The sequence below is a fragment of the Rhodococcus rhodnii NBRC 100604 genome, from assembly GCF_001894925.1.
Lineage (GTDB): Bacteria > Actinomycetota > Actinomycetes > Mycobacteriales > Mycobacteriaceae > Rhodococcus_F > Rhodococcus_F rhodnii.
This window is the reverse complement of record NZ_BCXD01000019.1, coordinates 56,881-98,256: the sequence shown is the minus strand read 5'-3', so window position 1 is coordinate 98,256 and position 41,376 is coordinate 56,881. Positions and strand designations below refer to the sequence as shown.

Annotated in this window: 49 protein-coding genes, 1 tRNA gene and 1 pseudogene (1 of these 51 only partly in view); 31 read left to right on the top strand and 20 right to left on the bottom strand. The window is 69.8% G+C overall.

All coding sequences use genetic code 11. The features are described 5' to 3' along the window. Positions 1-836 (top strand): alpha/beta fold hydrolase (locus RR1_RS15120; RefSeq protein WP_040772355.1); only part of this gene is annotated, 836 nt, incomplete at its 5' end. A gap of 26 nt (positions 837-862) precedes the next feature. Here the strand turns inward: RR1_RS15120 and RR1_RS15115 are convergent. The 7 genes from RR1_RS15115 to rpmB form a co-directional block, all read right to left on the bottom strand. Then, entirely contained in the window at positions 863-2,032 is a 1,170-nt protein-coding gene (locus RR1_RS15115; protein ID WP_010837125.1) for a hypothetical protein, read from the bottom strand. 54 nt (positions 2,033-2,086) lie between these two features. Continuing rightward, positions 2,087-2,572 (bottom strand): hypothetical protein, encoded by a 486-nt coding sequence (locus tag RR1_RS15110; RefSeq protein WP_010837124.1) that lies wholly within the window; start codon positions 2,570-2,572, stop codon positions 2,087-2,089. 20 nt (positions 2,573-2,592) lie between these two features. Continuing rightward, entirely contained in the window at positions 2,593-3,519 is a 927-nt protein-coding gene (locus tag RR1_RS15105; RefSeq protein ID WP_010837123.1) for an AEC family transporter, read from the bottom strand. Positions 3,520-3,750: 231 nt separating this feature from the next. Next, positions 3,751-4,002, bottom strand: coding sequence for a 30S ribosomal protein S18 (rpsR, locus tag RR1_RS15100; protein ID WP_010837122.1), 252 nt, complete (start codon positions 4,000-4,002; stop codon positions 3,751-3,753). An 11-nt stretch (positions 4,003-4,013) separates the two neighbouring features. After that, complete coding sequence (rpsN, locus tag RR1_RS15095; protein WP_010837121.1) at positions 4,014-4,319, bottom strand: 30S ribosomal protein S14; 306 nt, start codon at positions 4,317-4,319, stop codon at positions 4,014-4,016. A 10-nt stretch (positions 4,320-4,329) separates the two neighbouring features. Continuing rightward, on the bottom strand, positions 4,330-4,494 hold the full coding sequence (gene rpmG / locus RR1_RS15090; RefSeq protein ID WP_010837120.1) for a 50S ribosomal protein L33: 165 nt from the start codon (positions 4,492-4,494) through the stop codon (positions 4,330-4,332). A 1-nt stretch (position 4,495) separates the two neighbouring features. Beyond that, the gene (gene rpmB, locus RR1_RS15085; RefSeq protein WP_010837119.1) at positions 4,496-4,732 is read right to left on the bottom strand and encodes a 50S ribosomal protein L28; all 237 of its coding nucleotides are present in this window, start codon (positions 4,730-4,732) and stop codon (positions 4,496-4,498) included. 125 nt (positions 4,733-4,857) lie between these two features. Here rpmB and mrf point away from each other — a divergent pair, with 125 nt between their 5' ends. The 12 genes from mrf (at position 4,858) to RR1_RS15025 (ending at position 14,351) form a co-directional block, all read left to right on the top strand. Then, positions 4,858-6,111 carry a ribosome hibernation factor-recruiting GTPase MRF gene (gene mrf, locus RR1_RS15080; protein WP_010837118.1) on the top strand — a complete coding sequence of 418 codons (1,254 nt, stop codon included), beginning with the start codon at positions 4,858-4,860 and terminating at the stop codon, positions 6,109-6,111. Continuing rightward, positions 6,108-6,359 (top strand): type B 50S ribosomal protein L31, encoded by a 252-nt coding sequence (locus RR1_RS15075; RefSeq protein WP_010837117.1) that lies wholly within the window; start codon positions 6,108-6,110, stop codon positions 6,357-6,359. Before mrf ends, RR1_RS15075 begins: the two co-directional genes overlap by 4 nt. A gap of 30 nt (positions 6,360-6,389) precedes the next feature. Next, positions 6,390-6,563, top strand: a complete 174-nt coding sequence (gene rpmF, locus RR1_RS15070; RefSeq protein ID WP_010837116.1) for a 50S ribosomal protein L32 — start codon at positions 6,390-6,392, stop codon at positions 6,561-6,563. 17 nt (positions 6,564-6,580) lie between these two features. Then, on the top strand, positions 6,581-7,423 hold the full coding sequence (locus RR1_RS15065; protein WP_040772372.1) for an alpha/beta fold hydrolase: 843 nt from the start codon (positions 6,581-6,583) through the stop codon (positions 7,421-7,423). Positions 7,424-7,450: 27 nt separating this feature from the next. Continuing rightward, positions 7,451-8,056 (top strand): trimeric intracellular cation channel family protein, encoded by a 606-nt coding sequence (locus tag RR1_RS15060; RefSeq protein ID WP_010837114.1) that lies wholly within the window; start codon positions 7,451-7,453, stop codon positions 8,054-8,056. Between the two features lie 70 nt (positions 8,057-8,126). Further along, positions 8,127-8,813 carry a response regulator transcription factor gene (locus RR1_RS15055; protein WP_040772354.1) on the top strand — a complete coding sequence of 229 codons (687 nt, stop codon included), beginning with the start codon at positions 8,127-8,129 and terminating at the stop codon, positions 8,811-8,813. 53 nt (positions 8,814-8,866) lie between these two features. Next, complete coding sequence (locus RR1_RS15050; protein WP_081634090.1) at positions 8,867-10,246, top strand: HAMP domain-containing sensor histidine kinase; 1,380 nt, start codon at positions 8,867-8,869, stop codon at positions 10,244-10,246. Positions 10,247-10,417: 171 nt separating this feature from the next. After that, positions 10,418-11,830 carry a S1C family serine protease gene (locus RR1_RS15045; RefSeq protein WP_072713648.1) on the top strand — a complete coding sequence of 471 codons (1,413 nt, stop codon included), beginning with the start codon at positions 10,418-10,420 and terminating at the stop codon, positions 11,828-11,830. Between the two features lie 62 nt (positions 11,831-11,892). Beyond that, positions 11,893-12,387 (top strand): MogA/MoaB family molybdenum cofactor biosynthesis protein, encoded by a 495-nt coding sequence (locus tag RR1_RS15040; protein ID WP_010837109.1) that lies wholly within the window; start codon positions 11,893-11,895, stop codon positions 12,385-12,387. Positions 12,388-12,418: 31 nt separating this feature from the next. After that, positions 12,419-12,646, top strand: coding sequence for a hypothetical protein (locus tag RR1_RS15035; RefSeq protein WP_010837108.1), 228 nt, complete (start codon positions 12,419-12,421; stop codon positions 12,644-12,646). 378 nt (positions 12,647-13,024) lie between these two features. Continuing rightward, entirely contained in the window at positions 13,025-13,633 is a 609-nt protein-coding gene (locus tag RR1_RS15030; protein ID WP_010837107.1) for an MspA family porin, read from the top strand. A 61-nt stretch (positions 13,634-13,694) separates the two neighbouring features. After that, positions 13,695-14,351: an MspA family porin gene (locus RR1_RS15025; protein WP_010837106.1), complete on the top strand. Its 657-nt coding sequence runs from the start codon at positions 13,695-13,697 to the stop codon at positions 14,349-14,351. A 71-nt stretch (positions 14,352-14,422) separates the two neighbouring features. On the opposite strand, the gene mscL is transcribed toward RR1_RS15025, so the two are convergent. From mscL to RR1_RS15005, 4 genes are all read right to left on the bottom strand, one after another. Beyond that, positions 14,423-14,884 carry a large conductance mechanosensitive channel protein MscL gene (gene mscL, locus RR1_RS15020; protein ID WP_010837105.1) on the bottom strand — a complete coding sequence of 154 codons (462 nt, stop codon included), beginning with the start codon at positions 14,882-14,884 and terminating at the stop codon, positions 14,423-14,425. Between the two features lie 109 nt (positions 14,885-14,993). Continuing rightward, on the bottom strand, positions 14,994-15,644 hold the full coding sequence (locus RR1_RS15015; RefSeq protein ID WP_010837104.1) for an SAF domain-containing protein: 651 nt from the start codon (positions 15,642-15,644) through the stop codon (positions 14,994-14,996). A 90-nt stretch (positions 15,645-15,734) separates the two neighbouring features. Further along, positions 15,735-16,073: an FmdB family zinc ribbon protein gene (locus RR1_RS15010; protein ID WP_071990702.1), complete on the bottom strand. Its 339-nt coding sequence runs from the start codon at positions 16,071-16,073 to the stop codon at positions 15,735-15,737. Positions 16,074-16,173: 100 nt separating this feature from the next. Further along, entirely contained in the window at positions 16,174-16,809 is a 636-nt protein-coding gene (locus RR1_RS15005) for a 5-formyltetrahydrofolate cyclo-ligase (RefSeq protein ID WP_010837102.1), read from the bottom strand. Positions 16,810-16,939: 130 nt separating this feature from the next. On the opposite strand from RR1_RS15005, the gene RR1_RS15000 reads away from it, so the two are divergent. The 6 genes from RR1_RS15000 to RR1_RS22345 all read left to right on the top strand — a co-directional run bounded on the left by RR1_RS15000 (position 16,940) and on the right by RR1_RS22345 (position 21,390). After that, positions 16,940-17,869, top strand: a complete 930-nt coding sequence (locus RR1_RS15000; RefSeq protein ID WP_040772370.1) for a UTP--glucose-1-phosphate uridylyltransferase — start codon at positions 16,940-16,942, stop codon at positions 17,867-17,869. Between the two features lie 51 nt (positions 17,870-17,920). Further along, positions 17,921-19,183: a molybdotransferase-like divisome protein Glp gene (gene glp, locus RR1_RS14995; protein ID WP_010837100.1), complete on the top strand. Its 1,263-nt coding sequence runs from the start codon at positions 17,921-17,923 to the stop codon at positions 19,181-19,183. Between the two features lie 4 nt (positions 19,184-19,187). Next, a complete protein-coding gene (locus RR1_RS14990) occupies positions 19,188-19,823 on the top strand; it encodes a GNAT family N-acetyltransferase (protein ID WP_040772352.1) in 636 nt (211 codons plus the stop codon). Between the two features lie 253 nt (positions 19,824-20,076). Further along, positions 20,077-20,931 (top strand): divisome protein SepX/GlpR, encoded by an 855-nt coding sequence (gene sepX, locus RR1_RS14985; protein ID WP_040772369.1) that lies wholly within the window; start codon positions 20,077-20,079, stop codon positions 20,929-20,931. Between the two features lie 79 nt (positions 20,932-21,010). Beyond that, a tRNA-Ala gene (locus tag RR1_RS14980) sits at positions 21,011-21,083 on the top strand. A 133-nt stretch (positions 21,084-21,216) separates the two neighbouring features. Continuing rightward, positions 21,217-21,390, top strand: a complete 174-nt coding sequence (locus RR1_RS22345) for a hypothetical protein (protein ID WP_169847049.1) — start codon at positions 21,217-21,219, stop codon at positions 21,388-21,390. Between the two features lie 27 nt (positions 21,391-21,417). On the opposite strand, the gene RR1_RS14970 is transcribed toward RR1_RS22345, so the two are convergent. Next, positions 21,418-22,284, bottom strand: coding sequence for a TetR/AcrR family transcriptional regulator (locus tag RR1_RS14970; RefSeq protein ID WP_051111063.1), 867 nt, complete (start codon positions 22,282-22,284; stop codon positions 21,418-21,420). Positions 22,285-22,407: 123 nt separating this feature from the next. Between RR1_RS14970 and RR1_RS14965 the strand changes: the two are divergent. Next, positions 22,408-23,300, top strand: a pseudogene (locus tag RR1_RS14965) (ATP-binding cassette domain-containing protein). Then, positions 23,297-24,067, top strand: coding sequence for an ABC transporter permease (locus tag RR1_RS14960; RefSeq protein ID WP_010837094.1), 771 nt, complete (start codon positions 23,297-23,299; stop codon positions 24,065-24,067). Before RR1_RS14965 ends, RR1_RS14960 begins: the two are co-directional and overlap by 4 nt. A gap of 18 nt (positions 24,068-24,085) precedes the next feature. On the opposite strand, the gene RR1_RS14955 is transcribed toward RR1_RS14960, so the two are convergent. Beyond that, entirely contained in the window at positions 24,086-25,234 is a 1,149-nt protein-coding gene (locus tag RR1_RS14955) for a serine hydrolase domain-containing protein (protein ID WP_010837093.1), read from the bottom strand. Positions 25,235-25,303: 69 nt separating this feature from the next. On the opposite strand from RR1_RS14955, the gene RR1_RS14950 reads away from it, so the two are divergent. Beyond that, positions 25,304-25,849: a PadR family transcriptional regulator gene (locus RR1_RS14950; RefSeq protein ID WP_010837092.1), complete on the top strand. Its 546-nt coding sequence runs from the start codon at positions 25,304-25,306 to the stop codon at positions 25,847-25,849. A 271-nt stretch (positions 25,850-26,120) separates the two neighbouring features. Here the strand turns inward: RR1_RS14950 and RR1_RS14945 are convergent, their stop codons facing one another. Beyond that, entirely contained in the window at positions 26,121-26,726 is a 606-nt protein-coding gene (locus tag RR1_RS14945) for a hypothetical protein (protein ID WP_010837091.1), read from the bottom strand. Here RR1_RS14945 and RR1_RS14940 point away from each other — a divergent pair. The 3 genes from RR1_RS14940 to RR1_RS14930 are packed head-to-tail and all read left to right on the top strand — an operon-like array spanning position 26,719 to position 28,498. Beyond that, a complete protein-coding gene (locus tag RR1_RS14940) occupies positions 26,719-27,009 on the top strand; it encodes a hypothetical protein (protein WP_010837090.1) in 291 nt (96 codons plus the stop codon). The two genes, RR1_RS14945 and RR1_RS14940, sit on opposite strands and share 8 nt — an antisense overlap. After that, the gene (locus tag RR1_RS14935) at positions 27,006-27,512 is read left to right on the top strand and encodes an ImmA/IrrE family metallo-endopeptidase (RefSeq protein ID WP_040772351.1); all 507 of its coding nucleotides are present in this window, start codon (positions 27,006-27,008) and stop codon (positions 27,510-27,512) included. Before RR1_RS14940 ends, RR1_RS14935 begins: the two co-directional genes overlap by 4 nt. Next, positions 27,509-28,498 carry a hypothetical protein gene (locus tag RR1_RS14930; RefSeq protein ID WP_010837088.1) on the top strand — a complete coding sequence of 330 codons (990 nt, stop codon included), beginning with the start codon at positions 27,509-27,511 and terminating at the stop codon, positions 28,496-28,498. Before RR1_RS14935 ends, RR1_RS14930 begins: the two co-directional genes overlap by 4 nt. A gap of 18 nt (positions 28,499-28,516) precedes the next feature. On the opposite strand, the gene RR1_RS14925 is transcribed toward RR1_RS14930, so the two are convergent. Then, complete coding sequence (locus tag RR1_RS14925; RefSeq protein WP_010837087.1) at positions 28,517-28,933, bottom strand: helix-turn-helix domain-containing protein; 417 nt, start codon at positions 28,931-28,933, stop codon at positions 28,517-28,519. A 473-nt stretch (positions 28,934-29,406) separates the two neighbouring features. On the opposite strand from RR1_RS14925, the gene RR1_RS22340 reads away from it, so the two are divergent. Both RR1_RS22340 and RR1_RS14920 read left to right on the top strand, forming a co-directional pair. Beyond that, complete coding sequence (locus tag RR1_RS22340; RefSeq protein WP_010837086.1) at positions 29,407-29,562, top strand: hypothetical protein; 156 nt, start codon at positions 29,407-29,409, stop codon at positions 29,560-29,562. A gap of 102 nt (positions 29,563-29,664) precedes the next feature. Next, positions 29,665-30,504, top strand: coding sequence for an SDR family oxidoreductase (locus RR1_RS14920; protein WP_010837085.1), 840 nt, complete (start codon positions 29,665-29,667; stop codon positions 30,502-30,504). Here RR1_RS14920 and RR1_RS14915 read toward each other — a convergent pair. Genes RR1_RS14915 through RR1_RS14905 form a run of 3 tightly spaced genes read right to left on the bottom strand, consistent with a single transcriptional unit; the run spans position 30,488 to position 35,096 of the window. After that, positions 30,488-31,291: a formate/nitrite transporter family protein gene (locus RR1_RS14915; RefSeq protein WP_010837084.1), complete on the bottom strand. Its 804-nt coding sequence runs from the start codon at positions 31,289-31,291 to the stop codon at positions 30,488-30,490. The genes RR1_RS14920 and RR1_RS14915 overlap by 17 nt on opposite strands. Before the next feature lie 59 nt (positions 31,292-31,350). Then, positions 31,351-32,817 carry an HAD-IB family hydrolase gene (locus RR1_RS14910; protein ID WP_010837083.1) on the bottom strand — a complete coding sequence of 489 codons (1,467 nt, stop codon included), beginning with the start codon at positions 32,815-32,817 and terminating at the stop codon, positions 31,351-31,353. Further along, a complete protein-coding gene (locus tag RR1_RS14905) occupies positions 32,814-35,096 on the bottom strand; it encodes a glycerol-3-phosphate 1-O-acyltransferase (RefSeq protein ID WP_371836789.1) in 2,283 nt (760 codons plus the stop codon). The genes RR1_RS14910 and RR1_RS14905 overlap by 4 nt, the downstream gene beginning before the upstream one ends. A 264-nt stretch (positions 35,097-35,360) precedes the next feature. Here RR1_RS14905 and RR1_RS14900 point away from each other — a divergent pair, with 264 nt between their 5' ends. After that, positions 35,361-35,759, top strand: a complete 399-nt coding sequence (locus RR1_RS14900; protein ID WP_051111065.1) for a GNAT family N-acetyltransferase — start codon at positions 35,361-35,363, stop codon at positions 35,757-35,759. Between the two features lie 15 nt (positions 35,760-35,774). Continuing rightward, a complete protein-coding gene (gene arcA, locus RR1_RS14895; RefSeq protein WP_010837080.1) occupies positions 35,775-37,067 on the top strand; it encodes an arginine deiminase in 1,293 nt (430 codons plus the stop codon). 30 nt (positions 37,068-37,097) lie between these two features. Here the strand turns inward: arcA and RR1_RS14890 are convergent, their stop codons facing one another. Next, the gene (locus RR1_RS14890; protein ID WP_010837079.1) at positions 37,098-38,852 is read right to left on the bottom strand and encodes an ABC transporter ATP-binding protein; all 1,755 of its coding nucleotides are present in this window, start codon (positions 38,850-38,852) and stop codon (positions 37,098-37,100) included. A gap of 367 nt (positions 38,853-39,219) precedes the next feature. Between RR1_RS14890 and RR1_RS14885 the strand changes: the two genes are divergently transcribed. Then, on the top strand, positions 39,220-40,527 hold the full coding sequence (locus RR1_RS14885) for an HNH endonuclease signature motif containing protein (protein ID WP_010837076.1): 1,308 nt from the start codon (positions 39,220-39,222) through the stop codon (positions 40,525-40,527). Positions 40,528-40,553: 26 nt separating this feature from the next. On the opposite strand, the gene arsC is transcribed toward RR1_RS14885, so the two are convergent. Further along, positions 40,554-40,907: an arsenate reductase (glutaredoxin) gene (gene arsC / locus RR1_RS14880; RefSeq protein ID WP_010837075.1), complete on the bottom strand. Its 354-nt coding sequence runs from the start codon at positions 40,905-40,907 to the stop codon at positions 40,554-40,556. Positions 40,908-40,962: 55 nt separating this feature from the next. Here arsC and RR1_RS14875 point away from each other — a divergent pair, with 55 nt between their 5' ends. Continuing rightward, positions 40,963-41,376: the 5' portion of an NAD(P)H-binding protein gene (locus RR1_RS14875; protein ID WP_010837074.1), read on the top strand. 309 nt of this gene lie beyond the right edge of the window; only the first 414 of its 723 coding nucleotides appear in the window; the start codon lies at positions 40,963-40,965; its stop codon lies beyond the right edge, outside the window.

Genomic DNA, 41,376 nt, shown 5'->3' with positions numbered 1-41,376 from the left:
GTTACACAGAACGCAACGGCCGCACCCTCCACTACGTCGTCGACGGCCGCGGCCCGGTCACCGTCGTGTTCGAGTCCGGGATGGGGCGAGGCCGGTCGGCCTGGGCGCTCGTCCAGCCGATCGTGTCGCAGTTCGCGCGCACCGTGGTCTACGACCGCGCGGGCTTCGGACCCAGCGATCCGGACCCGAGCGGACGCGGGTTCTCGCGGCTCCGCGACGATCACCTCGCGATCCTCGACGCCGCCGTCGACGGGCCTGCCGTGCTGGTCGGCCACAGCTACGGCGGCCCGATCGTGCGGTCCGGGGCCCTCCACCGGCCCGACATCACGAGCGGCGTCGTCCTCGTCGACGAGGTGAACGAACTGATCACGCCGCGGCGCATGCTCGCAGGGATGCGCGGTGCATCGCTCGTGTACGCCGCGCAGATGCTGCTGGCGCGCGTCGGGCTGCTGCGCTGGGCGCTGAGCCGCACGTACTACCGGAGGCTGTCCGGCCCCGCCCTCGAGGTCGCGCTCGACGAGGAATCGACCCTCACGGCCGCGATCGCGGCGCGCGACGAGTGGCGGGCGTTCGGCGAGAGCTTCACCCGGCTCCACGAGAACGGGCCGCTGGTGCCCGCCGGGGCGCTGACGTCGATCTCCACGAAGCGCGTCGACGACGAGGACGCCCGCCGCGAACGCGACTTCATGAGCAATGCCCACCTCGAACTCGTCTCCCTCGCCGACGACGGCCGCCACGTCTTCGCGGAGGGCCGCAGCCACCATCTCCAGTTCAGCGAACCGGCCCTCGTCGCGGACGAGATCCGGCGTTCCGTGGAACAGGTGGGTGTCGCGTGAGGAAGGGGTTCGGCCCGAGCAGGGCGTCAGAGCCGTCCCGTGAGCTTGCGCGTGTGATACCGCAGTAGCCCCAGTCCGACGTCGATGCCGTAGAAGCGGGCCGTCACCGCGAGATCGGCGAGCCTGCCACGATGCAGCGCACGATCGAGCGCGTGCGCGAGCTCCGAGTCGCCGTCGCCGCGTTCGGTCAGCCGCGCGAGATTCTCCCGCGCGAACCGCTCGCCACCCGGGCCGGCCGCGCGCAGATACATCCGTTCGACTGCCTTCGGGTCCACCGTCGACGGCAGCGTCGTGCAGCGTCCCTCGGCGCCCACGATTCGCAGGCCGATCATCGTGCGAAGGCACTTCTCGCAACGGCCGCAGTTGAACTCGCGCGCGAGATTGAACCAGCACACGCGGAGATGATTCATCGCGATGTCGGACTCGGCGAGGATCGCGAGCTTGCCGACGCGGTCGATCTCGACGCCGTGATGCACGATCCGGACACCGCTGCTCGACCACAGCGGGTCCAGGTCGGGGTGGGTGCCCAGCGGTTCGAGCCGCGACTCGTCGTCCGACGCCGGGACGTACATCGTGTGGATGTGCTGCGACAGCAGCAGCGCGACGTGCGCGAGGAACGCCCCGTGCGCCTGCCGCTGCCAGTGCGGGCCGTGCGCGGCGTGCAGATAGCGAATGTTCGACCTGACCTCGATGAGCTCCTTGCCGAGCAGCTCCGCCGCGCTGCGGGCCCGGGCCACGACCTGCTCCCACAGGCCCGCGTTGTCCAGGCTCACGTCGAGGCCGTGGACGATCACGAGATGGGTGATCTCGTCGATGTGCTCGAGCGCGGTGTGGAACGAGTCGACACCGCCCGAGAAGAAGCATCCGACACCGGTCGCACGCTCGGGCTGCGTTGCCGCGCGAGAGCGGTCGCTCGTGCCCGTCGGGAGCAGCTCGTCCGGATACCAGCCGCGCAGCACCTCCTCGGCCCGGAGGCTCCCGTCGAGCGCCACCGGATCAGCGGGCGGATCGAGCCGGAGTTCGAGGCCCTTGCGCAGCGCCGTCGCGCGCAGCGTCGGCACCCACGGGGTCCCGCTCGCGTCGACGGGGACGTTCGCCTCGGTCCAGGCCGTGAACTCCCGGCCGTCGATCGTCAGGCTCGCCGTGGACCGATTGTCGTCGTCCACGGAGATGGTGGCGTCGAGGGCAGCGTGCACGCGGATGTCCTTCCGTCGGGGATCGCGTTCTCGGAAATGCGGGCGGAGATCGGGTCAGGCACCGGAGACGACGGAGCGGTCGCCGAGCGGCTGTTCGAGCGGGACGGTCAGCGTCGCGAAGACCGCGACCAGGATGCAGGCCTTGTCCTGTGCCTCCGGCAGCGTGCCGGTGTGCAGCGTGACACGAACCTCGGAGTCGGTCTCCTCGGTCGTCGTGTACGCGCCGCTGCACTCGGGCGTGCCGGTGTAGAAGTGGATGTCCACCGCGTCCGCCCCGCCGTCGGGACGCGACCACGACTCGAACTCGCCCACGTGCGCGTCCACGATGTCGGGACGCGGCGTGAAGACCGTGCCGAGATCGCTCGCCGGAACCTCGGTGGGCGTGGGCTGCGGCCCGGACTGCGGCGGAAGCGAAGACTCACCGGTCGTGCCGGCGGTGTCGGAGGCGGTGGGATTCGCCGCGACGGCTCCGTCCGAAGGGCCGTTCGAGCACGCGGCGGCGAGACCGGCCGCGAGGAGCAGAAGTGCCGAACGTCGCATACCTGCCACCGTAACGCGTGTCACGCCAGAAGCGCCGCAACCAGTGCTATCGCGGGAATCGACGCGAGCGTCGTGACGAACGCGCTGTCGCGGGCGAGGACCGTCCCGCGGCCGTAGCGCGCGGCGTACACGAAGACGTTCTGCGCGGTGGGCAGCGTCGCGACCACCACGATCGCGAGCAGTTCGTGGCCGTCGATGCCCAGCACCCAGTGCGCCATCGCGTACGCCAGCAGCGGCTGCACCACGATCTTGAGCACGGACGCGAGTGCGACGTCGCGGCGCGGACTCGCTCCGCGCTGCAGTACGCGCACCCCGTACAGCGAGATCCCGAACGCGAGCAGAGCGCCCGGCACCGACGCGCCACCGAGCAGCCGGAACGGCTGCAGCGCGACCTCCGGGGGAGTCCACCCGCTCACCGCCACGGCGAGGCCCGCGGCACCCGCGAGCACCATCGGATTGCGCAGCGGCGCCGTCATCGTCTCGAAGCGCGAGGCGTCCGAGCGCATCGTCGTGATGTCGAGGACTGTCAGGGCGAGCGGCGAGTACAGAACGATCTGGAACAGCAGCAGCGGGACGACGAACGACGCGTCGCCCAGGACGAACACGGCGATCGGAATGCCGAGGTTCGCCGAGTTCACGTACGACGACGACAGTGCGCCGATCGTCAGCTCCGGGATCGGGCGGCGCAGCCAGAGCCGCGCGACGATCAGATAGCAGATACCGACGGCGAACGCCGTCGCGGCCGAGACCGCCAGCGTCGCGGAGAAGACGACCGACAGATCGGCCGTCGCGAGCGAATCGAACAGCAGCGCCGGCATCGCGACGAAGAACACGAGCCGTCCGAGGACGGTCTCACCCTCGGCGCCGAGCGTCCCGCGACGTGCGAGCAGATAGCCGATGCCGACCACCACGAAGACGACGGCGAATCCCGACAACACCCCGGACACCGGTCACCGTTCCTCGCGATCGCAGATGGCGGATTTCGCCGAGCAACGAGGCTACGCTCTGCCGCCACGCTCCCCGATTCGCGCTCCCGCTGACCCTGGTGAGGGAGCGTGAGCACGAGACGGGGAGCGTGGGGGTTCACCGGACCGCCGCCAGAGTCGTGTCGACGAACCGCCGACACGACGAAGGCCGCCCGCGAGCAGTGCTCGCGGGCGGCCTCGGTGCGGGTGTGGTTACCGGCTCGTGAAGGGGAGCAGCGCCATCTCGCGCGCGTTCTTCACGGCGACGGCGACCTGACGCTGCTGCTGCGGGGTCAGGCCGGTGACGCGGCGGCTGCGGATCTTGCCGCGGTCGGAGATGAACGTGCGCAGCAGGTTGACGTCCTTGTAGTCGACGTACTCGATCTTCGCCGCGAACAGCGGGTTCTTCTTGGGCTTGCGGCCCTCGACCGGGCGCGGCTTCTTCGACGATCGCTTGACTGCCATCTTCGCTTCCTTTACCAGCTCGACTTGTGTACGCCAGGCAGCTCTCCACGGTGAGCGAGCTCGCGTACCCGCACGCGAGAGAGCCCGAATTTGCGGAGGTGGCCGCGCGGACGTCCATCCGCAGCGTCTCGATTACGCAATCGTACCGGACTCGCATCGCGGGGCAGTCGCTGCAGTGCGGCCTGTGCGGCCGCCCGTTCGGCGTCCGGCGTCGAGGGGCGGCGGATCAGTTCCTTGAGCTCGGTGCGCTTCTCGGCGTGCCGGGCGACGATCACCTTGCGCTGCTCGTTCTTGGCGATCTTGGACTTCTTGGCCACGGGTGTCCTTCTACTTCTCTTCGCGGAAGTCGACGTGTTTGCGCACGACCGGGTCGTACTTCTTCATGACGATCCGGTCGGGGTCGTTGCGGCGGTTCTTCCGGGTCACGTACGTGTACCCGGTGCCGGCGGTCGACTTGAGCTTGATGATCGGGCGGATGTCGTTGCGTGGCATGTCAGTACTTCTCTCCACGTGCCCGCAGTCGTGCGAGGACCGCGTCGATGCCGTCTCGGTCGACGGTCTTGATGCCCTTCGCCGAGAGCGTCAGGGTGACGCGGCGCCCCTCGCCGGGCGCGTAGTAGGTCTTCTTCTGGATGTTCGGCTCCCAGCGCCGGCTGCTGCGCTTGTGGGAGTGCGACACGGTCTTGCCGAAGCCGGGGCGGCGTCCGGTGACCTGACAGTGCGCTGACACCAGTGTCCTCTTTTCGTCGTCGGGGGGAGAGCTCTTGCGGTAATGGCAATCGTTTTCGACAATGCCGTCCTCGCACTGTAACGTCGTCGCCGACATTTTGAAAATCATTGTCGAGAAGGAGTGCGATGGCACAGCACATCGACCGGCGGACCCCCGTCGTCCTCGTCGCCGGCGCCGCGGGCCCCGCCGAGGACGTCGCGGACGGTCTGCTCGCGCCCGGCACCGTCCTCGTCCACCACGACCTCGGGGGACTCGGGCAGGGCGTCGTCGCCCGATCGCTCACGACCTCCGACGACGGCACCCCCCACGTTCGGCTCGAGATCCTCGAACTCGCCCACGCCTGCGCGTCGTGCACGCTCCGCGAAGACCTGCTCCCGCTGCTCTGCCGACTGCATCGGCGCAGCAACGTCGACCGGATCGTGCTGCACCTCGACTCGCGGTTCGAGGCCGAGGCCGTGTGCTGGGCGATCGAGCACGTCATCGTCGAGGGCGTCGCCGGGCACACCGACGGACCCGCCTCCGGCGACGTGCGCATCGAGGCCGTCGTGACGTGCCTCGACGCCGAGACCTGGCTTCGCGACGCACTCGGCGACGAGGTTTTGAGCGACGGTGACGACCGCACCGTCGCCCAGCTCGCCGTCGGGCAGGTCGCGATCGCCGACGCACTCGTCGTCGCCGGACACGGCACCGACGGATACGCCCACGCCCGGCTCCACGCGGTGCTGCGGCGGCTCGCCCCGGGCGCCCCGATCTCGTGGGGAGTGCCCGACGACGCCGAACGGCTCCTGCGGCTCGTCCCGAAGACCGCACTGCGCGGCCGCGCCCCCGAGCCGTTCGACGCCCTGCTGCGGGGCCAGCCGCCGCTGGGCGACGACCTCGGCGTCGAGCTGTTCGAGTTCTCGGCCGACCGCCCGTTCCACCCCGAACGCCTGCACGACGCGCTCGACGTCCTCTTCGACGGCGTCGTCCAGGCCCGCGGGCGAGTGTGGCTCGTGACGCAACCCGACACCGCGCTGTGGCTCGAATCCGCCGGCGGCGGGCTGCGCGTCGCGCTCGCGGGCACATGGCTCGCGGCGATGACGCCGACCGAACAGGAGGAGGCGTCACCCGAACGGCGCGCCCTCGCCGCCCTCGCGTGGGACGACGACCGCGGGGACCGCCACAGCAGCCTCGTCGTCCTCGCCTGCGGCGCCGACCGCAGCGAGATCGACCGCACCCTGCGGTGGGCACTCGTCACCGACGGCGAATGGGCCGACGTCGACGGCCACCGGGAATGGCCGGACCCCTTCGGCGCGTTCCACAGCGATCCGTGCGGCGACACCCGCACCCCGTTCGCCGAATCCGGCGACAACACCGCCCACGATCAGGAGAATCCATGAAGAAGAACCTGCACCCCGACTACCACCCCGTGGTCTTCCGCGACGCGAACACCGGCGCGGCGTTCCTCACCCGGTCGACCGTCACGAGCGATCGCACGGTGACGTGGGACGACGGCGCCACGTATCCCCTCGTCGTCGTGGACGTGTCGAGCGACTCGCACCCGTTCTGGACGGGCACGCAGCGCCTCGTCGACACCGCGGGCCGCGTCGAGAAGTTCGAGCGCAGGTACGGCAAGCGGACCCGATGAACGTGCCCCACCGAAGAGAGAGTTGACGTCATGGCAGTCCCGAAACGCAGAATGTCGCGGTCGAACACCCGCAGCCGCCGCTCGCAGTGGAAGGCGACGCCGCCGGACCTCGTCGAGGTCACCGTCGGCGGCGTCCGCCACCGTGTCCCGCGGCGCCTCGTCAAGGCAGTGAAACTCGGAATGGTCGATCCCGAGCAGATCTGACGATGCCGGATCCGACGATGTCGACCGTGGAGCTCGCCGCCGGCCCGATCGACTACCTCGACACAGGTGGATCGGGTCCGGTGGTGGTGCTCTCCCACGGCTTCCCGATGAACCACCTCCAGTGGCGCAAGGTGATCCCGCTGCTCGACGACCTCCGGTGCATCGCGCCCACGTTCCCGCTCGGTGCCCACCGCACCGCGATGCGCCGCGGCACCGACCTCTCGCAGCGCGGGCAGGCGATGATCGTCGCCGACTTCCTCGACGCGCTCGATCTCCGCGACGTCACGCTCGTCATGAACGACTGGGGCGGGCCGCAGTTCTTCGTCGCCTTCGGCCGCGACGAGCGGGTCGGCCGGCTCGTGTTCGCCGCGTGCGAGGCGTTCGACAACTTCCCGCCGCCGCCGGCCCGGCCCCCGGCGGCACTCGCGCGCGTGCCGGGCGGCGCCTGGCTGCTCGCCCAGGCAATGCGCACCCGCCTGCTCCGTCACGGCAGCAAGGGGTACGGCGCGATGTGCCACGCCCGCATCCCCGAGGACGTGCTCGACTCGTGGTTCGATCCGGCGGTCCGTGACGCGGGCGTCCGGGCCGACATGCGCGCCTTCGCGACGGGAGCGCCGCCGCGGCGCGTCGCACTCGACTGGAGCGAAGCGCTCCGTGGCTTCGAGCGGCCCGCGCTCGTCGTGTGGGCGCGCGACGACCTCATGATGCCGGGCGACCACGGCCGCAGGCTCGCGGAGATCCTCCCGAACGCGACCCTCGTCGAGATCGAGGAGTCGCGGACGCTGATCCCGGAGGACCGGCCCGACGAGTTCGCCGCCGTCCTGCGCGAGTTCGTGCTCGGGAGCGCACCCGGCCCCTGACGGGCGTCCCGGTGCCATGCTGATCCGGTGTTGCTGCGCATCCTCGAACTGATCGGCATCGGCACCTTCGCGGCGTCGGGCGCGCTGGTGGGCGTCACGAAGCGGCTCGACGTCTTCGGCGTGTGCGTGATGGGCATGTTCACCGCCCTCGGTGGTGGCGTCGTCCGCGACCTGCTGCTCGGCGTGCATCCCCCGACCTCGCTCGTGAACCCCGTGAACCTCGGCACCGCCTTCGGGGTGTCGTTCGTCGTCGTGTTCGTCCACGCCGTCGTCATGCGGTTGCGGCGGCAGATCCTCGTCCTCGACGCGCTCGGCATGGGACTGTTCGCCAGTACCGGCGCCGTCGTCGCCCTCGAGCACGGCGCGGGGCCACTCGCAGCGGCGCTCGTCGGCGGGACGACGGCGATCGGCGGCGGCGTCATCCGCGACGTCCTCGTCAACGAGGTTCCGCTGCTGCTCCAGCGCGAGTTCTACGCCGTCCCCGCCCTGTTGGCCGCAGCCCTCGTCGGGGTCGTCGTCCACGTGGGCCTGTCGACGAACCTCGCCCTCGTCGTCGCGACGACGTTCGCGTTCGTGCTCCGCGTCGTCTCGCTCTGGCGGGGATGGGGCCTGCCGACTCCCCGGATCGAGTAGCGACCCGGTCCCGAGCCCCGGGCAGCACCCTTCTCAGGACGATCTCAGTTCGCCGGGCCAGACTGGTGGTATGCGCATACTGGTGGTCGACGACGATCGTGCCGTGCGGGAGTCGCTGCGACGATCGCTCAGCTTCAACGGGTATTCCGTCGATCTCGCGGTGGACGGTATGGACGCACTCGGTCACATCGCGGACGCGCGTCCCGACGCAGTCGTCCTCGACGTCATGATGCCGCGGCTCGACGGCCTCGAGGTGTGCCGCCGGTTGCGCAGCACGGGCGACGACCTTCCGATTCTCGTCCTCACCGCCCGTGATTCGGTGTCCGAGCGCGTCGCGGGACTCGACGCGGGAGCCGACGACTACCTGCCCAAGCCCTTCGCGCTCGAAGAGCTGCTCGCACGGCTGCGTGCGCTGTTGCGCCGTGCCGCACCCGACCCCGACGAGGACTCCGAGAAGCTCGAGTTCGAGGACCTCACCCTCGACCCGATGACGCGCGAGGTCATGCGCGGCGAGCGCGGCATCAGCCTCACGCGCACCGAGTTCTCGTTGCTCGAGATGCTCATGGCGAACCCGAGGCGGGTGCTGACGCGGAGCCGCATCCTCGAGGAGGTGTGGGGCTACGACTTCCCCACGTCCGGCAACGCCCTCGAGGTGTACGTCGGCTACCTGCGCCGCAAGACCGAGGCGGAGGGGGAGCCGCGGTTGATCCACACCGTCAGAGGCGTCGGCTACGTCCTGCGCGAGACGCCCCCGTGACGGTCGACCCACCGGTCGCGCCGCACGCGCGGCGTCCGGTCGACGACACCGCGATGCGGCCGCCGATGCCGCTGACGCGATCGGTGTCGCTGCGCTGGCGTGTGACGCTGCTCGCGGCCTCGGTGGTTGCGATCGCCGTCGCCGTCATGGCGATCGCGGCGTACGCAGTCGTCTCGCGGGCGCTCTACGCGGACGTCGACAACCAGCTGCGCAGCCGCGCAGCCGCGCTGATCGACTCCAACCTCGTGACGTTCGACCCGCGCTACATCGCCGGTGCGACGCTCTACACCGAGGACGTCAGCGTCGCACTCGTCTTCCCCAACCTCGACACGTACACGCCCCCCGGATCGTACGTCCCGATCGGCGCCCCCGAGCTCGGCGCCGCGGCGGCGGGTGGCGCCGCGACCTCGCTGCGCACCGTCGACAACCGGCGAGTCCTCGCCGAGCACATGGCGAACGGCAGCACCGTCGTGATCGCGCAGCGGCTCGAACCGACCCGCGGCGTCCTCGACCGGCTCGCGTGGGTGCTCTTCGTCGTCGGCGGGTGCGGTGTCGTCCTCGCCGCCGTGGCCGGTACGGCCGTCGGCCGCACCGGGCTCCGGCCGATCGCACGACTCACCGAGGCCACCGAGCGCGTCGCACGGACGGACGATCTGACCCCGATCCCCGTCACCGGCAACGACGAACTCGCCCGGCTGACCGAGTCGTTCAACACGATGCTGCGTGCGCTCGCGGAGTCGCGCGAACGGCAGAGCCGGCTCGTCGCGGACGCGGGCCACGAACTCAAGACGCCGCTGACGTCGCTGCGCACCAACATGGAACTGCTCATCGCGTCGAGCAGACCCGGCGCGCCGCACGTCCCCGACGAGGACATGGCGGAACTGCGCGCCGACGTCATGGCGCAGATCGAGGAACTCTCGACGCTCGTCGGCGACCTCGTCGATCTCGCGCGCGAGGACGCCCCCGAGACCGTGTACGAGCTGGTCGACCTCGCCGACGTCGTCGACAGGTCGCTCGAACGCGCACGACGTCGTCGCGGTGACGTGGACTTCGCCGAGATCCGGACGCCGTGGTTCGTCTACGGCGACCAGGCCGGGCTCGCGCGGGCCGTGCTCAACGTCCTCGACAACGCAGCGAAGTGGAGTCCGCCCGATTCGCAGGTCCGCGTCGCGATGCGCGACCTCGGCAACGGGCTGCTCGAACTCTCCGTCGACGACGCCGGCCCCGGTATCCCCGAGGACGATCGGCGGCTCGTGTTCGACCGCTTCTACCGGTCGACGGCGTCGCGGTCGATGCCCGGCTCGGGTCTCGGGCTCGCGATCGTGCGGCAGGTCGTCGTCAAGCACGGCGGCACGATCACCGCGGAGGAGTCCGAGCGTGGGGGAGCGCTCATCAGGATCGTGCTGCCCGGGTCGCGCGAGCCGCGCGAGTGAGTTCCGGCGACCGGGCGAGACCGTATCGCCGGGCCCCCTTCGGGTGGTACGAGTGAAGTATCGGGCAACCACAAGGTGGATCTCAGGCCGCTCTCAGTCCGGCACGGCATCGTCGGTGAGGAAGGGGTAGCGCTTCGCGCACGCCCCGCGGTCAGCGAGGAAAGTGATGCAATGAGCGACGATCGACAGGGACAGCAGTCCGGCGACGACGACCGGACCGGCCGCACCGGTGACAACTCGCAGCACAACCCGTGGCAGGGACGTCCGGATCAGCAGCCCGGCCCCGACGCCACGAGGCCCCACCCGACCACACCCCAGCCGGGCCCCTATCCCGGCGCGTACGGGCCGGGCCCCTATCCGGGCGGTCAGCAGTACGGCGGGTACGGCGAGCCCGCACCCGGTCAGCTGGGACAGCCGACCGCGGGCGGCCCGTCCGGCCACGACACCGCAGTGATCGATCGTCCGCAGCAGCAGCGACGTCCGGGTCGCACGGCGCTCGTCGCGGGCGCCGTCGCGCTCGCCCTCGTCTCGGGCGGAATCGGCGGAGCGGTCGGCGGCTACTACGGCAGCCAGAACTCGTCGAATGCGGGCGTCACCAACTCCCTGCAGCAGGATCGCGCGACGGCGCAGCCGACCGCCAACGCCCCCGCCGGCTCGGTGCAGGCGGTCGCGGACAAGGTCGTCCCGAGCGTCGTGAAGATCGAGATCGCCACGGCCCGTGGTCAGGGTGGCGACGGCTCGGGTGTCGTGCTGTCCTCCGACGGGCTCATCCTCACCAACAATCACGTCGCGGGAGCCGCCGGGAACGGTGGGGCACTGCGGGTCGCGTTCTCCGACGGGACGACTGCCGACGCGACCCTCGTCGGCGCCGATCCGGTCTCCGACCTCGCCGTCATCAAGGTGGACGGGCGCACCGATCTGCAGCCGATCGAACTGGGCACCTCCTCGAATCTGCAAGTGGGACAGCAGGTCGTTGCTGTCGGCTCGCCGCTGGGTCTCGCCGGAACCGTCACCGAGGGCATCGTGTCGTCGCTCAACCGGCCCGTCGCGTCGAGTGGTGAATCGGGCAACCAGAACACGGTGATCGACGCGATCCAGACCGACGCGGCGATCAACCCCGGCAACTCCGGTGGCGCGCTCGTGAACATGGACGGTCAGCTCATCGGCATCAACACCGCGATCGCGACGGTCGGGGGCGCCATGGGCGGGCAGAGCGGCTCGATCGGCCTCGGCTTCGCGATCCCCGTCGACCAGGCGAGCCGGATCGCGGACGAGCTCGCGCGCACCGGCACCGCGACGCAGGCCGTGCTCGGCGTGCAGGTCCCGTCGGTCGGCAACGTGGACGGCGCACAGGTCGCCGAGGTGACCGAAGGTGGAGCCGCCGAGGACGCCGGAATCCCGCAGGGAGCCGTCATCACCCGGGTCGACGACCGCGTGATCGACAGCGGCGACGCCCTCATCGCCGCGGTGCGCTCGCACGCACCCGGCGATTCGGTCCGGATCACCTACACCGACTCGAACGGGTCGAACGAGCAGACGGCCGATGTCACGCTCGGCTCGGTGCAGACCTCGGGTGGCCGTTGATGAGGACACGCGCTGTGACGGACAGCGGAACGCTGCGCCTCCGGCCGACTACGGTTGGGGTCATGGAGATGGATGCCTCGATGGCGGGACGCGCACTGGTGGTCATCGTCGACGACCGGACCGCGCACGGCAACAGTGATTCGACCGGTCCGCTCGTGACGGATCTGCTGGCGGAGGGCGGGTTTCTGGTCGACGCAGTCGTCGCCGTACCGTCCGACGAGGTGGAGATCCGCAACGCACTGAACACCGCGGTGATCGGCGGCGTCGACCTCGTCGTGTCGGTCGGCGGCACGGGTGTCTCGCCGCGCGACGTCACGCCGGAGGCGACCTCGGAGATCCTCGACCGCGAGATTCCGGGTATCGCGGAGGCGCTGCGGTCGTCCGGCCTGTCGGCGGGTGCGCTCGACGCCGGCCTCTCGCGCGGGGTGGTCGGAGTCTCCGGCAGTACGCTGGTGGTCAATCTCGCGTCGAGCCGCGAGGCAGTTCGCGACGGGATGGCCACGCTGACGCGGCTGGCCAGTCACGTCATCGCCGAGCTCTCGGGGCTCGACGACTGACGCGAGTCCACGACAGGTGAAGGGAGCCGGGATGTCCGACGACGCGACGTCCGGGTCATCACCGGAAGAGTCCCCCGCCGAGCACGACACACACGAACCCGCGACGAGCCGGGCCCGCATCGATCGGGCCCGGCTCGCTCGTGTCTTCGGCGACGTCCTGCCCTCGACGACGCGGGACGAGCGCTCGACCGGCGGGGCACGCGGCGCGGACGCGGAGGACGAGTGGCTGCGGAGCCAGAAGCCCCCGCATCACGGCTGACCGGCCGATCTCACATGGTCGAGTGTCCGGTAACCGGAGTCACACTCATCGTATTTGTCAATCATGGCAATACAAACATAAGTGCTGTTCGGCTCATTTTGTGATCAACATCACTTCTCGTCCGCTGAGCGTAGCGATTGCAGCACCGGTTATAGCAACGTTACTGTTCTGCCCGTTCGTAGGAAACGAATTGCGAGCGACGCGCGGTGCAGCGCTGTGACGTGCGCGTTCGCTGGTCGAGGCGTTATCGGAATGTGATCACGGTGTGTTTACCTGCCGGACACACTCCTCCGTGATACTGCTCTCGGCTTGTTGGACCACTGCTCAGTTGCGACAAGCCGCAACTGAGGACGAGCAAGATCCTGATGAGGGGAACGAATGAGCGAGATCCGTAAGTCCGGCGTGCGCCGTGGCGCCCGTATCGCCGGCCTCGGCGCTGCCGCCGCCGTCGCGATGGGCCTGATGTCCACCGGTGTGGCCAATGCCGACACCTTCGTCCCGCTGCCCGGTGGCGAGAAGATCGTGGGCGGCGGTGGAACCACGGTGAAGATCGCCCGCAACGCGGAGAGCGCCGTCATCTCGCCGTCGCTCGCTGCCAACGGTGCAGGCCGCACCGCGTGGGTCACCGGCGACGTCTTCGCCGACGTCCAGGGCGCCGAGGAAGGCAAGCTGACCACCGGCTACATCGTCGGCTGCCAGGTCGACATCACCGGTCTCGAGCTCGGTCTCAGCGGCTCGGTGGATCTGTCGGGCGCCGGCCTCAGCGGCTCGCTGTCGCTCCCGATCGCTCCGGGCGAGGTCAAGTTCGCGAAGCTGGCCAGCAAGGACGTCTCCGAGGGTGTTTCGGCGATCCAGTACAAGGACGCCGAGATCGAGGTCCAGGGCTGCGGTGGCTACGCACAGGCTCGCGCGTACACGGTCGTCGAGGTGCCGGGCAACCACTACGTCAAGGGCACGCTGTACGGCCAGCCGTTCAGCATCGGCTGATCCAGCCTCCACAGTTCGACTTCTCTTCGCGCGAGCGAATTCTGAACCCTAGAGGGGAAACATGACCAGCAAGACCCTGCGCCACGGCGCCAAGGCTGCGGCTGTGGTGGGCGCTGCCACCGTCGCCATCGGCCTCTTCTCGACGGGTGCGGCCAACGCCGACACCTTCGTCCCGCTCAAGAACGACTCCGTCACGCAGACCCTGCTCGACGGCACCGTCGTCACGGTCAGCTCGTCCAACAACTCGGCGCTCATCAGCCCGTCGCTCGGCGCGACGCCGCTGCATCGCAACGTGTGGGCCTCGGGCTCGGTCGACGTCAACATCGAGGGCGCTGCCGAGGGTGGCACCATCGACGCCGGCTACCTCGTCGCGTGCCAGGTGAACTTCGGCTCGAAGGTCGGCGGCGGCGCGGATCTCGCGGGCACCGACTTCGAGACGATCACCGGTCCGGGCAGCCCGAAGGCGTCGGGTGGCATCACCCTCGGCCCCGGCCAGGTCGAGTCGGTTCCGCTGCTGCAGATCAAGGACGGCGACGACACCGTCAGCACGTTCGACTTCGAGGGCAACTCGGGTGGCTTCACGTGGGCCGACGAGACCTTCAGCGTCTCCGGCTGCGCCGGCTACGCTCAGGCGCGTTCCTACGTGAACGTCTCCGTCTCGACCGATTCGGTCGACGGCAACGTCACCCTCTGGGGCGAGCCCTTCAGCCTCGGCTGACAGCTCCACGCACAGCACTCGGGCCCCGCATCGCTTCGGCGATGCGGGGCCCGAGTCGTGGTGGGGGACGGTCAGTTCTGGGGCTTCGCCTGCTCGGTGCGCGCGTGAGAACCAGCAGCCCAGCCGTCGTCGGCGCCCTCGACCTGCGGGACCTGACGTTCGCCCTTCGCGAGGAGGTCGCGAATCTGGATGAGCAGTTCCTCGGTACTGGCCTGCTTGTCGGCGGGCTCGCTCGCGAACCGCTTCTTCGCGGCGTTGGCCGGCAGGATGAGGATGAAGTAGACGACCGCCGCGATGATCACGAAGTTGATCGCCGCCGTCACGACCGCGCCCAGATTGACGAAGGTCTCCGGATTGTCGGAGAGGGCGAAGCCGAATCCCATGTCGGAGCTGCCGACCACGGCGATGAGCGGATTGATGATGTTCGTCGTGAACGCCGTGACGATCGCCGTGAACGCGGTGCCGACGACGACCGCGACGGCGAGGTCGATCACGTTTCCGCGAAGCAGAAAGTCCTTGAATCCCTTGAGCATGCGATGAAGTCCTCCGCTAGTCGGAAGGCCGCTGGGGCCGCCATCGCGGAAAACACTAAGTGCTGTGCCGGTTTCTGTGGTGCAACTCGGAGCGAGAGACGCCGATTTCTCACGCGAGCGTGACGGCCAGCGCTTCCGTGAGCGACGCGACGGCCACGCGCTCGGCCGCATCGCCTGGGAGGGCGAGCATCACCATCCGATCGCGACGATCGGACGATTCGCCGCCCTGATCGACCAGGACGACGACGGCATTCGACGCCACCACCTCGGCGGACCGCTCGTCGTCCCCCGTCGTCGAGAGCACGTCCACACGATCGCCTTCCCGGAGCAGGTCCACGACGCCGGCGTCGGCGAGCCGGACGGGGACGACCCGTGCTGCGCCGTCTCCTGTCGCAGCCTGGGCGAGCCGTGGGCTCACGACACGGACGTCGGTGAGGATCTCGCCCGCGCGGACGGGTCCGGCGAGCGTGCGGCCCTCGACGTCGCCGATACCGACGACGGCTCCGGCAGGGAGCATCGACTCGACGCGCTGCGCGGCCGTGACGTCCTCGGCACCGACGACGGTTCCGGGCGCCAGATCTCGGGCCGCGACGACGACGGTCGCGGTCTCGCCGTCGCGGTCGCCCTGCAGTGCGAGGACGAGTGCCAGCGCGGCGAGGACGCCCGCGGCGACACGTCTGACGAGAACCGCACGGGCCCAGTGCGGATGCGTGAAGGCGTGCAGGCGATCGAGCAGTGACGGTGCGAGCGTGCGCGGCATGATCCGACGCTAGAGCCCCGCGGAGTACCCGAGGACGCGCACAGGCCCCGCATGGGGATCGGGCGGGGCCTGTGGAGAGAGCGGGTCGGATCAGCCGGCAGCGGCCTTGGAGGTCGAGGACGACGAGCTCGAAGACGACGAGGACGATGCTGCGGTGCTCGAACTCGACGACGAGCCCGAATCGCTCGACGAGGCGGAGGTGGAACTCTTCGAGCCCGAGTCGGAAGTCGCGGACTCGGACGACGATCCGCCACCACGGCTGTCGGTGCGGTAGAAACCACTGCCCTTGAAGACGATGCCGACCGAGTTGAAGAGCTTACGAAGCTTCCCCGAGCACTCGGGGCACGTCGTGAGCGAATCGTCGGTGAACTTCTGCACGATGTCGAAGCGGTTGTCGCATTCGGTGCAGGCGTACGAATAGGTGGGCACGGTTCCTCCACGCGGATCAGAAATAGCCGTAGCGCTGGCACTCTACAGCCGACAGTGCCAGTATCGCCAGTCGCGAAGCTCAACGCCGTGCGCGGACGCCCTATTCCGGCACGCGGACCGGCCCACGTCCCGGTGTGAGGATCCACCCGACCCGGATGTCGTACGGGTCTTCCGGCAGCTCGTTCACGACGTCGTCGTCCCGCACGACGGCGACGAGCATCGCATCAGGACGCGCGTGACCGAGGGTCCTGTCGTAGTAGCCGGCGCCGCGACCGAGTCGCACTCCTCGCAGGTCGACGGCGAGCGCCGGAACCAGGACGACGTCCGCGCGGGCGAGTTCGCTCGGCGGGAGCACCGGGCCGATCGGCTCGACGATCCCGAAACGTCCTTCGCGCACGCTGCGGGGGCCTTCGTACACGCTCCACGACAGCGGACCGGCGGGGGGCGTCACCGGAAGCAGGACGCGCCGTGCCGCGCGGGTCGCCGCCGCGACGAACGAGTCCGGGGACGCGGGCGAGCCCGAGCCGGGCTCGTCCGGCAGCGGGGCATAGGTCGCGAGCGTTCCCACCGGGCCCAGCCGCTCGACGGCTTCCGCGAGCGCGTGGGCCTCACGTGACCGCGTCTCGTCGTCCAGCGTGCGGCGGGACGCGAGAATCCGCGCGCGCCACTCCGTTTTGCCCGCGGCGTCACCCGCAGGCGTGCCGTCTCCGCTCGTCGGGGCCGGGCCTTCGACCATGACGTGTGCCGTTCCTCTCGTGCGGTGGGGTAGCCCAGGTCACACCCGTGAGCACCGTCCCGCGATCGTGCGGGGTCCTCGCAGTATCTCGGCGAGTACCTGCAAGGAAAGCACGGCTATGGTGATCGACATGAATGACGGCGTTACGCGCGTTTCCAGGGCTTTCCGCACGGCGGTCGTGCCCGCGGCGGGGATGGGGACACGCTTTCTCCCGGCGACCAAGACGGTGCCGAAGGAGCTCCTCCCGGTGGTCGACACCCCCGGGATCGAACTCGTCGCGGGTGAGGCGGCCGATTCCGGCGCCAACCGCCTCGTCATCGTGACCTCGCCCGGCAAGGACGGTGTGGTCGCGCACTTCGTCGAGGACCTCGTCCTCGAGAGCAAGCTCGAAGCCAGCGGCAAGTACCACCTGCTCGAAAAGGTCCGCAAGGCACAGCGCCTGCTCGAGGTGCAGTCCGTCGTGCAGGACGAGCCGCTCGGTCTCGGGCACGCCATCGGGCGCGTCGAGGAGGTTCTCGACGACGACGAGGACGCGATCGCCGTCCTGCTGCCCGACGATCTGGTGATGCCCCGCGGCGTCCTCGACATCATGGCCCGGGTCCGCGCCAAGCGCGGCGGCTCGGTGCTGTGTGCGATCGACGTTCCCGAGGACCAGGTCGGCTCGTACGGCGTGTTCGAGGTCGAGACGGTCCCGGACGCCGCGAATCCCGACGTCCTCAAGGTCCTCGGCATGGTCGAGAAGCCGGCCGCCGAGGACGCACCGTCCACCTTCGCCGCGGCCGGGCGGTACCTGCTCGACCGCGCCGTGTTCGACGCGTTGCGGCGCATCGAGCCGGGTGCCGGTGGCGAACTCCAGATCACCGACGCGATCGCCCTCATGATCTCGGAAGGTCACCCGGTCCACGTCGTCGTGCATCGCGGGACGAGACACGACCTCGGAAATCCCGGGGGCTATCTGCGTGCTGCGGTTGACTTGGCACTCGACAGCGAGGAATACGGACCGTCGCTGCGCACGTGGCTGACGGATCGTCTGGAGCGTTCGGATCGGCCCGGCGAGTAGCAGCCCCGGTCACGGGCGCGGGCGGGTGAGGTGAGACGGAGGCGGTAGCGAATGCGGTCGGTCGAGGAACAGCAGACCAAGGTGACCGCTGCCGCCGTCGCACCGCGTCCGGTGCGCGTCGCCATCTCCGAGGCGCAGGGACTGTTGTGTGCCGAAGAGGTCGTGGCGGAACGGCCGCTGCCCGGTTTCGATCAGGCCGCGATCGACGGCTACGCGGTCCGCAGCGTCGACGTCAGGACGGCGGGTGCGCACGTCGACGAGTCGGGTGCCGACGCGGATCTGATGCTTCCCGTCGTCGGCGAGGTGCGGGCGGGCTCGCGGCAGCCCACCCGGCTGCAGCCGCGGCAGGCCGTCCGCATCGAGACCGGCGCGCCGTTGCCGACGCTCGCGGACGCCGTGCTCCCGCTCGACCGCGCCTCGGACCGTGAGAAGGGCGGCCGCGTCGTCGTCACCCGGCCCGTACGGTCGGGCGACTTCGTCCGCCGTGCAGGCGACGACGTGCAACCCGGTGACGTCGCGGTGCGTGCCGGCACGATCATCGGCGCCGCGCAGGTCGGCCTGCTCGCGGCGGTCGGCCGCGACAAGGTGCTCGTGCATCCGAGGCCGCGTCTCTCGATCATCTCGGTGGGCGGCGAACTCGTCGACGTGGACCGCACGCCGGGTGCGGGGCAGGTCTTCGACGTCAACTCCTACGCCCTCAGCGCCGCTGCGCGCGACGCCGGCGCCGACGTCAACCGCGTCGGCATCGTCGATCTCGACCCGCGCCGGCTCCGCGAGGTCGTCGAGGGCCAGCTCATCCGCTCCGAGATCGTCGTGATCGCCGGTGCCGTCGGTGGGTCCGCGTCGCGCATCGTCGAGGAGACGCTCGCCGATCTCGGAGACCTCGAGATCGACCGGATCGCGATGCACCCCGGCTCGGTCCAGGGTTTCGGGCGGCTCGGCCGCGACGAGACGCCGACGTTCCTGCTGCCGTCCAATCCGGTCGGGGCGCTCGTCGTCTTCGAGGTGATGGTGCGCCCGCTGATCCGGATCGCGCTGGGGCGGCGCCGCACGATGCGCCGGACGGTGTCGGCCCGGACGGTCTCGCCCATCACGTCGATCGAGAACCGGAAGAGCTTCCTGCGCGGCCAGCTCATGCGCGACGAGGCGACCGGCGAGTACCTCGTCCAGGCGCTCGGCGGCGCGCAGGGCTCGTCGTCGCATCTGCTCGCGACGCTCGCGGAGGCGAACTGCCTCGTCGTGCTCGATCCGGAGGTGACCGAGGTGCGTACGGGCGACGTCGTCGACGTCACGTTCCTGGCGCAGCGCGGCTGACGCCGTGACGAAGCATCCAGGGTGGCCGCCGAGGCTCGGCCCGCTGCGCGTGCGCGGCGGCGTCGTCACGCTGCGTGCCATCCGGCTGCGCGACGGCGCGGCGTGGAGCCGGATCCGTACGCGCGACCGCGAGCATCTCGAGCCGTGGGAACCGACGGGGCTCTCCCCGTGGAACGCACGGCACGGCGTGTCGTCGTATCCCGCGGTGTGCGGGTCGTTGCGGTCGGAGGCGCGCAGCGGCCGGATGCTGCCGATGGCGATCGAACTCGACGGGCGCTACTGCGGGCAGCTGACGATCGGAAACATCGTGCGCGGCGCGCTCCGGTCCGCGTGGATCGGTTACTGGGTCGACAGCGAGGTCACGGGGCTCGGCGTCGCGACGGCGGCGCTCGCGCTCGGCGTCGACCACGGCTTCGGCCCGGTCGGGCTGCATCGCATCGAGGCGACGGTGCGTCCCGAGAACATCGCGAGCCGCACCGTGCTGCGCAACGTCGGCTTCCGCGAGGAGGGGGTGCTGCAGCGCTACCTCGACGTGGACGGCGCGTGGCGTGACCATCTTCTCGTCGCGATGACCGTCGAGGAGGTCGCCACCTCCACCGCGGACGTCCTCGTTCGAGCCGGTCGCGCTGCGTGGGCCTGACCTGCAGTTATCCACCAGCAACGATGGGTGACGAACACCATTTCCCACCGGTGACGTGACCTGTGCAACCTTTCTCCCGGCCGGCGTCCTGGGTTTTCTCGTCCGGAAGTCCGATTTACGCGTGTGACGGGTGTGACTAATGAGTATTCTGGCCTCGGCGCGTCTGCGAAGATGTGAAGGGTTGCGCCGCTAGCCTCGACTGTGGGAAAGCGGCGTATCGGTGCAGGTGGACGGTTCGTGGGGAGGTGGCGTCGTGCCCAACTCGTTTCTCGTGATCGCACTGGTCGCGGTGTGGCTCTTCGTGCTCGTACCGATGCTCGTCACCAAGCGACCTCGCATCCTCCAGACCACCGACGTCGCCCTTGCGACGCGGGTGCTCCACCGGGGTGATGCGCGCCGTTCTCGCCGCGGACCGGCCACCGGACACCGCAGCGACCCCCACTGGCAACCGGAAATCGACGACCCCGGCTACACCGCGGAGGACCGTATGGACACTCGCGACGAGATGCTCGACGACGACCAGGGCGAGCGGGACCTGCACGATGCCGACCTGCAGGATGCCGACCTCCACGACGAGTACGACTCGTACCACGAGCACGACGAGGACTACGACGACGGCTACAGGCCGATACGTCGCGGGCGTGGCGGCTTCGATCCAGAGGCCGACGCGATCGCACGTGCCACGCGATACCGCTTCCGGCAGCGCACGCTGCTCGGCGCGGTCTTCGTCGCGATCATGGCGGGTGCACTCGCACTGATCCTGTCGCCGATGCTGTGGTGGGCGTTCGGTGCTGCCGTGATCGGTGCCGGGGGCTACCTCGTGTACCTGCGTCGTCAGGTCAGGATCGAGCAGGACATCCGCCGCCGCCGCACCGCGCGACTACGGCGCGCGCACCTCGGTGTGGAGTCCGAGGCCGATCACGATCTCGACGTCGTCCCGACGCGCCTGCGTCGTCCCGGCGCCGTCGTGCTCGAGGCCGACGACGAGGACCCGGCGTTCGATCACCTCGACAGCTACGAGGACTACGCGTACCGCAACGACACCGACCACGACGAGTTCGACGGCTACGAGTACGACCACGGCTTCCGTCGTGCAGCCGGTCAGTAGCCCGAACAAGCCCCGGTAGAGGGGCGATTGGTACTCCGCACCGATCGCCTGCTATCGTTTCCGACGTCCGCAAGGGCACGGGGCTGTGGCGCAGTTGGTAGCGCGTCTCGTTCGCATCGAGAAGGTCAGGGGTTCGATTCCCCTCAGCTCCACACCGAAAGCAGGGCCCGAACCTCACGAGGTTCGGGCCCTGCTTTCTTTCCTAGAGGCACCTGTAGCGAGGAGTTGGTCGAGGGCTTTCCCGCGCGGTATCCGGGCCTCGTCCGCCACGAGATCCTGGTCGACGTGGACAGTCCGTGCCGCGTCCAGTACGTGAGTGCCTGGCGCGACGAGGAGTCTCTGGTCGGATATGCGGGGCCGGGGTGGCGGACCGACGCCGTGACCTTTCCGGACGAAGAACAGATGCTGGCGCAGCCGTTGACGCTGCGCCACTTTCGGCTCACGTCGCGGCGAGAGTGACGAGTCTCCGGACTCACCGGGGCCGGTTCAGTCGTGGCGGCGTGCGATGTGCGCTTCGATCCCGTCCAGGATGCGGGCCAGCCCGAAGGCAAGGAAGAACTCGTCCTGGTCTTCGGGCTCGTCGTTGTTCGGTCCGTCGTCGTTCGGTCCGTTGTTGTTCGGTCCGTCGTCGTTTGGTCCGTCGTTGTCCGGTCCGTCGTCGTACGGGTGGTCGAACAGTGAGCCGTCGCGAAGTATCGCGCTGAGGGCCGGCAGGCGTTCGGGATCGGCGAAGAGCTGCAGTACCGCCTCGTAGTCCCGGTCGTCGGTCGCGGGGCCGGGGCCCCCGGCTTCTGCCTCGGCGATGCTGATCGACAGCGTCGCCTCGTTGCGGGCGTACCCGCTCAGCAGCAGGGTCGTCGAAACCTTCTCCGCGGGGCTCAACTCCAGTCCCGCCATCGCCCCGAGGGCGCGGTCCATCCATTCGATGGTCCGCGGCATCATCGGCGGGACGGGGATCGGGATGTCGAGTGTCCACGGGTGCGCCGCGTACGCGTCCAGCAGGCGGTGTGTCCAGGTGGCCAATGCGGTGCGCCAGCCCATCCCGTCGAGGTCGTCGGGCGCCGGACCGAGCGCCGCGTCCTGGACGTGCGTGAGCAGTTCGTCCTTCGAGCCGACGTGCCGGTACAGCGACATCGTGGTGAAGCCGAGCTCCTCCGCGACCCTCGTCATCGAGACGGCCGCGAGCCCGTGTTCGTCGCCGATGCGGAGTGCGGTTCGCACGATCGCGTCCACGCTGAGTGCGGCCCGCGGTCCACGGCGCGGCGCCGGGGTGAGGCCCCACGCGGCTGCGACCGCCGGCGGCAGTTGTGGCCCGCCGTCGGGCTCCTCGCTGGTCGGGGCGCTGTCGGGCATGAACTCTCCTCGGGGCATCGCGTATCGGGGGTTGACGGGATTCGTCTACTCTACATACTGTTTATTACACATACAGTGTTGCTCGTACGCAGTTTCGCTCGTACACAGTGAGGAGGTCGTGTCATGTCCGATCCGATAGTGAGGGTCGCCGGGCTGGAGAAGTCGTACGCCGCGACGACGGTGCTCGCGGGTGTCGACCTGGAAGTCTCGCCGGGGTCGGCCTGCTGGGGCCCAACGGCGCGGGGAAGACCACGCTCGTGAACATCCTGTCCACGCTCACCCGGCCCGACGCCGGGGTCGCCGAGGTCGCGGGGCACGACGTCGTGAGAGAACCGGCGGCCGTCCGCGGGGCGATCGGTCTGACCGGGCAGTTCGCCGCCGTCGACGACCTGCTCACCGGCCGGGAGAACCTCGCGATGATGGCAAGGCTGAGCCGGGTGCCGCGGCGCCGGGTGCCCGAGGTCGTCGACGAGACACTCGAGCGCTTCGCCCTCGCCGCCGCGGCCGACCGCCGCGTCGGCACCTACTCGGGCGGCATGCGTCGGCGCCTGGACATCGCGGTCGGCATCCTGGCGCGGCCCCGGGTGCTGTTTCTCGACGAGCCGACGACGGGACTCGATCCGCGCAGCCGTCAGGGAGTCTGGGAGTTCGTGCGCGAACTCGTCGACGACGGCGTCAGCGTGCTCTTGACGACGCAGTATCTCGAGGAAGCGGACCAGCTCGCGGACGAGATCGCCGTACTCGACCACGGCCGGATCATCGCGTCCGGCACCGCTTCCGAGCTCAAGCGGCGCTTCGGCGAGGACGTGGTGGACGTCCGTTACGCCGACGGCACCGTCGACACCTTTCCCACCGACGGGTCACCTGCCGGCCTGCGCCGCGTCCTCGACGGGCTCGCGCCGGGTGCCGAGACGGTAGGAGTTCGGAGTCCCAGCCTCGACGACGTCTTCCTCGCCCTCACCGGGCGCGCCGTCGACGCCGCCGAGACGCGGCCCGCGGACGGAGCGGCGGCATGAGCGCCCCCGTCCGGCCGGCGCCGCTGTCGGACACGGCGGTGATGGTCCACCGCAGCGTGCGGCACTCGCTGCGCAACGTGGACGCGCTGTTCGTGTCGGTTCTCCTGCCCGTGTTGCTCATGCTGCTCATGACCACCGTGTTCGGCGGAGCGATGGACATCGACGGCTCCTACGTCGACTACGTCGTGCCGGGGGTGATCGTGCTGTGTGCCGGTTACGGCGCGTCGACGACCGCGATGAGCGTCACCAAGGACATGACCGAGGGCATCGTCACGCGCTTCCGGACCATGAACGTGCTGCCTTCGGCCGTGCTCACCGGTCACGTCGCGGCGAGCGTGCTCCGCAACCTCGTCTCGACCGGGCTCGTGGTGCTCACCGCGTTGGCGATCGGTTTCCGCCCGCACGCCGGGCTCGGGGGATGGCTGGGCGCCCTGGCGCTCCTGGTCCTGTTCATCACGGCGATGTCGTGGCTGTCGGCGGCCTTCGGTCTGGTCGCGAGGAGCGTCGAGGGCGCATCCGCGCTGGGGTTCGTACTGCTGTTCCTGCCGTACCTGTCCAGTGCGTTCGTCCCTGTGCACACCCTGCCGGGCTGGCTCCAGCCGATCGCCGAACATCAGCCGTTCTCGCCGTTGATCGAGGCGATCCGTGGGCTGCTGCTCGGCACCGGGGTGGGCGACGCGGGGTGGATCGCGGTCGTCTGGTGCGCGGGCCTTCTGATGGTCTCGGCGGCCGCGACGGCAGTGCTGTGGCGGCGGAGCAGGGGCTGACGTCCGTAGGAGTGACGGCTATCCGCGCTGCCAGATCCGGAGGCACCGGCCCATGATCCGGAACGGCAGCCCCCGCGCCTCCGTCCGGTCGACCGTGCCGGCGAGATGCACGCCCAGTTCCGGACACGTGAACAGCCACGTGCCCGTCGACCCGGAATGACCGACGAGGGTGACCGGCCCACCACGCGGCAACGTGAACCGGTTCACCGTGAACAGCATCGTGCCGAGTCCGTAACGAAGGACGGGAGCGTTGCGGAGCCGATTGCTCCGCTCCGTCGGCAGGTGCCGTGTGGCCGGATCGGTGAAGAGCGTCCCGGCGCGCAGTGCCCGCTCGAAGACGAGGAGGTCGGCCGTCGTGCTGAAGAGGTCGTGGCTGGAGGCGAGGGTGCCGGTCACGTCGACCCGGCGCCGTCCCACGTGGAGCGGAAGTGGTGCGGCGAGGTTCGCTGATGCGGGCCTCGCCGCGGGATGCCAGGTGGAGTCGAGCCCGAGCGGCGTCGTGATGCGGTCGGCGATCAGATCGGGAAATGCTGTGCCCGTGACTGTTTCGAGAATGCAGATGAGCAGGACGAAGCCGGTGTCGGAGTAGCGCGCTCGTTGTGTGCGTGCCGCGAGGTCCTGCGGATCGAAATGCGGCCGCTGGGCGCGGTTGTGGGTGAGGACGTCGTCGAACGTCCACGCGGTGTCGACGCCCGCCCGAAGCCGTCGCTGGATGCTCCGTCTGCCGCCGTGGTCGAAGAAGTCCGGGAGGCCCGAGGTGTGGCTCGCCAGGTGGCGCACGGTGATCGACGACGTTCGGTCGACTCCGCCACGTACGTGAAGTCCGGCGGTGACCGAGGACGGCAGGTAGGTGACGGCGGGTGCGTCCAGGTGCAGTTCGCCGCGTTCGTGTGCCTGCAGCAGCAAGGTGACGATGAAGCGCTTGGTGACGGAGGCGATGAAGAACGGAGTCTCCGGACTCGGCGGCGGTTCGGTGCCGGCGGGTCCCGCTCCACCCGACCAGTGGCGGCGGTCGTCGGCGCTGGCCACGGCGAGGACGACGTGGTGCAGGGTGCGCTGAGTGCTCAGACGTGTGACGAGGTCGGTGAGCCGAGCGTCCACGTCGTCGCTCACGGCGTTGCCGGGCGAGATGTGGATCGTCGGGCGAGTTCGGATCGATGTGGTCATCGCGCCACCTCCGACAATATGTCTACTAGACATGTCTATGAGGGTCAACGGTCGCGGTAGGCTCGGCCGATGGCGTACGTGATCCTGGGTCTGTTGCTGCTCGCTCCGCAGAGTCAGTACGACCTCGTCAAGAACTTCGAGGCGGGTGTCGCCCTGCTCTACAGCGCCAGTGCGGGCAGTATCAGGCGGGCCCTCGACGTGCTGCTCGACAAGGGCTGGATCGAGGTCGCGAGCGTCGAACCGGGCGGGCGTGGCCGGAAGGTCTACCGCACCACCGAGGCGGGCCGGACGGAGTTCGAGCGCTGGATGACCGGCGATCTCGGCGGACCGGACCTCGAGGCGGCGGCGCTGCCGCGGCTGTTCTTCCTCGGCCTGCTCGCCGACACCGACCGTGAACCGGTGCTGCGCCGGATCCAGCAGCGCGCCGAGGCCGATCTGGCCGCGCTCGAGGCCCAGCGGAAGCGACTAGACGCGCTGGAACTCCCCGACGGATTCGCCGACGTCGTCGCCTACCAGCGCGCGACGCTCGAGTACGGAATCGCGATGGGACGCCATGCGAGGGAGTGGTTCACCGACCTCGCGAATCACGGTGGTGCACCGGGCGCGCGGAGCTGATCCGCCTGGCCGCAGCGGCCGGCGGACGCGGCTCGCGGACGCGAGTGGCCGATCGGCGAGAGGGTCGAGGTCGCCGCACACCTCTATGATCGCCGGGGGAACTTCAGGGGAGGCAGGACTCGATGCCGGCGACGCGTGGACGCTCGTCTCTACGGACGATGGCGCTGACCATCGTCGCATCGGCGTGCGTGGGACTCCCGCTCCTCGTCCTCCCCGTCGCGTTCGCGGAGCCGGCCACCGAGACACGCGGACACCATTCCTGCGGGCACCATCACCACCGGCACGGACCGGACTGCGGTGAACGTCCGACTCGGACCCGCACGACGACACCGGACGTCACGACCCTCACGTCCACGGCCCTGCCGACGAGTGCGCCGGAAACATCCTCGAACTCGACGACTCCCGAGCCCACGACTCCTCCCTCGACGACAACCACCTCGACGACAACCACCTCGACGACGACAACCACCTCGACGCGACCGACCTCGGCGGCGCAGTCGACCAGCTCCGAGCCGGTCACGTCGACGTCGACCGGGATGCCGCCCGCACCGTGGACGAGTCCCGAGACCGAGGCCCCACAGACCGGGACCCCACAGACCGAGACCCCACAGACCGGGACCCCACAGACCGAGACCACTCGGCCGGTGACGCGGCCGTCGTCGAGAACGAGGACGACCGCGGCACCGGTCGCCCCGGGGGCGCCGAACGCGGGCCCACCGGCGAGACCGGGTGCCGCGGCCGAGCCAGCTCCGCCTGCTGCGGGGCCCGTCGTCGTGCCGATGCCGGTGCCGCTCGCTCCGGTCCCGGCACCGCCTGGGGCCGTTGCTCCCGCCGAGTCGTCGGGCGGCAGCGCGGGTTCGGGTGGAGCAGTGGACAACGCCGATGCCGCGCCCCCTCCGCTCGCTGCCCCCGCGCCTGCCGAGCCCGGTGCGCCCGGTGAGCCCGAAGTCGACGACGGCGCCGCCGTGACGGCGCAGCAGCCCGCGCCCACGTCCGCCGCGACGGAGTGGAATCCGGTCGTCGTGTCCGCCACGACGCTGTCGGTGCTCGCCGCCGCGGCAGGCGCCGGCGCGCTGACGTTCCGTGGTGCGCGTGCGCAGCAGGCTCGGATCGCCGCTGCGCGCGCCGAGTTCCTCGGTGGCGGCGGTGGTGCGCGATGACGCGCAGCAGGTCCTTGCGGCGGGTGTCGACAGCCGTAGACGCCGTCGCCGACGTCGCAGCCGAGGCGGAGGCCGTCGAGATCGCCGATGCGGTGGCGGCATTCGCGCAGGCGCGGGGCCGGTCGATCGTGATCGAGTGGTCACCTCGACTCGCGGGTGCCGTGTGTGGTCAGCGACGGGAGTACGACGACCGCGACGTGATCGCGCTCGCTCCGGGGCTCCCCGATCCGGAACGCACGCTCGCGCACGAACTCGGTCACATCGTCTTCGGCCATCGCGGGGTGCAGGCACGTGACGCGCTGCTCGAGGTGAGCGACGACCTCATCGCCTACATGCTGAACGAGCGTCGGCTCGAGGCCGGCGATTCGGCGGACGACGAGGCCGCCGTCGACGAGTGGGAGGCGGAGACCTTCGCGTCGCTGTTCCTCGCCCGCGTCAAGACGATGCGGGGCCGCGGCCACACGGTGTCGGTCCTGCGTTACGACGAGGCTCTCGGCCGATGACGGCGTGGGTGATCACGGTGTTCTGCGCGCTCGCGGCGGGAGCACGAGTCGGGCGAGTGCTGGTACGCGGCGCGACCCCGCTGCGGATGGCGTTGCTCGTCGCGGTCGCGTTCCTCACGCTCGCGAGCGTCGTGTGGGTGCCGCCGGTCGGCGCAGCACTCCGCGCCCTGGCACCCGGCACCGATCTGCGGTGGACGCTCGCGGTCGGTGCGACGACGCTCGGGGTCGTGTCGGGCACGGTCGGTGCGGTGTCGTCGTCCTCGCGAGTCTCGCGGCGCTGGATGCGTCCGATCGCGCTGGCCGCGACGACGGCGACGGTGCTCGTGCTGGCGGCGTCCGTGGTGTCGGGCAGCGAACGTCCCGCTGCCGTCGTCACCGCCGCAGCGGGGCTCGTCATCGTCGCGATGACCGTCCGCTACGTCGCATGGACCCCGCTCGGCCGGGGTGTCGCGGCGCTCACACTCGGTGCGCTCGTCCTCGTCGTCGCGGCGGTGGGCGTTGCGGCGACGGGTGCGGACGCCGGGTGGCCGGTGGGTGTCGCGGGTGCGGGAGCCGTGCTCGTCGCGACGGGGACGATGTGGGTTCCCGTCGAGCTGTGGGTACGGGCACGCCTCACGCTGCGCCGTGTCCGCGGGCTCCGGCGAGATCTGGTCGCGCGCTTCCCCGAGGTGTCGACGATACGCCCCGGCGGTCGCACGACGACCGTCCTCGACGCGCAGGACGCCGTCGCGCAGATCGTGGACGCCCTCTACATCCAGGCCGGCGCGGGCCTGTTCCCGACGGGCCGGGTGCCCCTGCCGGACGGAACCGCCGATCGGGTTGCGGCGCTCGTCGAGTGGATCGACGATCCGCACGGCTCCGCGGTCCTGGACACCGAGTGGATCGCGCCGCCGGACGGCATGTCCGCGCGCCGTTGGGTGCTCACGATCGCGTCCGCATACGACGACCGCCACCGCCGCGAGAGCACGGCAGTGGCGGTCGGATAGAGCGGGCGGGCGCTCGGCTCAGCGAGACGCGTCGGGCGGGACCGCGGGTAGTCCTTCGCTGACGCGGAGCTTCTCGGCCATCGCGGTGAGGAGGCTCTGCGACTCCTCCGAGAGGTCGAACGCACGGCTCGACAGCTTGCGCAGGCCGTAGCCCTGCAGCTGGGCGAGGAGATCGAGGTCGTTGTCGACCTTCGCCGCGTAGATGTCGTTGAAGAAGTACTCGGGCTTGACCTTGAAGAACCGCGCGAAGGCGGCGACGGTCTCGTCCGACGGGTTGGTGCGCTGTCCGGAGCGGAGCTGCGAGATGTAGGGCTTCGAGATCTGGTGCCCGTCGGCGATGAGCGCGGCCGCGACCTCGGCGTTCGTGTGAGGCTTCCGGCCCGGGGGATGGACGGTTTCGAACAGTCTGTTCAACCGCGCTGCGAAGTCTGCCATCGTGGCCGCGTGATCCTCTCCGGGTTCGGACGTCAGGTCGTGTGTGTCGTCATGGCCGGGACGATTCGGTATCGATGCGCATCACACAGCACCGACGGGTTGCCCGTCGGTAACTCCCCAGACCGATGCTAATTCGTGATCTTGTCGCTTGCAATGTTATCCATGAATAACCCACTTTTGCGAGTCGGGTCTGCGCTCAGTGGTCACCGCAGGTCAACTCGTGTCCGCGGACATGGCTTCGCCAGCGGTTCACGGTCACGATACGGCGACGACCGGACTGTGACAGCGGGACGATTCACGCGAACGGTCGCGCGGCCACTTGCGCATCGTCTAGTTACCTGTTATTAACTACGCGCGAAGCGGGCTGCCCGGAATCTTGTGGCCTCGGCAGGCGCCCGTGAACGGCCCTCGGCGCCGTCGCCGCACGCCCTCCCGGGGTGGCGCGGCGCACGGATCCACGTCACACTTGTGACATGAAACACACCATGAGTGATGCCGAACTCCGCAAGGCGATCGCCGTCATGCAGGACCGCGTTCGCCACGCGCGGGGTCGCGGCGAGAACGAGACGGTCGACACGATCGAGCACACCCTGCTGGAGTTGCGCACCGAGCTCGCGGCCCGGCCCTGACCGCACCGCCGTCACCACCGACGTCGGCAGCGCGGCGCACCGCCGTGTGGTAGACCCGTGCGCAACGGGTGAACCGAACGAGACCTCGACCGGGGGGAACCAGTGGCCGCCGCAGCGTTGGACGGTAGACGATGCTTCATCACGGGCGCTGCGAGCGGGATCGGCCGTGCCACGGCTCTCGCCGCCGCACAGGCAGGCGCGGAGCTGCTGCTCACCGACCGCGACGAGGCCGGCCTGGCGCAGACCGCCGAACTCGCGGCCGCGCGCGGCGGGACCGTCAGCGCGACGCGAGCACTCGACATCACCGACTACGACGCCGTCCGAGAGTTCGCCGACGACATCCACGAGCAGTTCGGGAGCGTCGACATCGTGATGAACATCGCGGGCGTCTCGGCGTGGGGCACGGTCGAGAATCTCGAACATCGCCACTGGAAGGCGATGGTCGACGTCAACCTCATGGGCCCGATCCACGTCATCGAGAGTTTCGTGCCGCGCATGGTCGACGCGGGCCGCGGCGGCCACCTCGTCAACGTCTCCTCGGCGGCCGGCCTGCTCGCGCTGCCCTGGCACGCCGCCTACAGCGCCGGGAAGTTCGGCCTGCGCGGTCTCTCGGAGGTACTCCGTTTCGATCTCCAGCGGCACGGCATCGGGGTGAGCGTCGTCGTTCCCGGTGCCGTCAAGACGCCGTTGGTCGGGACGGTCGAGATCGCGGGCGTCGACCGCGACGATCCACGCGTGCGGAAGATGGTCGCACTGTTCGAGGGGCGCGCCGCGTCACCGGAGAAGGTCGCGGATCGCATCCTCGAGGGCATCGCCAAGAACCGCTTCCTCGTCTACAGCTCGTTCGACGTCCGGTTCGGCTACTGGTGGAAGCGCAAGTTCGCGTTCCCGTACGAGTTCGTGATGCGCAAGGCCAACGCGAAGTTCAGTTCTTTTCTGTGACCGCCGTGTCGCGGGCGCGTGCGACGAGGACGTAGGCGCCTCCGACGAACACGGCCCCGCCGATCACGTTGCCCAGCGTGACGGGGACGAGGTTGTGGACGAATCCGCCCCACGTGACGTCGCCGCCCGCGCCGTCGAACAGCGCCATCGTGAGCATCGACATGTTGGCGACGCTGTGTTCCATGCCCGCGGCGACGAACACGAGGATGAGGCCGAAGACGAAGACGAGCTTCGCCGCGTCGCCCTTCGCGCGCAGTGACGTCCAGATCGCGAGGCACACGAGCCAGTTGCACACGATCCCGCGGAGGAACAGTTCGAGGACGGGATCGTTCATCTTGTCCGACGCCAGCGACGCCAGATACTCGTCGGATCCGCCGACCGACAGGACGCCCGACCACACGACGAGCGCAGCGAGCGCCAGCGATCCGGCGAGGTTTCCCAGATAGCTCCAGAACCAGATGGCGGCGGTGTCGCGCCAGCGGACACGGCGTCGGAGCGCGGCGACGGTGAAGATCAGGTTGTTACCGGTGAAGAGCTCGGAGCCGGCCCACAGGACCACGGCGAGCGCGATCCCGAACACGGCGCCCGTCGCGGGAATCAGGAACGGCGAGTCGGCTCGGTCGAGCGGGCCGCCGACGGACGCGAGCGCGATCGACCCGATGCCGACGTACGCGCCGGCGAGCACGGCGCCCAGCAGGTAGGCCGGGAGCGATGCTCGCAACAGGCCGCGCTTCGACTCGGCCTGATCACCGAGATCGTCGAGTGTGTCGTCGTACACGCGCTCCATCCTGACCGACGTGTCACCGCCACGCCGGGTTTCGGGTGCGGTGAGTCAGAGCAGCCCGGTCACAGCGTCGATCCGAGGTCGGCACGGGCGTCGCGCTCACGCAGTGCGGCGACGAACGACTCGCGAACCTCGGCGACGGCATCGTCGAGGTTCGCGGTCGTCCACGTGTCGGCCGGGACGGGATCGAGCACCTCGACGTCGACCGTCCCGGCGTGCGCGACGAGGGAGTTGCGCCACATCAGGTCGCCCGCGCCGTGGATGACGATCGGCACGATCGGGACACCCGCCTGCCGCGCGAGATGGAAGGCGCCCTTCTTGAAAGGCCCCAACTGCGGTGTGGGCGAGCGGGTTCCCTCGGGTGCGATCGCGATCGAGATCCCGGAGCGGAGCTTGTCGACGGCGGGACGCAGGCCGTCCCGCGCGGCGCGGCCGCCGGAGCGGTCGACGTACGCGACGTCGAACAACGCACCGACGGCGGCGAACCGCGGATCGCGGGCCGCCTCCTTCTTCGCGATCCCGGTGACGTCGGTGCGCAGGACGGCGCCGAGCACGAGCAGGTCCAGCGAACTCTGGTGGTTGAACACGAATACGGCGGGCCGTGCGGCGTCGGCCTTCTCGGCGCCGCGCACGCGCACCCGCACACCCGCGAGCGTGAGGGCGAGATCGGGTGCCACGGTGGCGACGAGGTTCGCGACGGTGCGGCGGTCGTCGGCGGCGACCGCGGCTCCGAGACCCACCCCCGCGGCACCGACGAGGGCGCCGAGCGCCGCCGCGGTCCGGGCGACCGGAATCGGTGACACTCCGCGCTTCGGCGGCGCGAGATCGGCCGTCGCCCACCCGCGGGAGCGAGCGACACCGCGCAGTCCGTCGTCCGGGTTGAGCGCGACGGGATTGCCCACTTCCTCCAGCAGCGGCACGTCCTCGGCGCCGTTGCTGTACGCGTACGACGCGCCGGCGTCCGCGCCCCGGCGGCGCAGATACTCGCCGATCGCACGGGCCTTCGCCGGTCCCCACAGCGGGGGAGCCGCGAGCCGACCCGTGAGCGCGTCGTCCCGGACTTCCGGGAAGGTGCAGACGAGCGCGTCGAACCCGAGATCCTCGGCGACGTCTCGCGCCTGGTACTCGGTTGCGGACGTCGCCATGACGAGATGATGACCCGCGCGCCGGTGCGCCTCGACGAGGCGTCTGATGCCGGGAAAGATCATGGCGGCGAACCGTTCCCGGAACAGCCTGCTGCCCCACTCGCGCAGGTCGTCGTGACGCCGCCCGGCGAGCCCGGCGACGGCGCCGTTCATCAGGCCGTGCACGTCGGAGCCGAGGAGCCCCATCTGTGCCGCCCTGGCCCCGGTTCGGACGAGCTCTCGAAACCCGATGTCGCGATGGAGGATTCGGTCTCGATACACCTCGAGTGCGGAGTAGCCGTCGATGACGGTGCCGTCGTAGTCGAAGATCGCGACGACGTCGGGTCCCTGCTGCGCCGTGTGGACGTCGCGCACGAGGCGCGTGAGCGCACTGCCGTCGGTCATCGGCCATCCTCCTCGACGAGATCCAGTCGGCCGTGCGCGAGATCGCGAATCCGCACGACTCTCGCCACGTGCGCGTGCATCTCGCGTGCGAACGCGGTGCGGCGGTCGGCGAGATCCGCGTCGTCGCCACCGAGCAGGCCGCGGTTGTCCGCCAACTGCAGTGCGGTGGAGAACAGTTCGGTGGAGATCGACTCGCGGCTGCCGATCTGCTGGCGGAGCCGCGACATCTCGGCGGCGTCGAGGCATCGGCGTACGAACGCCGCCCGATCGACCTCGCCGCCGACCGGTTCGCGAGCGAGTTCGTCCGCGACCACCGCGTACGCGTCGAGATACGGCTGCAGGACGCGGTGTGCGAGGTACGGCGACATCGCGTCGAGCATCTCGAGCCCGCGGCTCGTCTCGCCCGCGTGCTTCTCCCAGTCGGGATCGATCGCGTCGAGTTCGACGCGCAGGTCCGCGGCGAACGACGCCTTGTCGCCGAAGAAGAACTCGTACTTGAGGACGTCGCGCAGCCGCAGTGCCTCCGCCCAGCCCGCGGCGATGGGATCCTCGCTACGGCCTGCGGCGGCCGCTTCGACCACCATCTCGGCGATCGCACGCGTCACGAAGAAGTGAATGCTGTTGTTGCGGTGGAACGCCGCGACGAGATGCTGGCCCGGCGCGAGGTGGAAGACCGGCTCGGAGCCACGGTCGAACGTCCGGAGCACGCCCGCGTCGAGGTGCGTGCGCAGCGCGTCGGTGACGACCGCCGGATCCCGCAGATCCACGCCACCCGCCGTCGGGAGGCCACGTCTGCGGATGTATTTGACGAGCGGACGGAGGATCGACTCGAGTTCGCGTGCGGTGAGCGCGCGATCCTCGATGCCGAGGAACGCGTACATCACGAGCGAGGCGGGCGTGATCGGCGTGACGGCGTTGATGCGATGCGACACCTCGAACGCCGTCTTCTGCACCGCGAGCCTGCGGTCGTCCTCCCGCCCCAGATACTCGCGGAACGACAGCGGCCTGCCGAACGTCACGTGGGCGACGCCGTGCCGTTTCCCCTGTGCGCGAACGTATCCGACGAGCCATCGGAAACCCTCGGGTGTCTTCGGGGCGCCGTGGGCCTCGTCGGCCATCGCGCCGACCTCGTGCAGCTGGTCGTACGTGATGGACACCGGAACGAGATACGCGTCCGGGGAGTCGGGCGAGGCGTCGTCCAGTGCGGCGGAGAGATAGCGCAGCAGCCCGAAGCGCGGCGGGCGCAGCTTGCCGGTGCGGCTGCGGCCACCCTCGATGTACCACTCCAGGTTGAAGCGCTTCGCGACGAGATAGTGCATGTACTCCGTCAACGCCCACTTGTAGACGTCGTCGTCGCCGATGCGCCGCCGGATGAACACGGTGCCGCTGCGCTTGCTGATCGGCCCGATCGGCCAGAACCCCACGTTGAGCCCGCCCATCACGTGATTGAGTGGCAGGCCGTGGGTCGTGAGCGCGGGGCGCAGCACCAGCGGATCGAGGTACGAGCGGTGACTCGGGAGGAACACGAGCGAATGCCGTGAACCCAGCTCGCGGATCTCGTCGAGATTCGTGGTGTCGACGTCGAGCCGGTACGCGCGAGCGAAGTAGCGGCCGAGCCTGCTCCACACGACGGTCGCGCGCCGGCTCTGCGTCGCGATCATCTCCTCGAGCGCCGCGACGGCGTGCTCGCGCACGTCCGAGCGGGTGCGGCCGAGTTCGCGCGCGAGGCGCAGCGCACCGTCGCGGAAGCGCTTCGAGCCGGTGATCTCCTCGACGACGAACCGCGACACCTTGAACTCCGAGCCGAGGATCGCGCGTTCGCTGCGTTCGAGCGCGAGATGGGCGCGCCGGACGATGAACGTCGCGAGCGACGTTCCGTCGCAGTCGTCGTGGCGTTCGCGCAGGACGTCGAGGGTGGCGGGTTCGCCGGCGATGATCCGGCAGCTGCTCGGGTTCGTGCGGCGCGCCTTCTTCTGCCGCCGCCTGCCGACCCGCAGCGGATCTCCGAGCAGCGCGCGCAGATCACCCGACGTGTCGACGACGGGATCGGAGACCCACACGGCACGCACCGGGGTGAGCAGCGGGTCGTCGGTCCGCAGTGCGAGCGTCTCGAGATCGGTGGACGTCGTGCGGACGACCTCGACGCCGTCGCCGTTGCTTCGTGCCCGGAGCCATTCCTCGAAGACCTCTGCTTCGACGGGCGTCATGTCGTCGGCGAGGAAGACGGTCGGGCGGGTACCCGGTCGAGGCGAACTCGGCCGCAACGGAGTTTCGTACACGAGGGCCTCCTCGGTGTCGTCCGGCTCGGTACCGGGCTCGATGCCGTCGCGGCGCTCCGTAGGGTTCGGGGACGCCGTGCGCTTCGTCGGAGTCACCACACTACTGTGATCCACATCTCACAGCACGTGGGGTGGTGGGTGGCGTCGCGTCTCGCTCGCCTCGTCGCGCCCGCGTCGTAGGGTGCCGACGTGGCACTCGACGACTCGATCGGCATCTCCCGCGCGCTGCTGCGCGACCTCGATCCCGTGACGCTCTACCGGATCATGGCGCTGCGCACGGACGTCTTCGTGCACGAACAGCGCATCGTCGACGAGCGGGAACTCGACGACCGCGATCTCGAGACCACGACCACGCTGTACTGGGCCGACGATCGCGACGGCCGGGTGCTCGCAACGCTCCGCGTGCTGCGCGACGATCCCGCCGCCGCACACCTGGGCCGCGTCGCCACCGCGAGGGATGCGCGGGGGAGGGGCGTCGCCGCCGCGCTGATCCGTGCTGCGCTCGCCGACGTCGCCGGTCCCGTCGAGATCAGCGCGCAGGCGTACCTCGAGGGCTGGTACCGCAGGTTCGGCTTCGAGACGACCGGACCCGGCTACGTCGAGGCCGGAATCGACCACATCCCGATGCGCCACGACGGAGAGCGCGCGCCGGCGGATCGGTAGTTCTACCGTGGACGGATGAACGCGGTCGGAGAAGAACGTCCCCTCGGTGTCGACTCTGCCCCCGGTGCCGTCTCCCCGGCTCTCGGTGTCGATTCGGAGGTCGGGACGCTGCGGACGGTGATTCTCCATCGTCCGGGCGACGAGTTGCGCAGGCTCACGCCCCGCAACCTCGATCAGTTGCTGTTCGACGGGCTGCCGTGGGTCGACCGCGCGCAGGCCGAGCACGACGCGTTCGCCGACCTCCTACGCGGCCGCGGGATCGAGGTGCTGCTGCTGGCCGACCTGCTCACCGAGGCGTTCACCGTGAGCGGCGCCGCGCGGATGCAGGGGATCGGGGCGGCCGTCGACGAGCGCCGGACGGGCTCCGGGCTCGCGCGCGACCTCGCCGCGCATCTGCGCACGCTCCCCGCGGCCGAACTCGCGCACGTCCTCACGTCGGGGATGACGTTCGACGAGTTGCCGCCGGATGCCGCTTCGCCGTCGCTCGTGCGGCGCATGCACCACGGAGCCGACTTCGTGATCGACCCACTGCCGAATCTGATGTTCACGCGCGACTCCTCGGTGTGGATCGGGCATCGTGTCGCGATCACGTCGCTCGCGATGCGTGCCCGGGTGCGCGAGGCGTCCGTCACCGACCTGATCTACGCGCACCACCCGCGGTTCCACGGGGTGCGACGCGCGTACGAGTCACGGACCGCGCCCGTCGAGGGCGGCGACGTCCTGCTGCTCGCGCCCGGCGTCCTCGCGATCGGAGTGGGCGAACGGACCACCCCGGCCGGTGCGGAAGCGCTCGCGCGCAGCGTCTTCGACGACGAACTCGCCCACACCGTGCTCGTCGTGCCGATTGCGCAGCAGCGGGCGACGATGCACCTCGACACCGTCTGCACGATGGTCGACACCGACGCCGTCGTCATGTACCCGGCTGCGCGAGACCAACTGACGGCGTTCACCATTCGTCGTACCGACGGGGGAGGGGTCGGTATCGACGGTGGCGCACCCTTCCTCGACGCCGCCGCCGACGCGATGGGCATCGGCAAGCTGCGCGTGATCGACACGGGACTCGACGACGTCGTCGCCGAACGCGAACAGTGGGACGACGGAAACAACACTCTAGCACTCGAACCCGGCGTCGTGGTCGCGTACGAGCGCAACGTCGAGACCAACGCGCGCCTCGAGGACGCGGGGATCGAAGTCCTGCGGATCCGTGGCTCCGAACTCGGATCGGGCCGCGGCGGGCCACGCTGCATGTCGTGCCCCGTCGCACGCGACCCGGTTCGCCCCGCGGAGGAGCACCCCGCTCGGCAGTGACGTCCTCGCCCCTGCCGCATCGCGCGCCGATCAGTGTTGGGGCAGCAGTTGCCCGCGCGCGAGGTCCTGGTAGAAGTCGTCGGTCGCCATGAGTTCGGCGTGGGTGCCGACGGCACGCACGCCCCCGCCTTCCAGAACCATGATCCGGTCTGCCGACACGACGGTGGACAACCGGTGGGCGACGACGATCGTCGTCGCGTGCGCGGTCGCGTCGTCGAAGGCTTCGTGAACGGCCGACTCGTTGAGCGAGTCCAGTTGCGAGGTCGCCTCGTCCAGGAGGACGAGTCCGGGACGGCGCAGCAACAGCCGCGCAGCCGCCACCCGCTGCCGCTCGCCGCCCGACAGCTGCGAACCACGCTCTCCCACAGGGCTGTTCAACCCCTCGCCGAGACCCGCGATCACCTCGTCCAGCCGGACCGCGCGAACCACGCGCAGGAGTTCGCGCTCGGAGACCTCACGGCGAATCCCGTAGACCAGGTTCTCGCGGAGCGTGCCGTCGAGCACGGGCGCACCCTGCTCGACGTACCCGATGCGGGCGCGAAGCCGGTCCAGCGGGATCGTCGCGATGTCCCGGCCGTCGAGCAGGACGCGTCCGGACGTGGGCGTGTAGAAGCGTTCGAGCAGGTTCAGGACGGTCGTCTTGCCCACTCCGGAAGGCCCGACGACGGCCGTCCTGCTGCCGGGAGAGATCCGGAACGACACGTTTTTCAGTACGGGCTCGCCCGTCCGGTAGGCAAAGGTGACCTGATCGAACTCCACCTCGGGCGGCGTCTGCGGTGTGTCCTCGGCCGCCGACCCCTGGTGCCGGGATGCGCGCGGCGGGGTGGGGGCGGGCGTGTTCACCGTCGTGACGTCGGGGAACTCGGTCTCCATGTCGTCGGCCTCGGCGATCCGGGCGAGCGCAGCGAATGCCTTCTGCAGCTGCGTCACCGCGACGGTGATCACCAGGATCGGGGAGGCGAGATACATGACGTACAGGAGGAAGGCGATCAGGTCGGCGGCAGGCAGGGCGCCGCTGGCCACGCGATAGCCGCCGACCCCCATGACGGCGAGGAAGGAGAGTTCCAGTGCGACACCGGTTCCTACGCCCACGAGCGTGTCGAGTCTCGCGGTTCGGATGCCGGCGGCGTACGCGTTCTCGGCATGGGAGCCGATCAGGTCCGCCTCGGTGTCCTGCATTCCGCCGGCCTTGACGGTGCGCACGGCTCCGAGGGCCCGTTCGAGGGCCGAGGTCATCAGTCCGACGTGGTCCTGTGCCGAGTGGGTCGCATCCTTGATCCGTGCCAGAGCCGGGGCGACGACCAGCATCACCGCCAGCATCACCCCGAGGACGACGACGAGGAGAATCCAGTCGAGATACGCCATGAGGCCGATCGCGCCGATCACCGTCACGATTCCCGGCACGGCATCGAGGACGCCGGCCGTGAGCACCGAACGCAGCAGCGTCGTGTCCGAGCCCGCCTTGGAGAGCAGGTCGCCGGTCTGCCTGCGGTCGTACTCCTGCACCCTGAGGTGGAGCAGTCGGCGAACGAGACGCAGGCGCAGGCCCAGAACGATGCGTTCGCCTGCCCGCTCGAGCAGGAACATCTGCGCGCCGGACATGACCGATCCCGCCACGAGGAGGGCGATCAGAACCGACAGCGGCGCGAGGAAGCCGGTTCCCGCGGCGACGGCATCGAGAATGACGCGGGCCGCCATCGGCTGCGCGAGGGCCCCGAAGGATCCCGCCAGGCCGAGAAGAAGCCCGACGGCGACGACCTTGCGGTGGGGCCGGACCAGTTCCACCAGCGCCCTGACTCCGGACCCTCGGTCCGTTGTTCCACGGCCCTCGATGCTGTTCGATGCCGTGATGCCGTTCGATCTCTCGATGCTGTTCGTCGTCACGACGCTCCCCACCCCGTTCGCTCCCCGTCGCCGACTCTGTCATACGGGAAGCGTCCCCCGCTAGACATGTACGCCGCTTTCTTCGGAACCGAATTACGTTATATGCAATGCGAATTCGGGTTCGATGGCGGTGGCGTGGACGACCCGTGTCGGACGTGGCGGGGTGCAGAGTTCGACATGGGGTGCAGAACCTGCGGGAGTGAGAAAAACTCGACCACGATCGTCGAAACCTCTTGTTTCGAACGTGTTGGCGAAGTAGATTTGTCGCATGGGGTCGGGGGATTCACAGACAGCACGCGGGGAGCCGTGGCAGCTCGGTGATGCCGAGTTGCGTGGCGAGGTGCTCGATGTGTACGCGGAGATCGCCCGTCTGCAGGCGCGGAGTATCGCGCTCATGGGTGAGGTGGTCGAGCGCGGCATCGCCGGCGAAGACGGGTTCCGGGATGCGGGGTCGTGGCTGGCGGCGCGGACGATGCTCGAGGTTCATAAGGCGCGGCGGGTCGTCAATCTCGCGGTGAGCCTGCGGTCGCAGCCCGAGATCGCTGCTGCTGTTGCCGAACAACGGGTCTCGCCGACACACGCCCAGATGATCTGCGACTTCTTCGAGACGCCGCCGTCGCTGCTTGCAGCGCTGGCCGAGGCCGACACCGACGAGTACGAGACGGTTGCGGCGTTCTGCCGCGATGCGCTGTTGGCGGCGGCGGTTCCCGGTCCCGGAACCACGACCGCGTCGGTGCGGCGCGCAAAGGAACGCCTCGAGGTCCGCCTGGACGCCGAAAGTGATGGTCCGCCGACGCGCGAACGCGACAACCTCAACCACCTATCGGTGTCGCACACGCTGCATGGCCGTGTGGTGGTGCACGGGAACTTCGATGCCCTCTCGGGTGAGGTGCTGTTGACGGCGTTGTCAAAGCTGTCGGCACCGCAGCCTGCCGAGGACGGAACACCCGACCGCAGGTCGCCGCGGAAACGGCGGGCGGATGCGTTGGTCGAGGTGTGCCGCAGGTTCCTCGATTCCGGTGCCGCCGGCATGGAGGCGGGTGAGAAGCCGCACGTGACTGTGTTGGTGAATCAGCGTGACCTCGAACGTCGCGCGGATACAGCCGCCGAGCGAAGGAGCGTGTCGATCACGGCGCTGCTCGATGGGATCGGTCTGCCGTGGAGGCCGTGGGGCGCCACGCTCACTCCGGAGACGGCGCGTGCGGTGGCGTGCGATGCGCAGGTCACGCCGATCGTCGTGGACGACAACGGTGTTCCGCTGAGCATGGGCCGCACCACACGGCTCGTCACTCCGGCGCAGCGTCGGGCCTTGACTGTCCGGGACCGGGGGTGTGCGTTTCCGAACTGCCCGGTCCCGTCGTTGTGGTGCGAGGCGCATCACGTCACGCATTGGGCGGACGGCGGTGGGACGGATCTCGACAACATGGTGCTGCTCTGCGGCGCCCACCATCGCCATGTTCACCACAGCGAGTGGACGATCACGTCGACACCGAGGGGAAGACCGACCTTCACACCACCGGGCGTCGACCCACCCGGTGCACAGCGGCATCACACAGGCGCGACCGTCGTCGCATGACCGCTCGGCGGTGGCGCGGTGCCGCGTCAGAGAATCTCGCGCACCTTGTCGGCGGGTCGGGCGAGGACGGTGCCGAGGTTCGTCCTGACGAAGGGGCGCTCGATGAGGATCGGATGCTCGATCATCGCGTCGAGCACCGCGTCCTCGGACGCATCGGCGAGGCCGAGCTCGCCGTAGATCTTCTCCTTGCGACGGACCGCTTCGCTGGGACGCAGTCCGGCCTCGTCGAGAAGTGCGACGAGCTCGTCGCGAGTGGGAGGAGTGTCGAGGTACTTCACGACCGTCGGCTCGATTCCGGCCTCACGGAGAATCGCGAGCGTGTTCCTCGACGTGCCGCATCGGGGGTTGTGCAGGATGGTCGCTGTCGTCGCCGTGGCCATGCCGTCATTGTGCGTCTCCGTGTGGCACGCCCGCGAAGCGGGTAGGACTGGAGGCATGACCGAAAACCTGAACGCGAACGACACCGACACAGACACCGTGCCCGGCCGCGAGACGGCCGGTCGCCGGATCGTGATCGCCGGCGGGCACGGGAAGATCGCCCGCGAACTGATCCGCACCCTGACCGCTGGCGGAGACCGCGCCGTCGCGCTCATCCGCAATCCCGACCACGAGACCGAAGTGACGGCGCTCGGCGCGTATCCCGTGCTCGTGGACCTCGAGAAGGCCTCGGTCGACGAGGTCGCGACGTTGCTCGAGGGTGCCGACGCCGCCGTGTTCGCGGCCGGGGCCGGGCCGGGCAGCGGCATCGAGCGCAAGGACACGGTCGATCGCGGTGCCTCGGTGCTGCTCGCCGCCGCGTCGGAGAAGGCCGGGGTGCGACGCTTCGTCCAGATCAGCTCGTTCGGCGCG

What these genes read in the sequence shown, in the direction of transcription:
- RR1_RS14885 (WP_010837076.1), top strand. Translation starts at nt 39,220, where the DNA reads ATGGGGTCGGGGGATTCACAGACAGCACGCGGGGAGCCGTGGCAGCTC.
- RR1_RS14960 (WP_010837094.1), top strand. Translation starts at nt 23,297, where the DNA reads ATGAGCGCCCCCGTCCGGCCGGCGCCGCTGTCGGACACGGCGGTGATG.
- RR1_RS15045 (WP_072713648.1), top strand. Translation starts at nt 10,418, where the DNA reads ATGAGCGACGATCGACAGGGACAGCAGTCCGGCGACGACGACCGGACC.
- RR1_RS15065 (WP_040772372.1), top strand. Translation starts at nt 6,581, where the DNA reads ATGTCGACCGTGGAGCTCGCCGCCGGCCCGATCGACTACCTCGACACA.
- RR1_RS15110 (WP_010837124.1), bottom strand. Translation starts at nt 2,572, where the DNA reads ATGCGACGTTCGGCACTTCTGCTCCTCGCGGCCGGTCTCGCCGCCGCG.
- RR1_RS22340 (WP_010837086.1), top strand. Translation starts at nt 29,407, where the DNA reads ATGAAACACACCATGAGTGATGCCGAACTCCGCAAGGCGATCGCCGTC.
- RR1_RS14910 (WP_010837083.1), bottom strand. Translation starts at nt 32,817, where the DNA reads ATGACCGACGGCAGTGCGCTCACGCGCCTCGTGCGCGACGTCCACACG.
- RR1_RS14935 (WP_040772351.1), top strand. Translation starts at nt 27,006, where the DNA reads ATGACGCGCAGCAGGTCCTTGCGGCGGGTGTCGACAGCCGTAGACGCC.
- RR1_RS14900 (WP_051111065.1), top strand. Translation starts at nt 35,361, where the DNA reads ATGGCGCTGCGCACGGACGTCTTCGTGCACGAACAGCGCATCGTCGAC.
- mscL (WP_010837105.1), bottom strand. Translation starts at nt 14,884, where the DNA reads ATGCTCAAGGGATTCAAGGACTTTCTGCTTCGCGGAAACGTGATCGAC.
- RR1_RS15035 (WP_010837108.1), top strand. Translation starts at nt 12,419, where the DNA reads ATGTCCGACGACGCGACGTCCGGGTCATCACCGGAAGAGTCCCCCGCC.
- RR1_RS15040 (WP_010837109.1), top strand. Translation starts at nt 11,893, where the DNA reads ATGGAGATGGATGCCTCGATGGCGGGACGCGCACTGGTGGTCATCGTC.
- rpmG (WP_010837120.1), bottom strand. Translation starts at nt 4,494, where the DNA reads ATGCCACGCAACGACATCCGCCCGATCATCAAGCTCAAGTCGACCGCC.
- RR1_RS15015 (WP_010837104.1), bottom strand. Translation starts at nt 15,644, where the DNA reads ATGCCGCGCACGCTCGCACCGTCACTGCTCGATCGCCTGCACGCCTTC.
- arsC (WP_010837075.1), bottom strand. Translation starts at nt 40,907, where the DNA reads ATGGCCACGGCGACGACAGCGACCATCCTGCACAACCCCCGATGCGGC.
- glp (WP_010837100.1), top strand. Translation starts at nt 17,921, where the DNA reads ATGCGGTCGGTCGAGGAACAGCAGACCAAGGTGACCGCTGCCGCCGTC.
- RR1_RS15005 (WP_010837102.1), bottom strand. Translation starts at nt 16,809, where the DNA reads ATGGTCGAAGGCCCGGCCCCGACGAGCGGAGACGGCACGCCTGCGGGT.
- RR1_RS14955 (WP_010837093.1), bottom strand. Translation starts at nt 25,234, where the DNA reads ATGACCACATCGATCCGAACTCGCCCGACGATCCACATCTCGCCCGGC.
- RR1_RS14930 (WP_010837088.1), top strand. Translation starts at nt 27,509, where the DNA reads ATGACGGCGTGGGTGATCACGGTGTTCTGCGCGCTCGCGGCGGGAGCA.
- RR1_RS15000 (WP_040772370.1), top strand. Translation starts at nt 16,940, where the DNA reads ATGAATGACGGCGTTACGCGCGTTTCCAGGGCTTTCCGCACGGCGGTC.
- rpsR (WP_010837122.1), bottom strand. Translation starts at nt 4,002, where the DNA reads ATGGCAGTCAAGCGATCGTCGAAGAAGCCGCGCCCGGTCGAGGGCCGC.
- RR1_RS14925 (WP_010837087.1), bottom strand. Translation starts at nt 28,933, where the DNA reads ATGGCAGACTTCGCAGCGCGGTTGAACAGACTGTTCGAAACCGTCCAT.
- RR1_RS15055 (WP_040772354.1), top strand. Translation starts at nt 8,127, where the DNA reads ATGCGCATACTGGTGGTCGACGACGATCGTGCCGTGCGGGAGTCGCTG.
- RR1_RS15025 (WP_010837106.1), top strand. Translation starts at nt 13,695, where the DNA reads ATGACCAGCAAGACCCTGCGCCACGGCGCCAAGGCTGCGGCTGTGGTG.
- RR1_RS14915 (WP_010837084.1), bottom strand. Translation starts at nt 31,291, where the DNA reads ATGGAGCGCGTGTACGACGACACACTCGACGATCTCGGTGATCAGGCC.
- RR1_RS15075 (WP_010837117.1), top strand. Translation starts at nt 6,108, where the DNA reads ATGAAGAAGAACCTGCACCCCGACTACCACCCCGTGGTCTTCCGCGAC.
- rpmF (WP_010837116.1), top strand. Translation starts at nt 6,390, where the DNA reads ATGGCAGTCCCGAAACGCAGAATGTCGCGGTCGAACACCCGCAGCCGC.
- arcA (WP_010837080.1), top strand. Translation starts at nt 35,775, where the DNA reads ATGAACGCGGTCGGAGAAGAACGTCCCCTCGGTGTCGACTCTGCCCCC.
- RR1_RS14950 (WP_010837092.1), top strand. Translation starts at nt 25,304, where the DNA reads ATGGCGTACGTGATCCTGGGTCTGTTGCTGCTCGCTCCGCAGAGTCAG.
- RR1_RS15030 (WP_010837107.1), top strand. Translation starts at nt 13,025, where the DNA reads ATGAGCGAGATCCGTAAGTCCGGCGTGCGCCGTGGCGCCCGTATCGCC.
- RR1_RS14970 (WP_051111063.1), bottom strand. Translation starts at nt 22,284, where the DNA reads ATGCCCGACAGCGCCCCGACCAGCGAGGAGCCCGACGGCGGGCCACAA.
- RR1_RS15050 (WP_081634090.1), top strand. Translation starts at nt 8,867, where the DNA reads ATGCGGCCGCCGATGCCGCTGACGCGATCGGTGTCGCTGCGCTGGCGT.
- mrf (WP_010837118.1), top strand. Translation starts at nt 4,858, where the DNA reads ATGGCACAGCACATCGACCGGCGGACCCCCGTCGTCCTCGTCGCCGGC.